Here is a 57671-nt window from a genome sequence, read left to right as displayed (position 1 = left end):
TTGATAAAATTGCGGTTGGTATAGGTGGTTCGATGGGTGGCTTTCAAACCTACGAATGGGCGGTTCAAGAACCTGATACCTTTGATAAGTTGATATTGGTGGCATCTGCTCCTAAAGAATCCCCTTGGAGAATAGGAACGCATGCGACGCAGCGTCTGGCTATAGAAGCGGATGCAACTTGGAAGGATCATTCTTTCAATGCCGGAGCCAAAGGAGTAGCCGCATCTAGAGCCATCGGGATATTGTCTTATCGGAATCATCGAATATTTGAACAAACTCAATCGGATACTGAAGAGAAAGTCGATGATTTCAGAGCGGAATCTTATATCCGCTACCAAGGTGATAAACTGGTGAATCGTGGTTTTAGCGGCTACATGTTATGGAATTTATCTAAGGCGTTAGATAGCCATGATGTTGGAAGAGGTCGAGGCGGGTTAATTGAGACGCTTGAACGTTTGAAAACGCCCATATTGCAAATTGGTATTTCTTCTGATCTGTTGTTTGCAATAGAAGAGCAACGTACGATTTCAGATCATTTGGTCAATGTCTATTATCATGAAATTCATTCTAAATTTGGTCATGACGGTTTCTTAACCGAGACAGAGAAAATCAATCAGTTAATTAGTGAATTCATATAAGGTTTTTTAAACCGGCTTGCCTTCCTTGCTGAAGAACCCCTAGTCTTGTTATTATTGCGGGTCATAAAAACAATAATTCATGATTAACCCTATCACTCTTGAAAAAAGAGAGCGCTTTTACCTGTTTGTATTAGTGGTTGCTTTTGTGAGTATTTACCTTTTGGTATTTGATGCAAAAATGGATACCGGAGGTGATAATTTTGAATACTTAAATTATGCCAAGTCTATTTCCACCGGCCATGGATACTCTTCTCCATATTCCTCTAAATATGAACCGGTAAACTGGTTTCCTCCAGGATATTCAACCATGTTGGGTCTGTTGATGACTGTGTTTGGAACAAACATCCTATTGTTTAAGTTGTTGAATGGTTTTTTTCTTTTTGCCAGTTTGATATTGTTTTATTTCATCATCAAGAGGCTTACATCCAATTATTTGTTAGCTTTTGCAGTCAATTTTTATCTCATTTTCAATATTGGCTTACTGAAGTTTGGGTATATCATTATGTCCGAGATACCCTATTTGTTTTTGACCATGTTGGCTTTGTTTTTTCTCACACACTACGATAATGTGGTGAAAAATAAAATATGGAATAAGGCCTTGTTTGCCACTGTATTATCCGTGGCTCTAGCTTATTACTTTAGAGGGATTGGTTTATCTCTTGTGGCAGCCGTTGCGGTATTTTTCTTGCTAAAAAAAGAGTGGAGAACTTTAGCTATCTATGTTGGAGGTGTCGTTTTGATTCACCTGCCCTACTTTATTAGGAATACCATTCATGGATTGAATGGCCGGTATGTGAATGCCTTACTTCGGATAAATCCATGGCGACCAGAGACAGGACAAGTGGATTCGTTGGGTAGTTTCGTTGATAAGCTGGTAGCCAATTTCACCAATGAAATTCTAATGGTCTTCCCTAAAATGATCTTGCCCATTTATCAATTGAGAGAAATAGGAGAGACTCAGATGTTAATATTGGGAGCTGTATTTTTAATTGTATCCCTGTCAGGAATATTTCTGATCAATAAAAAATATAGATATCTGTTCATTAGCTTTTATCTGTTCAATTTACTTATCGTACTACTGTATCATTCGGGTAATGATTTTCGCTATTTGATACCCCTGATTCCACTGATGGTTTTTGGTTTTTTGAATGCATTAAATGAAGGGGTTAATCGAATTAGAGAAAGACAGCAGGCAGTAGCCATAGCGATAGTCATACTAGGGGTGATGATGGTTCCAAGAATGTACGAATTTCATATAATGTCTAAGCGAGCGTATCATGAGAAGTTCCAAACATTTGTTGACATGGCAGAGCATATTAAATCTCTAGGCTATTCTAATATCACAGTGGCAACAAGGAAACCAGGTATGCTACATTTCTATTCTGGAGCTTATGTGCACCGCTATAAATTCAGCCCAAATTCAGATGAGGTGATGGCTGATATGGTTGAAAATAATGTAGATTTTGTTTTTTTTGATGCATTGGGCTATGGCTCTAATTATGAGTATTTGCTGCCTGCTTTGAAAGAATATAGAGCGCACTTTAGGGCAGTAAAAACTATTGATGAGCCAAGAGCTGTATTGTTACAGTTTGATAGAATGAAGATGAAAGCCATATTGAAGAAAAAGGGCTTGTTATAGTTTCTTCTGTCACACCATGTCTGGAGGAATTATTCATCTAGTTTAGTCATTACGATTATCTTCGTGTGACAAAAGTTACAAACCAATACAAGTAGCTCGCGTACATTTGCAACAAGAAACCCAATTAAGATTTAGCTATGAAAATTGAACAGATATATACTGGTTGTCTGGCACAGGGTGCCTACTACATACAGAGTGAAAATGAAGCGGTCATCATAGACCCATTGAGAGAAGTAGATTCGTATGTAGAAAAGGCCAAGGAGAATGGTGCCACCATCAAATACATTTTCGAAACACATTTTCATGCGGATTTTGTATCAGGGCATGTTGATTTAGCAAAAAAGACGGGTGCGAAAATTGTGTTCGGTCCTACGGCTACTACAGAATTTGATAGTCATATAGGAACTGACGGTGAGGTTTTCAATGTTGGAAACGTAAAAATCAAATTGCTACATACTCCTGGCCATACCATGGAAAGTAGTACTTTTTTGCTGATAGATGAGGAGGGAAAAGAAAAGGCCATTTTTTCTGGTGATACGCTATTTATAGGAGATGTAGGGAGACCAGATTTGGCAGTAAAATCGGATTTGACCGAAGAAGATCTAGCAGGACATTTATACGATAGCTTGCGAGAAAAAATTATGACTTTGCCAGACGATGTACTTGTTTATCCAGCACATGGTGCAGGATCTGCCTGTGGCAAAAACATGTCTTCAGAGACGTGGGATACTTTAGGAAATCAAAGGAAAACCAACTACGCGCTTCGAGCGGACATGACCAAGGAGGAGTTTGTCAAAGAAGTAACTGAGGGCATTATGCCACCTCCTCAGTACTTTGCTAAGAATGCTATGATGAACAAATCTGGCTATGAAAGTATCGATAAAGTAATGGCAACCGGTACCGTTCCTTTGGATGTGGAGACTTTTGAGGCTATGGCCAACCACGAAGGGGCATTGGTGTTGGACACACGCCATCAAAACGAATTTGTAAAAGGTCATATTCCTAATTCGATATTTATAGGAATAGACGGGAGTTTCGCTCCTTGGGTAGGTGCATTGATCACAGACCTAAAACAGCCAATTGTTTTCTTGGCGGATGAAGGGAGAGAAGAAGAGGTAGTCACTCGGTTGTCCCGAGTAGGGTACGACAATACCTTAGGCTATTTGAAAGGCGGGTTTGCTGCCTGGAAAGCCGCTGGAAAAGACACTGATTCTTTGGAGTCTATTAGCCCAGAAGAATTCGAAAGTAGAATGAACGGTGATGAACTGAAAGTATTGGATGTGAGAAAGCCGGGGGAATTTCAGGCAGAGCATGTAGAGGAGTCACTTACATTTCCATTAGACTTCATCAATACGCACATGAGTGAAGTAGATAAAGACAATAAATATTATGTGTACTGTGCAGGCGGGTATCGTTCGGTGATTGCTTCGTCCATCTTGAAATCAAGAGGTATTCATGATTTGGTGAATGTAGAACAAGGATTCAAGGGAATCAGTCAGACAGGAATTAAAACTACGGACTATGTTTGTCCGTCAACTTTAAAATAAGAGAAGATGTATCAAAATATTGATGAAATAGATTTTGCAGAGAAGTTCGAAGCAGACGACAACGGTGTATTACTGGATGTAAGAACGCAAGAAGAATACGACGGTGGTTTTATCGCTGGTTGCGAGCTGATGGATATATTTCAACCAGACTTCAAGAGCAAACTAGAAGGATTAGATAAGTCTAAAAACTACTATGTCTACTGCCGAAGCGGCAACAGAAGTGGACAGGCTTGCGGATTGATGGCTCAGATGGGATTTACCGGAGAGTTATATAATCTCGACGGAGGCATCATGGGCTGGACCCAGGATTTAGAATATTAATACTAAACAGATGATTGGATTGATAGAAGAACAAGATAAGCTGGAGAAGGTAGCCTTCATATTGAAGACCATTGGACATCCGGTGCGATTGAGAATTCTGTCTTTACTTTCTGAACATCAGCAAATGAGTGTCAATGAAATAAGTGAAAGATGTGAGGTGGAGCAATCGCTCATCTCACATCATCTCACCAACATGAAACTTAAAGGCGTGCTTCAGAGCGAAAGAGACGGCAAGAGCATCTACTATAGCATTAAGCTTATGGAAGTGTTAAATGTGATCGATTGTATGTCTAAATGTAAGATTTAAAAAATTTATCATTAAATATGAAAATATTAACATATAACAATAAATCAATATTAAAGTCGATACTTTTGATTTTGATCTTGGGTTTTGCGCAAAGCATAAGTGCTCAAGGCAAAAGGCCAATGAAACTAGAGGAGGTAATAGCTCTAGTGCAGCAGCATAATTGGGATTTGAAGAAGATGAACCAGCAAATTGGGATGGCTGATTCGGATAGCAGATCAGCCAATGCAGCGTTTTTGCCATCGGTTAATTTCACGGAGACATTCACTAATACGACTGATCCGATGATGGCCTTTGGTACTAAGCTGGGGCAGTCGTCTATTGAGCAGGCGGACTTTAATCCGACCTTGCTTAACAATCCGGATAACATTTCGAATTTCAATACCAGCATCAATATCGAGCAGCCATTGTTCAATTTGGATGGGCTGTATGGCAGAAAGGCAGCCCTCAAACAATCCGAAGCCGGCCAGTATGACAAGGCCTGGATGCAAAAGATGATGATCATCAAAGCGAAGAGCTTGTATTATCAATTGGTGCTTACGATTCAGGCTGAAGAGGTAATGGTTCATTTGAAAAGCGCCTCAGAGGCCAATCGCAAGGTCGCACAAGACCTTTTCGATCAGGGAGCGATCACTCGAGCCGATTTACTTGGCGCTGAGTTGAGATTAAAACAGGTAGAAAGTGAGTGGCTTCGGGCTCAGCATCAGGTTGTAAAGGTCAATTCCCTGCTGCTACAGCACATGGGTGAAGTTGAGGTATATCAGATTGACCCGATCGACCCCATTCCTAATATTGAGGAAGCAAATGCTATGTTGGTCGAGTCAAACTTGTCTGAACAACGAGCTGATTTGAAGGCCATTAAACTGAAAGCAGAGGCTGCTGGCTATGGCTATCAATCTCAGAAGGGAAGTTTTGTCCCTCGTGTGAATGCATTTGGCAGATACAGTTTCAATGATCCGCAATTCTTGGGTACTCAAGCCGACAACTATTTGGTTGGTGTTCAGCTGAAATGGGATGTGTTTAAAGGTGGTAAGCAAATAGGGGCCACTCAAAAGGCAAATTACCAAAAACAATATGCTCAAATCGCCTATGAAGAAAGCAGAAGTCGGGCAGATCACGAATTGCAACAATTAAAAAATGATTTTGAGTTGGCCATCAAGCAGAAAGAACTAGCTGAGCTAAGTGTAGATCAGGCGAGAGCCTTGCATCAAATCAGACAGGATCGATTTGCACAAGGGCTGGAAAAAACATCTGATTTGTTGATGGATGAATCCAATTACATGAATCAGGAAATGCAACTATTAAAAACTAAACATGGCTATCTGCAATTGATGTTTCAGTTGGAGGCAGCCACATCAGAAAATTCAACAGATGAAAGTCTATAAAAACATAAGAACAATGAATCCAATAATTAAAATATCAATCCTTTTGGCTGCGGTTACCTACTTGGTTGCTTGCGGGTCAAAAGAGAATAATACACCGATTAACGTAAGTCCAGTGAACGTTGAAGTTGAGGAAGTAACTGCTCAAAACATTTCGAATGAATTACTTTATTCAGGTCAGGTGGTCTCTCATAAACAGTCGGTATTGAGTACCAAAATCATGGGACAAGTGAGTAATGTACTGGTGAAAGCTGGAGATCATGTGTCCAAAGGTGATCTATTGGTGACGATTAGAAGCAAAGGTGTCAATGCACAATTGGCTTCTGCCAAGGCGATGTTGGACGAGGCTACAGCTGCCCAGGCCAACGCAGATAAGTCTTTCGAACGAATTAGCAACCTAAAAGCCAAAGGGAGTGCTACCCAGCAAGAGCTGGATCAGGCAATCTCTGCCAGAGATATGGCTAATGCCCGAGTAGAATCAGCCAAACAGCAAGCGGCTAGCGTAGAAGAGTTATTGTCATACGCCAGCCTTCGCTCACATATCGATGGATTTGTGTCGGCTAAGTATGTGAATCCAGGCGATATGGCCAATCCAGGTAGCCCTTTGTTGGCGCTAGAGTCTACACAACAGCTCAAAATTGATATCAGTGTGCCTGAATTTGAGGTAGGAATATTCAATGAGGAAGATCCGGTGTCTATTCAATTCAATGCTTTTGAAGATCAGACTTATAAAGGAACAGTAGACAGGGTAATACCATCATCTGCTTTTTCTGGAGCACAATTCAAGGTATCAGTTTTGATAGAGGATGCACCTAAAAAAATAAAACCAGGCATGTTTGGTAGGGTATCACGAAAAGGAGCCATTAGCAAGAAAGTGATTGTACCCGAGTCAGCATTAGTTCGAAAGGGCCAGTTGGTTGGTGCCTATGTGATCAGCGATCAGAATGAGGTCATGCTCAGGTGGTTGAGATTAGGAAGAGAAACCAAGAAGGGGTTTGAAGTGCTTTCGGGACTGGATCAGGGAGAGAAGTTCGTGATTTCTAGCGAATCTCAGCTAAGAGACGGAATAAAAGTAACAACTACAAATTCGAAATAAGATGAGTGGAATAGCAGGAAATCTAGCCAGCCAGTTCATCAACTCAAAGCTTACGCCGTTGTTGATGATTGCCTTCATAGCTATAGGGATATACAGCGCCATGCTAACACCCAAAGAAGAAGAACCCCAGATCGATGTACCAATTGCCGACATCTTTTTGCAATATCCTGGGGCAGGAAGCGAAGAAGTGGAATCGCGAATAGTGAAACCGTTGGAGGCATTGATTGCCGACATTCCAGGGGTAGAATATGTCTATTCTCAGTCTATGGAAGGTCAGGCCTTTTTAGTGGTGCGCTACTTTGTGGGTGAGGATATTGAGCGAAGTATAGTAAAACTTTACAATGAAATCCAGAAACATATGGATGAGATGCCTGATCGGGTGAGTATGCCATTGATCAAAACCCGATCGATCGATGATGTGCCCATGCTGAGTTTATCATTCTTTGGTGAGAGGTATTCGGATTATGAAATCAAAAGAATGGCCGAGCAGGTATCTCTCGAGGTGGAAAAAGTAAACGATGTCAGTACAGTTAAGCTGTATGGGGGTAGAAGCCGAAATATTCAGGTGGTATTAGATCCTCAGCAGATGACGGCCTATGGTGTCGATTTCGGCACGGTTGCTCAGTCCATTCAAGGAGCCAATCAGCAAAATATAGCTGGTAGTTTCAAGCAGGGTAATTATTCTTATCGTGTTCAAGCTGGAAATTTTATAAAGAATGCCGAGGAATTGGAAAATCTGGTGGTAGGTGTGCAAGGTGATTCACCAATTTACTTGAGACAAGTGGCGGAAGTATTGGATGGGCCGGAAGAGCCTTCTGAGTATGTGACTTTTGGTTATGGGCAGGCGAGTATGTCAGAGCAAGCGGCTATGCCTCAGGACTATTCAGCTGTTTCCTTATCTGTGGCAAAAAGAAGAGGGGCTGATGCGATGCAGATTGCCAGTCAAGTGTTGGACAAAATTGAAAATCTGAAAGGTGATTTGATCCCGTCGGATGTAAAAGTGGAAGTAACCCGAAACTATGGAGAGACGGCTTCGCATAAGGTAAGTGAACTGATGGTACATCTAGGTTCTGCAATTCTAGCGGTAACCATTGTAGTGGCTTTGGCTATGGGCTGGAGAGGTGGATTGGTTGTCTTTCTTTCTGTGCCAGTCACCTTTGCTTTGACTTTGTTTGTGTACTACTTATTTGGCTATACACTCAATAGAATTACACTCTTCGCTCTGGTATTTGTGACAGGAATAGTTGTGGATGACTCGATCATCATTGCAGAGAATATGCATAGGCATTTTAGAATGAAAAAGAAACCATTCTTGCAAGCCGCTATTGCATCGATCAATGAGGTGGGTAACCCAACGATTTTGGCTACATTCACGGTTATTGCTGCGGTATTGCCAATGATTTTTGTCTCTGGTTTGATGGGACCATATATGAGTCCAATGCCTATCGGAGCTTCTATGGCCATGTTTTTCTCTTTGCTGGTGGCTTTGATCATAACACCTTATTTGGCCTATCATTTACTGAAAAATGATAATAGTGAAGAGGCACATTTTGTATTAGAAGAAACTTTCATATTCAAATGGTACCGTCGTATGGTACAACCAATGATAGACAGTCCAGCAAAAAGATGGTCCTTCATAGGTGTGATTTCACTTTTGATGTTTGCTTCATTCACTCTTGTGTATTTCAAAATGGTGGCAGTTAAAATGTTGCCTTTTGACAACAAGAATGAGTTTCAAGTGGTTATTGATATGCCTGAAGGTAGCCCGCTAGAAAAGACAGCTGCGGTTACCAAGGAAATTGCCTTTTATCTAAAAAAACAGGTGGAAGTGGTCAATTACCAAACTTATGTTGGCACGGCAGCACCCATCAATTTTAATGGGCTGGTAAGGCATTATGATTTGAGAAAAGCTGGCAATGTAGGGGATATTCAGGTCAATCTGTTGCCCAAAGGAGAAAGAGAGGAACAAAGTCATGACATTGCGAAGCGAGTCCGTCCGGAAGTTCAACGTATTGCCTTGAAGTATGGAGCCAATGCAAAAGTGGTGGAAGTGCCACCAGGCCCGCCTGTCATTTCTACAATTGTAGCAGAAATCTACGGAGGCAATGCAGAGCAGCAGGTGGCTATCGCCAGACAGATCAAAGAAAAACTAACAGGTATTGAAGATGTAGTAGATGTCGACTGGATGGTGGAGGACGATCAGATCACTTATGATTTTGTAGTTGACAAAGAGCGTGCGATGATGAATGGTATTAGAACCGATCGAGTAATTGGCGAAATTCAAACTGCATTGAATGGATACAATGCGACTTTTTTGCGAGACGCGAATGAAGTAAATCCAACACCAGTTCATCTGCGAGTGAATGAAGCCGGAAGATCATCTGTCGATGACTTGAGTAAGCTGACCATTCGCACCGCCACAGGTGATATGATCGCTTTGGGTGATTTGGTGAATGTGGAGGAACGTTTGCAAGACAAAAGTATTTTCAGAAAGAATCAGAAAAGAGTGGTATATGTCGTAGCCGATATGGCAGGACAGCTAGAATCGCCTGTTTATGCGATCCTTACAGCCTCAGATCAACTGAAGGAAATCAAAGTGCCTGAGGGGTATGAGCTGAAGGAGTTTTTTGCCACTCAGCCTTTTATGGAACAAGATTTTGGAGTGAAATGGGATGGAGAGTGGCACATCACTTATGAAGTGTTTCGTGATTTGGGAAGTGCTTTCGCGGTGGTTCTGGTCATTATCTACTTACTGATCGTAGGCTGGTTTCAGGACTTTAAAGTGCCATTTGTGATGATGGTAGCGATTCCACTTTCACTGGTTGGCATCTTAGTGGGTCACTGGTGGTTAGGTGCATTTTTCACAGCCACATCAATGATTGGTATGATTGCCCTGGCGGGCATTATGGTTAGGAATTCCATCCTGTTGATCGATTTCATCAATATCAGATTGGAAGACGGTGTGCCATTGTCACAAGCAGTAATAGAAGCTGGTGCTGTACGGACGACCCCCATTTTACTTACTGCAGGAACGGTGGTTATTGGTGCTTTCGTGATTCTGTTTGATCCCATATTTCAGGGATTAGCAATATCACTTATGGGTGGTTCGATCGCCTCTACCATATTAACACTACTGATTGTGCCTTTGATCTATTACATGACCGAAAGACACAAGTACAAGGATCGCGAAGCTGGATCAGAAGCTGTGGAAGAAAAAATTGAAAGCTAAAAGACTAATCAAATGAAACAAGTCATTGTATTGTCCATAAAGGATTATGAATCTGAAATACAAAAAATACTGAAAGGGATAGAGATTCCTATTTTCAGTAAGGTAGATATTGACGGATGTAGAAATGCAAAGCGTGGGGTTGATTTGACCAATTGGTTTGCAAATAGTGTCGACTCAGATTTTTCGGTCATGTATTTTGCCTTTGTGGCGAGTGATGTGGCTGATCAGATTTTGGATGCCATTGAGTGCTGGAATGAGAGCAAAGGAAGTCAAAATCCTATGCACGCTTTTATACAACCGGTAGAAAGAATTGTTTAACCTTAAATGAACGAAAAATGAGAGAAAGAATAATTAGAGCCATCGCTGGAGTATTTATATTAACCAGTTTGGCATTAGGCATTTGGGTAAGCCCGCATTGGTTTTGGATGACGGGATTTGTAGGTGTGAACCTATTGCAGTCGTCAGTAACGAAGTGGTGTCTGATGGATGATATTTTGAAAAAATTAAACGTTAGTAAATAATGGGATTATTAGATCTGTTTGGACTAGGTAAAAGAAAAGAACTTATGAAAGAGGCAATTAAAAATGGAGCGATTATTATCGACGTTCGAACTCCTGGTGAATACATGGGAGGTCACATCAATGGATCTGAAAATATACCTTTAGGTTCAGTAGGTACCAAGCTGGAAAGTCTAAAAGCCAAAGGAAAACCAGTAGTCTTTTGTTGTGCTAGTGGGATGAGAAGTGGTTCGGCTGCAAGTCAGGCCAAAAGTGCAGGAATTGAAGCATACAACGGTGGTGGCTGGATGAGCCTCAATGGGGTGATGCAAAACTTATAATTGTAAATGATCTCTTTCTGAATTGATTTTTCAGGAGGGATCATTTTTTTAATATATTCTTTGAGCCAATTACGATTAACCCTATCCACGGAGCGCCATGAAGTAACAGGTCAAAGTAATCCATCGCTTGCATGCCTTGTCCTCCTCCAAATATCCAACGTAGTTTGCCCACTAAGTGAGGTTCCGGAAAAAATGGTACTAAACCCAAAGTGAATGATAATAAGAGAAAAAGGGATAATGGAGATTTCATCATGGGATATTTAATCAAGAGGCTCAATTATACATAATTATGTTCCAGTAAAAGGTAACCTTTGTTACATAGCAGTCTGCTTTATTGAATTATTTTTGCCGATTCACAATTGATATAGATGAGATGATAGAATGGATAAGCCAGCCTTGGCCTTGGTATGTAGCCGGACCTTTAATATCGGTGGTAATGTTTTTTATGCTCTACTTCGAAAAAAAATTTGGTGTATCCAGCAATCTCCGAACGATGTGTAGTATGGCTGGAGCGGGAAGAGTGAGTGAATTCTTTCAATTCAATTGGAAAGAAGATATTTGGAATCTCGTATTTGTCTTTGGAGGGTTGATTGGCGGATATGTCGCAAAGGAATATCTGTCTGTATCTGAATCTGTGGGTATTTCAGAAGCAACAATTACTCAATTAAAGACCATGGGTTTTGAAAGTCCAGGCTCTACTTACCTTCCAGAATCAATTTTTTCATGGGAAGCATTGTCCACACCTAAGTATGCATTGATGCTGATTGTGGGTGGCATGCTTGTGGGATTCGGTACGCGCTATGCTGGTGGTTGCACATCTGGTCATGCCATTAGTGGTCTTAGCAATCTGGAGTGGCCATCATTAGTGGCGGTGATAGGTTTTTTTATTGGAGGATTAGTGATGACCCATTTGATTCTTCCTCATCTATTGACATTATAATTCTGAGTGTATGAAATTTGCTAAATATTTATTTACTGGTATTCTCTTTGGGGTTGTTCTGACAAAAGCCGAGGTAATTTCCTGGTATCGAATCTATGAAATGTTCAGCTTTCAATCTTTCCACATGTTTGGGATAATTGGTTCGGCTGTTTTACTAGGTATAATGATCACCCAAAGTATTAAGAGATTTAAAATCAAATCAAGTTCAGGCAATCCTATCCATATTGCGCCGAAGGACAAAGGAATAGCGCGTCTGTTAATTGGAGGTACATGTTTCGGTCTAGGCTGGGCCATGACAGGTGCCTGCCCAGGCCCAATGTTTGTATTGGTGGGAAATGGTGCTTCTGTGTTTCTTTTGGTTATAGTCAGCGCCATGTTTGGGACTTTTCTTTATGGTATACTGAGAAAGTATTTGCCGCATTGATGTAGCCATCGCTTTCAGCTAAAATTTTAAAATTCGAGTCATTGCGAGAAGCACGCTTAGTTGATGAGCAAAGACAATTGGCGAAAAAGTGTTCTTAATAAAACATTAAGATTGCCACGTTGTGCATTCGATTACCATCGAATCACCCACCTCGCAATGACGTACTTAAGTTTGATTCGAGAATGAACTTCTAGTACTTTCACTGGCTTACGTCATTGCGAGAAGCATGCTTTGCTGATAAGCAAAGGAGCGACGTGGCAATCTCTTGCAGTCTTCTACTGCCATCTGTCATTTCGTAGCGCAGCGCAGAAATCTCCTCATTTATATGCAGCTGATTTTAGTCAAGTCCATTTGATCTTACTTTAAAAACCTCTATTATTATGTTTCAAGATTGGATCAGCAGCCAGTCTTATGCAGCACTTCTGAGAATTCATAAGTTTTGATGTTAATCAAATTCTTAAACATTTTTTATGGAAAAAAGGATTGATGAAGATATTGGAATTCTGGGAAGAGTTTCAGTGAATTTTCAAAATGTTTCTGCAAGAATTTATAATTTGTATGAAAAACATGATGAAATTCAGAGGCAAAAAAATATCCCACATCTCGGATTAATTTCACAAGCATTTTCTGGAATTAATCATTCAAGATATGAGTATGTTATTCTGCAATGTGTGATTTCTGAGCTTGTTGAGAATAGTTTTAGAGGAACCTCAATCGCTCAAGGAAGTATTAAAATTAAAGGGGAAGAGTATTTGGGAAATGATATTCTGAAATCTTGGTTTTTACTTTCAAATTTTGGGCATTGTAAGAACACTATTGGCGATGAAAAAACTCTGCTTTTAAAAGCGGTCAAAAGAAAGGGGTTTAAAACTTATCTTATTAACTGTGTCAAAGACGAAGAGTTAAAGCTTTGGGCGGAAAGAGTTATTGAAGATTTGGATTATGTTAGTTTTCATCACATTCTATCAATTAGAAGAATCTATAAAACTTTGAAAAGGCGATTGAGTCTTCAAAATGAATTAATAAATATTTATAAATTACTGCTACTGGATTCTTCTGAAACGGCTGGTTTAGCAAATGAACTTCAAACTATTCAATTAAAAAAGATATACCGGAATGTCAGAGATCTAGCAATAATATCGCTGGATTCAAGAAATTCTTCACTTCCAATTACCATTGATATTTTATCAATGGTATTGTCTTTTGATTTCTTTGAAAATAAATTTCAGCAAAACGAGGCAAAAGATATATTTAATCCTCTGCTGTCTCTACTTTGTGATAATCTCTATTTGCATCCATTAAGTCAATCCTACCAAAGATCTTATGAAGTAAGAGCATTTGATGGGCTCAAAGAGACAAGTTATAATTTAATTTGTAACAATGCTCTGTTAAACGGTCTGTCAACTCCTAATGATTGTCATCTGAATCATTTTATTCGGATTTCTGAACATGTGGATGATATGAAAGATAGTTTACTTAAGGATAATTTGAGATTGGCTTTGACAATAAAAAGAGGGGTGAAAAATGTTGAGGCATCTTTGGATTTCAATCCTTTTACTTCTTCACAAGTAATGGATTTTTATTTGCATAAAAGTTCATTTGAACTATCTGAATTCCCTCGATTTTTAATGAATATTATTGGGATTTTAAAGAGCCAAAGGCAAACACTGTTAGATCGATTAGTTGACGAAAAGAAGGTGATAATCAAGGAGATTAATAAAAGTGTGAAAGGCTTGAAGCTTGAAAAAGATGACGCCAAGAAGGTGATAAAACCTTTAGTTGATATTGTGGTTGATGAAGCTTGGGATATTTTTCAAACGATAAACGTTCCACATCATAAAGAGATTCTATGGGCTTTTCTAAAATTTCATTTGAAGGAAAATTATTATTTTGATATTGATCATCACATTTCAAAAAAGTATAAATTTTTTGGAGTGAAGATTGAAGATGAGATGGACTTTTTAAACTCAGAGATAAATAAAGCAATTAAAGAAAATACTGATCCTGATCGAAAACATGAATTAAAACAATTACGAAAATCTACCTCTAGGAAGTATAATGGAATAATAATAGCATGTCTTTCAAGGATTACCATTTTTGATTACTCTAAACCACCAAATAAAAGAAAAGTGACAGACATAGATTCTCTAGTTTTAAAATTTAATAAAAATGAGACTCTACTTGAAATGCATGAATCAAAAAACACTTCAAATCCGACAGGAAAAGCTAGGAAAGATTTGAAAACAAAACTGGTAAAGGTTTTAAATAAATCATGCAAAGGGTATAGTATTCGTGATGTTAATGGTTTTGGAGCAAAACTTGTCATAAAACATTCTGCAATCAAGCAATAACTCGATATGTTCTAATTATTCTCAATTCTATAATAAGCCTTCAATTCCGAAACGGATTACCCGAACTGTCGCCGGGTTATGACGGTGCAAACTACCCCGCCACTCTCGATATATTCAACTTAGATTTTTCGATCTCACATCACCCCAGCGGTTTTTAACTTGGCGGCGGTTTCTTTGTGCTTGACCCAAAAATTGTCTGAAATAGCCCGAATGATTTCGTTGAATTCTGGACGATCTGCCATGCGCCTTAAGATGGGGTCTTTGTCTAAAAAAAGCACAAACCAATACATGTAGTTTTCTTGCTTGGAAAATGCGGTAAAATGCTCGATGCCTTTTTCTATATCACCTACATAGGCGTAGTAGGCCGAGAGTAATAAATCCTTATAAATGGAAGTATCATTATTCGAATAGTCGTAGTAGCTGTCAAGAAATTGCTGTGATTGATCCGATTGACCTAACCGCTCCAGGACATAAGCTATTTTAAGATCCTCGGCACCGTAGATATCCAGATCTAGTGATTTTCTGACTTGATCGAGCTTTTCATAATAATACCAAGCCGTCTCATAATCCTGCTGCATGTAGCAAACTTTGGCTATTTCCTGAATGATATGTAATTGGGTCGTATCCTTATTCAACGATTGAATCAGTGACTCTCGGGCTGACTGTAGGTTGAAATTACCAGCCAATTTGATGTACGCATAGAGGGTTTCTGAGTATAAATTTTCGGGATAATACGCCAGTGATTTTTTGACGTATCGTTCGGCCTCTACTATAAATCCGTTTTGCGCCAGTGCATTGCTGAGATGTAGATAGGTGAAACTAGCAGTAACAGAATCCTGTCCGGCTACACCAGCTTGAATGCCCTGTAAGGCATGCTCGAGGTATTTCTCTGTATTGGGTATATAGGTTGTATAGATATCGGTAAGAAAATTATGAATCCAGCCTGAGTGTGGGCTGAGAACCAAGACTTTTTCAAAGTATTGAATGGCCAATTCATATTGTTTGTCTTGCATGTAAAACAAGGCTTTAGCAATCAGGCTTTCGGCTACATCCGGATCCAATAACATGGCCCGATCGGCATAGGTATTGATTTCAAGGCCGTATTGTTTGTTGGCTTGAAATAAGTCAAGGTAGTAATAGCATATGGCTATAAAGGCATAGGCATGGGCAAAATCTTCATCTTCGGCTACGGCCTGCTGAAATAAATCCACGGCTTCGAGAAGGCCTTCGGTGCTTTCTTCTCTAGCATATTGTTGTCCTTTGAGGTATAAATCATAGGCCTTCAGATTTTCAGTTGGAATTTTCTCCATCCGTTCTGCTTCTTCTGGTGTGATCGTAGCTTCTATTTGTGAGGCGATGGTTTTGGCTACTTCCGTTTGAAGCTCAAAGATGTCTTTCGATAGGCGTTCATATCGCTCAGACCAAATCGGCCGATCCTTCTTCGCGTTGATCAGCTGCACGCTGAGCAAAATCTGGTCACCAATTTTCTGACCGCTGCCTTCAAGAAAGTAGTTGACATTGAGTTCCTCTGAAAGTTCTGGGATAGTCCGAAACACTTCCCTGTACTTTTCGGTAGTAGTCCGACTGGTGACTTTCATGTCTTCGATCTTTTGCAAGTGATTCAGAATGGCATCGGTTACTCCATTGATCAGATAGACATTCGAAGCATCATCACTATTGTTTTTGAAGGGTAGCACAGCAATCGTCTTCTCTAGCGGTTCGGTGGTGCTGTTGTTTTTTTGAACAAATAAGAAATAGAACGTGCCTGCAAGTATGAATGCCAATAAAGTCAATGCTACTAGTGAGCGTTTTGACTTTTTAGGCGGATCTGTTACTTCCTGATCTGTGTTTCTTTTGCTCTCTTCTCCTGGCGGATAACCATATTGTTCTCGAAAGCATTTGGTAAAATACGACGTGCTGCTAAATCCTACTTTGTAACAAATCTCTGAAACATTGAGATTGCCTTTTTGCAGCAAATCTTTAGCATGATGAAGTCTAACCTGTCTAATGAGTAGGCTTACAGATAACCCTGTGCCACTTTTCACTTTTCGTAGGAGATTGGACCGGCTCATGCCTATCTGATCGGCTAATTCCGAAACACCAAAATCTTCATTGGAGATATTTTCCTCAATAGCAGCGATTACACTACTCAGAAACTCATTATTGGCGTATGGGAATTCAGACATTAAATAGCGTTTAGGTGCTACAATACTCGACAAGAATAGGACCATTTCCAAACCTGAATGAGGTCTTAAAAAAGCCTTTTGCGTCATAGTTTATATTCCTGAGTCATAGTTTTCAATGATTACGCATAGGTGATAATTCCTGCTTCATGGTTGATTTTGGGCCTGATGAGTCTTTCTGACCTTTGTATCATCAAAATCTAATTGAAACTTTTAAAAACAATAAACATGAAAACTTTTAAAATTAATTCAATCGAAAATTGGTGTAACATGATAATAGTAGTGGTCTTTTTAGGGCTCGCTTCGTGTGACTCTAATAAGGCAGCCACTAATGGTAGTACACCATCCATGACTATACATGAAGCTACATTTATGGGGGATGTAGAAGCGGTGAAAGCGCATGTAGTAGCGAAGACTGATTTAAATGAGGTTGATGCTTATGGATCAGCTCCCTTAGCCATTGCCGCTACTTTCGGAAAAACAGACATTGCCAAACTGTTGATTGAATCTGGCGCTGATTTGAATGTAAGAAGTGCTGATGGATCTACGCCTCTGCATACTTCGAGTTTTTTGTGCAGAGTTGAGATCGTTAAAGCACTGCTTGAAAAAGGAGCGGATATGACCATTAGAAACAACTTCGGCGCTACGGCTTTAGAATCTGTTTCTGGTCCGTTCCAGGATGTGAAAATGGTGTATGAGCAGTTGAGCAAAAACCTTGGGCCATTTGGTTTGAAGTTAGACTTCGATTACATCGAAAAGACTCGCCCTCAAGTGGCAGAGATGCTTAGCGCTAAAAAATAATAAAGAAGTAGATATGTCTGTAGGTAATAGAAGATACGACATCGACTGGTTGAGAGTCATTGCGATAGGGTTATTACTAATTTATCATATCGCCATAGGCTTCCAACCCTGGGGAGTGTTTATCGGGTTTATTCAAAACAATGAGGCATGGGAAGGTGTATGGGTGCCCATGTCTATGCTCAATGTTTGGAGAATTCCATTGCTCTTTTTTGTATCGGGAATGGGCGTGTACTTCGCTATTCAGAGGAGAGACTGGAAGCAGCTCCTGGTAGAGAGATCCAAAAGAATTCTGATTCCTTTTGTTTTCGGAATGTTGGCCATAGTCCCTTTGCATGTTCTTTTGTGGCAAGAATACTATCATCAGGACAAGAGCTATGTGTTCAATCCTGCCCACTTGTGGTTTCTAGGTAACATATTCATCTATGTATTAGTGCTTTCGCCACTTTTCTTTTATCTGAAAAGGAACAAGGATGGAGTCTTCCAACGTGTCCTTCAAAAACTATTCAGCACTCCAGCGGGTTTGTTGGTGATCATGCTTCCTTTTGTGCTGGAAGCCGTCGTCGTTCAACCAGATAACTTTGAGATGTATGCCATGACCATGCATGGATTTTGGTTGGGGCTTGTAGCCTTTCTGGTGGGTTTCTGTTGTGTCTACAGCGGTGCCACTTTTTGGAACACGGTGACTAACAGTCGGTGGGTGCTTCTATTGTTTGCTGTGGGGTTGTATACGCTTAGATTGATTTTGTTTGAGTTAAAAAGCCCTGACTTCCTCATGGCGATTGAATCCAATTTTTGGATATTCACTGTATTTGGGTTTGGGCATAAATATCTTAATAAGCCTAGTCAAGCTTTGACTTATCTAAGCCAGGCTGCTTATCCCATATACATTATACATATGGTATTCCTGTACTTGGGGTCGATGTTGTTGTTTGCCATAGATCTTTCGGCGACAATCAAGTTTTGGAGCTTGGTATTGTTTACCAATATCGCTTGTTATTTGACTTATGAGTTTGTCATTCGTCGTGTTAAAATTTTGAGACCATTGTTTGGGTTGAAAACATAAAAGATACTCCTAACTATTTCTGTAATCAATAAAGCCCATCCCGATAGCTATCGAGATGGGCTTTGATGTTTTTGAGCTGAATCTACTTGAATAACAGTCTACAAGGGATTACCCGGACTGTCGCCGGGTAATGACGGATTTGTTTACCCCGCCACTCTCAACTTATTCAACTTAGATTTTTCGAATTTCTCTTCGCATGAGCTATTCCTGGGGTGTGCGTTGCTCGCTTTAGTTTTTAAAACATAATCAAATCCAGCTTTCCTACTATCTTTAGGGATCAGTCAATCAATCATCAATACCTATCATGGGAACCGACCAACTTAATATAGTTTTTTACGTCTTTATTGGCATTTTTTCGATTACTGCCATCCTAACTTTTCTTGGAATAACTGGTGTCATCAAATCCATTCAACCTAGGCATCTGAATGCGCTATTTGCAGGTCTAATTTTGGAAGTAGTCTCTGCTGTAATATTCACCTACAAGCAGATTGATTTCACTTGTCAGACTGAAACTATCATCGATCAGCTGGGCACGAAAGTAGTGGATTGGCCGATTAAATCTGAATTGGATCAAAAAGTAGCTAAACTAGAAGAGGTACTAGTCAATGAACAAAAAAATACAGTTGAGATACAAAGATTGTCCAAGGAAAGAGATCAGTTGAAAGCTATTCTTGACACCTGTAAAGTGTCTCAGAGCAATACGAATACAGAGCTGACTACCTTGGATAAGGTCTTCTATTCTAATGTCATCAAGCTGAGAATTATCTCCGAAAAATTCCGTGGACGTACCATCAATTTGATCTGGGATCAGGCGAATAAATCAGAGGTTTACCAAATTCTGGGCCAGATTTTTCTTGATCTTGGCTATGTGGGGCCAAACGATGAATTGTCCGATGATTACATCATAGCGAAGTATATAAAATTTGCCAAAGACAGTGGCTGGGACTACCTGCTGAAGAAAAGCGAATCAGGAGATTATAACCAAGTACTGCTGGACGAGTATGCCACGACTATTTTCCTCAGAAGGTACTTGAATCAGAAATATCCACTGAAAAACTAAGCCCTATCACTCACTCCTCAAATATTTAACAGGGCTTACCAGTGAAGCCTTTACGAGTTGATAAGCGATGGTAACCATGGCGATTAGAAATAATGCAATCCCTGAACCTACAAAAAGGGCTGGAGCTATCGAAATGCGATAGGCAAAGTTGCCTAACCATTCTGCCGCTAAAAAATAGGTGATGGGCCAGGCAATCACGTTAGCAATCAGAATTAGGAGTATGTACTTCTTAGCCAGTAGCATGACCAACTGATTTAAGGGTGCACCTAATGCTTTTCGAATGCCTATTTCTTTGAGTCTGTTTTGAATGGAAAAGGCGACCAGGGCGTAAAGGCCTAAGCAGGCCAATATCACAGCCAGCGTAGAGGCAGAAGAAATCAACGTGGCGATCTTTTCTTCTTTTTCATACATGGCACGAATGCCATCTTCTACAAAACTGGCTTCAAAAGGTAGATCACCTGCCACTGCGTGCCAATCACTTTCCAATGACAACATGGTTTGTCTCAAATTACTACCCTGTACTTTGATTAAAACTTGCTCCAAATTCACAAATGGCATGACGATTCCCATAGGTCCAATAGGCGTGTGCAATGAGCCAAAATGAAAATCCTCAACAACGCCAACCACTATTCGTTCACGATTATGAAAGTTCACTTTTTGACCAATCGGGTCAGCAAGCCCCAACTCGGTCACGGCAGACTGATTAAGGACCAAGCCTGTTTCTTCGTCTGTAGCAAAGTCTTTGGAGAAAAATCGACCTTCCAATAGTTTCACGCCGGTGACTTGGAGAAAATCATGTTCCGTCTGATAGTAGGATAGCTGATGTGCATCATTGCTGGATTGGCCTTTGAGCCATGCAGGCCCGCTAGAGGCCGAACCGTCGAAGGCATGGCTGTGCTTGGTTAGTCCCGTGACTCTTGAATTGGCCAGCAATCTATTACGCAGTGTCTCGTAGTGACCTTCTTCGGTACCTATTCGAAGTTTAACCAAATTTTCTCGATCAAACCCGAGCGATTTGGTTTGAATGTATTCAATCTGTGAGGCTACGATGACTGTGAAAATAATAAGACTCAATGCGATCACAAACTGAAAAACAATCAGACTTTTTCTGAGCCAGGCACCAGAATTGAAACTGATTTGATAACCTTTAAGAGCCAAAATCGGACTAAACGCCGCCAAGACAAAGGAGGGATAAATACCAGCTATCAGACCAATGATAATCGTACCAAGGACGAAAATGGGAAGTGATTGTAATATTTCAACATTTGAAAATTCTAGTTCCAACGTAAACAACTGGTTGAAATAAGGACCAAAAAGCAGAAGAATGACTAAGGCCAATCCCAGGCTAAACAAACTGATCATGACTGATTCAATCAAAAACTGTTTGGATACTCGGGATCTGACTGCGCCCAGTACCTTTCTGATTCCGATCTCCTTGCCACGTCGTAAAGACATGGCGGTGGATAAATTCATGAAATTGCAACTGGCCACTAGGAGAATCAGGAATACCACAACGCTCAACCCCAATATGGTAGAACGATTGCCGACTCTGATAGACTCCCCAATGTTAGAATAGTTTGACGAACCTAGATATAGGTCCTTCAGGGGCTGTAGAAATACTTCTATCTCAACATCAGTGGAATTTTGATAATTGGCTTTATAAAGCTCGGCAATTTGAGCTTGTAGCGTAGTCAGGTTGGTCTGGTTTGACAACTCAACATACGTCCAAAATCCTGCCCAGCCCCAACTATTAAGATCGGCTAGATATCCGTCAGGTACCACATAGGTAGGAAATGAAATGAGCAGATCAAAGGTAATATGTGAGTCTGTAGGTATAGGTTTTAATATGCCGGTCACCTTTAATGTAGTTTCGTTTTCTAAAGTAATGAGCTGCCCCATTGGGTCTTGATCACCAAAGAATTTTTTGGCGATGGATGCTGTCAATACTATGTTTCCAGGCTCGTCTAGCGCTGTGCTTCGGTCGCCCACTATCAGAGGAAAATCAAACATTTCAAGAAAAAGTGAATCTGCATAAAACCCATTGCCTTGGTAGAAGGATCGATCGTTCACCGTATACAGCACGTCATCCGTGTAACGCAGTCGGGTGGTTCGCTCTACACCAGAGAAATTTGCTCGGATGGCAGGGGCAAGGGCAGGTGGGGTGCGTGCCCAAAGGTTGGTGCGATTGGGGCGCTCGAAGCGATTCGTTACCCGATAGATATTGTCGGCTTTGCTGTGAAATAGATCGAAGGTCAGCTCCTTTTTTACGAAGGAGAATATGAGGAAGCAGCTAGCCAGACCGAGGGCGAGGCCAATCATATTGATGCTGGCGAATACTTTGTTTTTGCTTAAGCCTCTGATGGCCACTAGTAGATAATTTTTAATCATTGGAGTGCTGTTGAGTGTGGTGTATGGGTTTTTTCTTTTGAGTGTGAATTTGTTGATGAATTTCAGCACGTTGACCCAATAAAGAAGTCGTGCTCGGAAGAGACCTTTCTGGTCTACTTGATCCTCGAACCATTCGTGCAAATCGCCAAGAATAGATTCCGCCAGCTCATTCTGACAATACCAGCTGAAAAATCGATCTGCCCATTTAGGCGGTTTATGATCTTTTTTCATTCTATGACAACGTTTGATATCATATCCCAAAGCAGATTCCTTGAAGCCCGCGATTCCTGTAAAGCAGATTTTCCTGTGGCGGTAATGGTAAATAGCCTTTTTCTTCTCCCTCCGCGTGCCGTACTACTGCCCCCAATTTGAGATTGGACATAACCCTTTTCTTCTAGTCGGTAAAGGGCCGTGTGCACACTACTGAGCGTGACGGATCGCTCTAGTTTTTCTTCAATGGCTTTGGTTATGGACAAGCCATAAGCCTCATCGTGTTGTGCAGCTACTAGTAGCAATACAATCTCTTCGAATTCACCTAATGCGTATTTCATTATTTACCTATTTGTAAAACAACTAAAACACAAGACGAGAGGATTTGGTAAAAGGTTACGTTTGGTCTAAGAGGGAAGTGATCCTGGTGCTCTGCTATGAGCGTACAGCTTTCGCGCACCTGTTGCGCGATCTGCTGGAAATAACTGCTGCTGTAATTTCCGAGAGATGCCGCAACAGGTGCGGCAAGGAGGTGAAAAAGTGTCCTTAATCAAACATTAAGATAGCAACGTTGTGCATTCGATTACCATCGAATCGTAGGCCTCGCAAAGACGTACTTAAGTTTGACTCTGGTATGAACTTCTTGTACACTCACTCGCTCACGTCATTGCGAGAAGCATGCTTTGCCGATAGGCAAAGGAGCGACGTGGCAATCTCTTGCGGCCTTCTTCTGCGTTTTGTCATTTCGTAGCACAGCGGAGAAATCCACTCATTTATTGATAGCTGATTTTGATCAAGTCCATTTGATCTCATTCAAAAATGTCCTATCCTTGAGTAGCAGCTCTTTTTAGGAAATCAAAAAAATATAAATCACGGTATTGTTGCAGTGCGTATAAAGTGCACTGGTCACTTACAAATGTTATGAGCCATAAATGAGAGTTTCCGAAAAATACCAACTGCTCCTATTTCTACTTTTTGTTCTACTTATGCTAGCATTAAGAGAAGTTTCCAGAACCGAGTTTCCAGAATTCGTTTTTAACCAATTACTCCTATCAGGAACAATCTTTTTAGCATTTGTTATAAAAAATAAGAACAAACAATTTTTACTGGCATCGGCCATTTCAATAAGTCTCATACCTCTTTGCCAACTCCTTGATTTCTTGCCATGGAAGAACTTCAACTTAGTATTTGTCGGAACAATTTTCACTTCAATTCTCGCTGCTTCATTTTACTTTTTACGTTTTTGGAATAAGTCCAACAAATGGTCAATACTGGAACTACTCAAAACCTTAGCCGTATTACAATTTGTAATTGCTCATTCGATAGGTGCTCTGGAATATGGAAGATTATCAACTTTAATCTTGGGTTTCATATTCCTATCTACAAAATCTTCACAATACGAAATTCTATCAACTATGAAACGAAACTTAATTACAGGCATTTTAACACTCATTTGTGTCTTTTTTATTGTACTCGCTAACATTAAGGCGAGTGAAGCTGAAAAGCAAACAATACTTGCAAATATGAACTACACTGATGCCCGTGAACAAAAAGAGTCCATGAACCTGAGAATCAATGAACTTGAACTAAAGTTGGATTCTATACAGAAGCAACTTATCAAATGTCAAATCGGAAAGTAAAGGCTCATAACATCAGATAGGTGTGCATGGTCTTTCGAGGGTTTGGAATTTTCACTGCTAGACTGATCGCTCCCCTCACGGATATGACTTTCGGATTGGCTTTTTGGAGTCGGCTCGCTATCTTCACTGCCTTTAAATAACTTTAGAACCACGCGCCCTATCCAGGCCGTTTCCACTCTGAAGTTTTATTTAATGAGTGGTTTTTTTGAAGCGAAATCAAAAATGAAAAACCCATCCCGATAGCTATCGAGATGGGCTTTGATATTTTTGAGCTGAATCTACTTGAATAACACTCTACAAGTGCCGGGCAATGACAGATTTGTTTACCCCGCTACTCTCAACTTATTCAACTTAGATTTTTCGAATTTCTCTTCGGCATAAGCTCTCGTTACTACAAGCTTCTTAGCATCTTTCTGAGAAGGTAGTTCGAACATGGCATCGTTGATGATAGCCTCGCAAATCGAGCGCAGACCACGTGCACCAAGCTTGAATTCCAAAGCTTTTTCTACTACATAGTCCAAAGCGCCTTTCTTGAATTCGATCTCTATGCCTTCCATATCAAACAGCTTCGAATACTGCTTTACTAGCGCATTCTTAGGCTCAGTCAATATCTGACGAAGTGCTTTGTCATCCAGCGGATTCAAGTGTGTCAAAACTGGTAGACGACCAATCAACTCAGGAATCAAGCCGAAGCTTTTCAAATCCATTGCCGTGATGTATTGCAGCAAATTGTCCTTGTTTACTTCGCCGTACGTATCAGTTTTCTTGTTGTTGAAACCTAATGGACGCGTATTCAAACGATTCGCAATGTTTCTAGTGATTCCATCAAATGCTCCACCACAGATAAATAGAATGTTTTCTGTATTTACAGAAATCATCTTCTGATCTGGATGCTTACGTCCGCCTTGTGGCGGTACATTCACAGAAGTACCTTCCAATAGCTTCAATAGCGCCTGCTGCACACCTTCTCCACTCACGTCTCTGGTGATGGATGGATTGTCCGACTTACGAGAAATCTTATCCAACTCATCAATGTAGACAATACCTCGTTCTGCGGCTTCTACATCATAATCAGCAGCCTGGAGAAGTCTGGTTAAGATGCTTTCTACATCTTCACCTACATATCCAGCTTCCGTGAGTACAGTGGCATCAGCAATACAAAAAGGTACTTGAAGGATTTTGGCGAGTGATCGAGCCAGGTAAGTTTTACCTGTTCCGGTTTCTCCCACCATTACAATATTTGATTTTTCAATCGTCACCTCATCGTCTTCGGCAGGCTGAGACAATCTCTTGTAGTGGTTGTACACCGCTACAGAGATCACTCGCTTAGCTTCGTCCTGACCAATCACAAATTGGTCGAGGTGTTCTTTCATTTCAATAGGCTTGATGAGGTTGAAATTCGGCGTATCAAGATTGCTCTTGGTATTCGATTCCTCATTCAAAATTTGATTGGCTTGTGCGATACATTTGTCACAAATGTGAGCATGTATCCCTGAAATCATCAAATCAACATCTTTCTTATTCCTTCCGCAAAATGAACAGGTTACTTGAGCCATATCCTCTGTTTTTTTAAAATTTCCCAAAGATAACGATTAATCGTCAGCTTTTCGTTCCAATACTTCGTCGATCAGACCATATTTCTTGGCCTCAGAAGCTTTCATCCAATAGTCACGATCTGAGTCTTTTTCGATTTGATCGTAGGTCTTGCCACTGTGCTTCGCCAGGATGTCATATAGATCTTTCTTTACAGAAAGCGTCTGCTTCAATGAAATTTCCATGTCAGAAGCCTGTCCTTGCATACCTGCCATTGGCTGGTGAATCATAATTCTTGAGTGCGGCAATGCGGCTCTTTTTCCAGCGGCACCACCTGCTAGTAATACGGCTCCCATAGAAGCTGCCAATCCAGTACAGATCGTATTTACATCTGGATTCACATAGTTCATCGTGTCGTAGATACCTAGTCCAGCATACACAGATCCGCCTGGGCTATTTACATAGAGTAAGATGTCTTTCTTCGCATCAACAGACTCTAAAAACAACAACTGGGCAGTGATGATGTTGGCAATGTTGTCATCTACACCCATGCCTAGGAAGATGATTCTATCCATGATCAATCTTGAAAATACGTCAATCTCACGGAAGTTCGTTGGACGCTCTTCGATCACCGCACGTGTCATATTTTCGATATGACCGGTGTATTGATCAAACGTGTTTCCATTTATGTTTTGGCCTTTTACGGCGAAATCTCTGAATTCTTTTTTATCCATTACTAATAGGTGTTATATACAAGTACAAAAAAACTAAAAAAGTCCATAATACAAAGGGCTTTGCATAAAGACGGAGCACGAAGGTAAAAGTTTATGTGTTTTATGCACTACCTTCTCTTATATTTCAAACACTGCTTTGGTTTCGTGTCTTCACGAACCATAGTTTCTCATGATATGGCTTGTGAAGACACAAGCCAGGACTTTTTAAACTTCTTAAAAAAAGAAAAACCTGCCTACCACCTTAAAAGATGACTAGACAGGTTTTTATAAAACAAGGTATTATTCTTAAGCTTTTTCTCTGTATTCGTCGGCTGTTACTTCTTTAGCCTTGATCGAGATATTTTCTTTGATATAAGCCATCACTTTGTCATTGAAAACTTTTTCGTTCAATTTCATGTAGTTCTGACCTTCTTCGCCTTTTAAGTAGTTGTCAGCAAATGAATCGATGTTTTGTTCCATCGCTTCAGACATGCCCATAGAGCCAAACTGAACTCTGATCATGTTCTTCGCTTCTTCTACTACTTCCTCATGCTCTACTTTGATCTCATTGTCTTTTGAGATTTTGTTTTTGATCAATGACCATTTTAGGTCATTCGCATACAGTGGATAGTCTTGATCAATTTGCTCTTTGGTCAAATTGTTTTTGTTAGAAAGCTCCAACCACTTTTTCAAGAAAGTATCAGGTAATTCGATCTTCGTTTTCTCGATGAATTTATCTCTGATTTTTAATTCAGTGTATCCTTCAGTTTCTTTTACATAGTTTTCACTAATCGAAACTTTGATTTTCTCTCTGAATTCTTCTTCAGACTTCACAGCATCTTTGCCAAAAGTCTTGTCGAACATGTCTTGGTTTATTTCTGCTGGTGCTGTTCTGTTTACCTTTTTTACTTCGAATTTGATCTTACCAGTCAAACCTTGGTTGGTAGCTAAGAATGCATTTCTTTGATCTTCGTTTTTGATTGCTTTCGCAGGGTCAAACTCGATCACATCGCCAGCTTTCTTGCCGACCATGTCTTTCTGAACTTTCTTGTCTACGTGATCGAAATCCAGTAGCGTTCCAGCAGCGTTTTCGTCGTCTCCTTCAATTACGATTTCTCCATATAGAGAATCGCCACTTTCAGATACATCAGGGTTGGTAGTTTCACCGAATTGTTTTTGAAGGTTAGTTACCGTCTCATCGATCAATTTGTCTTCGATCTTGATAGAGAAAGTATCTACTTTTAATTTGCTGTCTACCTTCAAATCAAATTCAGGTGCGATACCAATTTCATATTCAAAGTCGAAGTCCTTACCATTTTCCCAATCCATTTCAGCAGCTTTCTCAGCGTTTGGAAGTGGATCTCCTAAGATTTGGAGGTCATTCTCTTTGATGTAATCCATCACTTTGTGAGAAACCATTTGGTTGATTTCCTCTACTAGGATAGACTTGCCGTACATTTTGGTGATCAGACTTTGAGGAACTTTCCCAGGACGGAATCCTTTGATCTGAGCCTTCTTGCTGTACTCCTTTAGTTTTTCTTCAACTTTGGGTTGATAATCAGCCTCCTTTAAATTAATTTTAATAAGAGCCTCTGTTTTCGAAATTTGATCTAATTGAATGTCCAAAATCGTGATCTTTTATGGTATGAATTCAAAAAATTAAAAACCCTCTAGCCTGAGCAATTACAGGAAAGAGGGTGATTATTTGTGCGGATGGAGGGACTCGAACCCCCATGCCTCGCGGCGCTAGATCCTAAGTCTAGTGCGTCTACCAATTTCGCCACATCCGCATGTGTGAAATTTTTGGAAGTGCAAAGCTAGGAAGATAATTCAATTAGGCAATAGGTGATTGGAAATATTTTTTGTTTTTTTCTATCTCGAAAATGAGAGGGTTTGAGCGTAACTTTGCTAGGAGATTAGTATACCATAAAACAGTGGTTGATATATGGAAACAACAATGGTAATTGACGAAGAAGAAGAGAAGAAAGAGATTATTCGTCGCTATCGAAAATTACTTCGACATGCCAAGCCATTTCTAAAGGATAATGATGCCAAAGAAATAAAGAAGGCATTCTATATCTCGGTGGAAGCGCATAAGGATATGCGTAGAAAATCTGGAGAACCGTATATCTATCACCCTCTGGAAGTGGCAGATATTTGTGTCAACGAGATCGGACTAGGTACCACCTCAATCATATCAGCCTTACTGCATGATGTAGTAGAAGACACAGATTGGGAGTTGGAGGATATCAGACGCGAGTTTGGTCCAAAGATCATGCGAATTATAGATGGTCTGACCAAGATCTCAGGGGTGCCTGGACAGAGCGTTTCAGAGCAAGCCGAGAATTTCCGAAAGATGCTACTCACTTTGTCCAGCGATACACGGGTGATCCTCATCAAGCTGGCAGATCGATTGCACAACATGCGGACGCTAGAAAGTATGCCCCGCCACAAGCAACTCAAAATTGCATCCGAGACTTTCTATTTATATGCGCCGTTGGCTCATCGATTAGGACTCTATGCCATCAAGACTGAGCTCGAAGACTTGTCTATGAAGTATCGTGAGGCCGACGATTACAACGGCATTGCTGAAAAAATAGAAGAGTCCAAAGATGATCGAAATAAATTCATCAGGAATTTTATTAGACCCATACAGAAGTCAATTAATGATCAAGGATATGCTGTAGAAGTAAAAGGACGAACCAAGTCGATCTATTCTATAGCGCAGAAGATGAAAAAGCAAGACATCCCTTTTGAGGAGGTCTTCGACCTATTCGCAATTCGGATTATTATCGATACAGATTTAGAAAAAGAAAAAGCGGCTTGTTGGCACGTATACTCGATAGTAACCGATTTTTATCAGCCGAACCCAGACCGACTGAGAGATTGGGTTAGTATTCCGAAAGCCAATGGCTATGAGTCGCTCCACACCACTGTGATGACTAAAAAAGGCCAATGGGTGGAAGTTCAAATCCGTACCCGCCGAATGGACGACATTGCCGAAAAGGGCTATGCAGCTCATTGGAAGTACAAAGATGGTTCTGCCAAGGAAAACGAATCGGCTTTGGATATGTGGATCAATCGTGTGCGTGAGTCCCTCGAGCAAAATGACATCTCTGCGATTGAATTTGTGGATGACTTCCGATCAAATCTCTTTTTAGAAGAAGTCTACGCTTTTACCCCCATGGGTAAGTTGATTACGCTGCCTAATGGTTCGACTGCATTAGATTTTGCATTTGATGTCCATTCAGAGGTTGGTGCGAATTGTATAGGTGCCAAGATCAACCATAAGCTAGTACCGATCAACACCAAACTCAAAAATGGGGATCAAGTTGAAATTCTGACTTCATCCAAACAAAAACCGAAGGAGGATTGGTTGAGGTTTGTCGTGAGTTCGAAGGCTAAGTCAGGCATCAAGGATTTTCTAAAAGAAGAGAAGAAAAAGGCCGCTTTCGAAGGTAAAGAAATTGTAATCAGGAAGCTCAAGCAGATTAAGCTGACCTTGAACAATGACACCATCAATCGATTGGTTGCCTATTTTGGCTCGAAGAGTCCATTGGATTTTTTCTTTGCTGTGGGTTCAGGAAAAATTGATTCGAAGGACATCAAGAAAATTAGTGAGATCAAGAAGGAATCTCCTAAAAAGCACAAGCGCATGCTGGATGGGCCTGAGGAAGTCAAAAAGACGATCAAACAGGTGCATAATACCGGTACGGCAGATATGCTGCTCATCGGAGAGGATATGGATGTGGTGGACTACAAATTTGCCAATTGTTGTAAACCTATCCCTGGCGATGACGTTTTTGGTTTTGTAACGGTAAGTGAAGGAATCAAGATACATAGAACATCTTGTCCGAATGCGACTGAGCTCATGTCTAACTATGGTTATCGAATCATCAAAGCCAAGTGGACCTCTCAGCAGCAAATCGCATTCCTGGCCGGAATAAAAGTGATTGGTACGGATAGAATAGGGATGGTCAATGATATTACTTCTATCATTTCTACCGATTTGAAAGTGAATATGCGTTCGCTGACCATTGACACAGATCACGGCATATTTGAGGGAAATATTTCTGTGTATGTAGATGATACCAGCCACCTCAATACCATGCTGGATAAGCTGAAAAAAGTGGAAGGCATAGAAAGTGTGAGTCGCTTTGATTTATATGACAAATAATATCTTTAATAGGCTATATTTGCCCGCGGAAAAACAACCGTGCTTTAGAAAGTTCGAATATTGAGCGAAATAAAACATCATATCGACCCTAAGACCAAGATTTACGAAGAGGTGAAAAATATTTTTACCGAGTTCCTTGAATCTAAGGCCTTACGTAAAACACCAGAACGCTATGCGATTCTGGAAGAGATTTATAGCAAATCCGGGCATTTTGATGTGGAGACTTTGTACATCAGTATGAAGAACAAAAACTATCGAGTAAGCCGTGCGACAGTGTACAATTCTTTGGACTTGTTGGTGGAATGTAATTTGGTGACTAGACATCAGTTTGGTCAAAACCTGGCGCAATACGAGAAGTCTTATGGTTTCAGGCAGCACGATCACATTTTGATGGCGGATAGCGGAAAGGTATTAGAGTTTTGCGATCCACGAATTCAAAATATCAAACAAACGCTAGAGGATATGTTTGATATAGACATTACCCATCATTCGTTGTATTTCTTTGCTAAAGAAAAATCTGACAAAAAGTAAATAATACTCACCCTATGAATTATAAAATAAATCACGAAGGTGACTTGGTGTTCATTAATTTCGAAGGCGACCTCATTGGAGAGGAGAATGGCCCGGAAATCATTGAAGCCGTAAATGACTCGTTAAGCAACAACATCATCAAATGCGCGGTTGATATCTCAGATGTGAGATACATCAACAGTAGCGGCATTGGTGTTTTGATCACAATCCTGACCAAGTTTAGAAATAAAGGCGGTGAAGTGGTGATTGTGAACCCATCCGAACATGTAAAGAAACTATTGGCTATCACTAAGCTCAATGCCATATTCACCATCGTGGATAGTATAGTCGAAGCGAAAGAAGAACTAAATAAATAATTACCACATGTCTGTAGATGTATTGCTTGGACTTCAATGGGGAGATGAAGGAAAAGGTAAAATTGTAGATTATCTCACTCCAAAATATAATGTAATTGCGCGATTCCAGGGTGGACCTAATGCAGGTCACACATTGAAATTTGGCGACACCAAACATGTATTGCACCAGATTCCATCTGGTATTTTCCATAAAGGCGCTGAAAATGTAATTGGTAATGGCGTGGTGCTGGATCCAGCGATTTTCAAGAAAGAAATTTTGGCACTAGAAAAATTTGAAAATTACGACAAAAACAGTCTGTTGATCTCAAAGAAGGTGCAGTTGATTTTACCAACACACAGAATTCTCGATGGTGCGTATGAAAATGCCAAGGGTGACAAGAAAATTGGATCGACGCTAAAAGGCATCGGCCCGACTTACGAAGATAAAATTTCAAGGGTAGGCTTGAGAGCGGGAGATATCATGAGTCCAGATTTCGATGCGAAATACAAAGCATTGAAGCAGCGTCACTTAGATATCCTATCTAGATACGATTTCCAATTTGAGTTGGAAGAATTAGAAACTGCCTTCTTGGAAGGAGTAGAGTTCTTGAAGACTTTCCAATTGATCGATAGTGAATACCATTTGAACAAGAAATTGGCTGATGGCCAATCTATCTTGGCCGAAGGGGCGCAAGGTTCATTATTGGATATCGATTTTGGTAGCTATCCATTTGTAACTAGCTCCAATACAACTACGGCAGCTGCTTGTACCGGACTAGGCGTAGCAGTGAATAAGATCGGAGATATTTTCGGTGTATTCAAAGCATACTGTACCAGAGTGGGTAGCGGACCATTCCCTACCGAACTTCACGACGAAACAGGTGAATTGCTAAGAAAGAATGGCGGAGAATTTGGTGCGACTACTGGTCGTCCAAGAAGATGTGGATGGTTGGATTTACCAGCATTGAAATATGCGATCATGGTGAATGGTGCTACACGTCTATACATGATGAAAGCTGATGTATTGTCTGGGTTTGAAACTATTCAGGTATGTACGTCATATAAGGATGCAGAAGGCAACTTGACTGATCAATTACCTTATGACTTGAATGATGGAACCGTTACTCCGGTTTACGAATCATTCGAAGGATGGTCTGAGGATTTGACTGAGGTATCTTCTTATGATGACCTTCCTGCTTCATTGAAAGCTTATGTAGAGTTTATCGAAAACCATGTGGGGTTGCCGATTGACATCGTATCTGTAGGGCCAGATAGAAAGCAGACTTTATTGAAATAAGTAGAACACTTGTTCTTAAAAATACAAACCAGATGAGGAAGCTTATCTGGTTTTTTGTTGCAGCATTTAAAGAGGACTTCGAGTAACCTCTTTAATATTTTTATTAATAATGCTCATTTAGAGCGAATTCGAAGTCATTGTAAAATCCACCCACCCCTTTTGAAATATTGCTAGTGCCTCATAGGTGGCAATTACACCTAATTTAGATTATTGAAATTTTAATAATCTAAATAGAATCAATGAAGCGAGTAATAATTGCATCTCTGCTAGCCCTAGTGTTTGGTAGTGCCCAAGGGCAATACACTGATCAACAGATCGAATCTAAGATAGACAGCATCCTTCCTTTACTTACACTCAAAGAGAAAGTAGCGATGTGTCATGCACAAAGCAAGTTTAGTTCACCGGGTGTACCTCGATTAGGGATACCAGAAGTCTGGATGTCGGATGGACCGCACGGTGTACGTGCCGAAATCAGCTGGGACAGCTGGGCGTATGCCGGTTGGACCAACGATTCTATAACGGCATTTCCAGCGCTGACCTGTTTGGCAGCAACCTTCAATGATTCTTTGTCTTATGCCTATGGCATGGCAGTAGGTGAGGAGGCTCGTTATAGAGAAAAAGATATTCTATTAGGCCCAGGTGTCAATATCTATCGTACACCTATGAACGGTAGAAATTTCGAGTACATGGGAGAAGACCCCTATTTGGCGTCCAGATTGGTGGTACCCTATATTCAAGGCGTGCAGAAGAATGGTGTCGCGGCATGTGTCAAGCACTATGCGCTCAACAATCAGGAATTGTGGAGAGATCATATCAATGTAGAAGTGAGTGATCGAGCGCTTTACGAAATCTATTTACCTGCTTTCAAGGCTGCTGTAGAAGAAGGCGAGGCTTGGTCAATTATGGGCGCTTACAATCAGTTCCGAGGTCAACACTGCTGCCACAACGAGATTTTGCTCAATCAAATTCTGAAGAAAGACTGGGGCTTCGATGGTGTGGTAGTGACCGATTGGGGAGGAGCTCATGACACCAAAGAATCGGCGCTCTATGGTCTGGATATTGAAATGGGCACCGGTACTAACGGGTTGACCTATTCGAAAGTAAATGCCTATGAAAACTATTACCTCGCAGGACCCTTTTTGGAGATAATCGAAAACAAAGAAGTAGAAGAGTCTGTAGTAGATGATAAAGTCCGAAGAATATTAAGACTCATCTATAGAACCAGCCTAAATCCTAATCGTCCCTTGGGTAGTGTAAATACGACTGCTCATCATGAAGTAGCCAGAAAAGTAGCTCAAGAGGGTATTGTGTTATTGAAAAACAAAGAGGATATTTTTCCAATCAAAGATGAAGCTAATTTCACGATTGCGGTCATTGGAGAAAACGCCACACGCATGATGACCCGTGGGGGTGGATCTTCTGAATTGAAACCGCAGTTTGAGGTTTCACCATTAGAGGGTATTCAAGCCAGATACAAAAACGCAAAGATCATGTATGCCATGGGCTATGCCTCAGGAGCACCAGCCTATGCTCGGGTCAATCCTTCTCCCTATGACGCAGATTCCTTGAAAGCTATTGCCATAAAAGTGGCACAAGAAGCTGATGTGGTATTGTTTGTAGGCGGACTGAATAAAAACCATCACCAAGATTGTGAAGGTGGCGATAGAAAGATCTACAATCTGCCTTTCGGTCAGGAAGAGCTTATTGATGAGTTGTACGCCGTGAATAAAAACTTAGGTGTAGTGATGGTCAGTGGCAATGCTGTAGCCATGCCATGGTTGCCAAAAGCCAAAGGTTTGATTCAGGCTTGGTACTTAGGATCGATGACTGGACAGGCACTAGCCGATGTGGTATCTGGTGATGTAAATCCATCTGGCAAATTGCCTTTTTCATTTCCTAAAAAACTGGAGGACAATGGCGCTCACGCCTTTGGTGAGATTTCCTATCCAGGGGATAGCATCATGCAAGAATATAAAGAGGATATCCTAGTGGGCTATCGTTGGCACGAAACGAAGAAAATAGCGCCTCAGTTCGCCTTTGGTTATGGATTGAGTTATACAGATTTCACTATTTCGAATATCCAAGCGGATCAATCGGTGTATGCGGCCAACGAGAGTATTACCGTTTCATACGATGTCAAAAACGACGGACCACTCACTGGTGCTGAAGTGGTGCAAGTGTATGTGGGTAAGGTCAAATCAAAAGTGCCAAGAGCATTAAAAGAACTAAAAGGTTATCAAAAACTGAATATCGCGGCAGACGTAAGCCAATCGGGATCGGTAGCTATCAATGTAGCAGACCTCGCCTATTATGATGAATCAAAAGCAGAGTGGGTTGTAGAGCCAGGCGATTACTACCTGTATGTTGGCAATGCATCCAACGACATTTCTAAAAAGATCAAAATTTCAATTAGTAAAAAATCACGATCATGAATCGGAAAATATTAAGTATAGTACTGACCTTAGCCGCATTTGCTTGTCAGCCCAAGCAAGAAGTTCAAACCATGGAAGCTTCAGTAGCGCCTGCTAAATTTTCCGTAGCAGACAAAGAAGTGATCATTGTCACAACGGCTCAGGATTCCGACTTGAGACTCACGGAGACAGCTAAAGCTTCGTTTGCAAAGGCAGAACAACCTAAAGAAACTGAATGGTCGATTTTCGTAAACCCAGACAAAACCTTTCAGAAAATGCTAGGGATAGGTGGGGCGATTACTGATGCCTCGGCTGAGACTTTCGCCAAACTCTCACCAGAAAAACAGGAAGAACTGCTGGAAGCCTATTACAACGAAGAGTCGGGCATAGGTTATTCGCTTTCGAGAACGAATATTCACAGCTGTGATTTTAGTAGTGGCAGCTATACGTATGTTGAAGAAGGAGACAAAGAGCTGAAAACTTTTGATATCAAACACGATCGTGAATTCAAGATCCCAATGATCAAAAGAGCTATAGAGGCAGCTGGAGGAGAGCTGATGCTGTATGCGACGCCATGGAGCCCACCGGCTTTTATGAAAGGGAAAGAGCACATGCTTCAAGGAGGAAAACTGCTTCCAGAATATCGTGATGCTTGGGCCACTTATTATACCAAGTTTATTAAGGCTTACGAAGCGGAAGGCATGCCGATCTGGGGTATATCTATTCAAAACGAACCGATGGCTACACAGACTTGGGAGTCTTGTATTTATTCAGCCGAAGACGAGAGAGATTTCTTAAGAGATCACTTGGGTCCAATCATGGAAAAAGAAGGTTTGGGTGACAAAAATATTGTGGTGTGGGATCATAACCGTGATTTAATTGTCAACAGAGCCAATACGATTTTCGGTGATCCAGAAGCAGCCAAATATGCTTGGGGCATTGGATTTCATTGGTACGAAACCTGGACAGGAGCTGATCCAAACTTCGGAAATCTAAGAATGGTCAACGAAAATTTCCCAACTAAGAACTTATTATTCACAGAAGGCTGCAATGAACGATTTGACGCTGCCAAATATCAATATTGGCCTAATGCCGAAAGATATGGCCGCTCGATGATCAATGATTTCAACCAAGGCACGGTAGGGTGGACCGATTGGAATATCCTCTTGGATGAAACGGGAGGACCTAACCATGTGGGTAATTTTTGTTTTGCACCGATACATGCGGATACTGGAACGGGCGAACTGATATACACGCCTACTTACTACTATATTGGTCACTTTTCGAAGTACATCAAACCTGAAGCTTCGCGAGTGAGTACAGCCAGTAGCAGAAGTCAGCTCTTGAGTACGTCTTTTTTGAACGAAGATGGTAGTTTAGCAACTGTGGTGATGAATCCTCTAGACGAGGCTATTACTTATAAAATGTATATCGGAATGGACGCAGTCGAAATCACGATTCCGGCTCGCGCCATGCAAACCTTAATCACGAAATAAATGAGATGTTTTGTTTTTGTACTTTTCATTGCTCTGGGTGCTTGCACACCAGAGCAGAAAAGTGTTTCTAATGAAAGAAGTCCTATTGAGGGCACTTGGCAATTGTTATCTGCTGAAAATATTACCGGCGAGGATACGGTATTCACAGATTATACCATTGGCATGAAAGGGATCAAGATGATCAACCAAAATTACTTCGCCTTTTTCCAACACGATCTGACTAAAGGCACGGACAGTTTGAATATCAAGTATGGTTCGGGTAGTGGTTCTTATAGCTACATGGACGGGCACTATATTGAAAATTTGGAATACTGTACGGCCAGGCAATGGGAAGGCAATACCTTCGAATTTGAATTGACCATCAAAGGAGATACGTTGATTCAAGAAGGCAAAGAAAAAATTGAGGCGCTAGGTGTAGATCGAATCATTAGAGAGACTTATGTCAAACTTGATTAAAGCATACTATTCACACTAATGGGCATGTACGGGGGACTGTTGCATGCCCAAAGTGTAAATTCCGACGTCGTTTGATACGGCAGTAGGACTCTCATCAAATTGAAATTGTCGCGTCGTAAAAGTTTGATTAGCTAAGCCTCCCCGGAACCCCTCGTCATTGCGAACGTAGAGGTATGCGCCAGCGGAACTCGTAGTGTGGCAATCCCCTTCGGACTTCTACTGTCAATTATAAAACCCTAACTAAAATAAATCCATATAGAAGCCAAAATGCAAACCAGAATTCCTGAAAGAATCAAATCCTGTCGTGTATCAACCATGGACATTTTGTGAAAGGTTACCCCTTCGATCTGAGCATAGTCGGGGCTATTGGTCAGTAGACTAACCAAGATCAATACCGCCACACAAATCACAAACAAGAAGATGGCGAAGTGTAGAAAGTTGATGTCGCAAAAGTAGAAAAAAGCGCCTTGCAAGTCGGTCTTGTTTACTTCACCCACTAGCCGTGCAATTCCTAATACAAACCCTGTGATCATAGAAGCCATGGCTCCTTTGGAGTTGAGACGTTTGAAGAAGATACCTAGCAAGAATACTGCCGCAATCGGAGGTGAAATGTAAGCCTGCACACTCTGCAAGTATTTGAACAGTTGATCTGATATATTATCGATAAACTGCACCCAAAGTAGTCCAAAAAACACAAGACCTACTGTCGCAATTCTGCCTACTAACACCAAGTGCTTTTCTGTAGATTCTGGTTTGATTTTTTTGTAAATATCCAGTGTAAATATGGTAGAACAAGAATTGAATACAGAAGACAGTGAACTCATCAGTGCGGCAAGCAATCCTGCGATCACTAGTCCTTTCAAACCTACCGGCAAGAGTACTTTGATCAGCATAGGCAAAGCGTCATCTGGGGTATTGAGAAGTAGTTCTCCTTTTTGGCTCAAAGCCAAAGCAATGACCCCAGGGATAACGAAGATAAGAAGTGGCAACATCTTGAGGTATCCACCAAATATGCTGCCTTTTCTTGCTTGTTGAATGTTTTTGGCGGCAAGGACTCGCTGTACGATATATTGATCAGTACACCAATACCACACGCCCAAAATAGGGGCACCAAAGATGATTCCTGTCCATGGAAAATCTGGATTGGAAATTGGTTTCCATAAGCTAAAGTAGCTGGCGTCTAGTCCTGCTGTAAATGCCGTCCAGCCACCCAAATGGTAAAGTCCAACAAATGTCACAACTAAGGAGCCTGCAATCAAGACAAACATCTGTATCATGTCAGTATAGATCACGGCCTTCAAACCTCCAATTGTAGTATAAACACCAGTGATTACTACTATAGCAACAGCACCAGTCCAGAAGTCCATGCCCATGGCTTGGAAAATAATACCACCGGCTGCAATGGTTACAGATATTTTAGTCAGGATATATGCTACGATCGAAATGACAGAGAGATAGGCTCTTGTGTTTTTTGAATACCGTTTCTCCAGAAACTCTGGCATAGTGAATACGCCACTACGAATGTAGAAGGGTACAAATACCCATCCTAAAAGTAAAAGCACAACGCCTGCGAGTAATTCGAATTGAGCCACAGCCACGCCGCTACTGGCAGCGGTTCCAGCCAGTCCGATCAAATGCTCAGAGCCAATATTGGAAGCGAAAAGGGAAGCACCGATCACAAACCAGCCCATGTCTTTTCCGCCAAGGAAATAACCTTTGGAGTCATCGCCATTTTTACTCTTTTTGGCTACTCGGATGGCAATCCAGAAGATGCCAACAAAGTAGACACTAATGACAGCTATATCTAATAGTTCTAAGTCGAGCATTTGGGTTATCGGGTATAAAAAATAGATGCCGCCCCTCTCGAGGCGACACCGTGAACGGTATAAAGACCTTTATTTCTTATAAAAGAAATTTTCTTGCTGATCTCCGATCATCAAGGTGAATTCACCTTCTTCAGTCACTCTCTCGCTATTCTGATTGATGAATGATAGATCAGCCACAGCTAGTTGAAAATCTACTTGTGTAGAAGTCCCTGACTTGATCTCTACCTTCTTAAATTTCTTTAATCTTTTCTCTCCTGGAGTTACAGAAGCATATAGATCGGTTACATATAGTTCTACTGCAACCTTGCCATCTTTATCTCCTGTGTTGCTTACAGTCACAGTAGCGTTGATCGTTCCATTGGTATTGATTGTATTTTGATCTAGCTTCAAATCGCTGTAGCTAAATGTGGTATAACTCAAGCCATGACCAAAAGCCCACTGTGGTGAGAACCCACCCAAACCATAAGTATCTGGTTCAGATTCTTTGTAGTTCTCAGAGTGCTTGCGATCGTAAAGCACGATATCACCTGTATTTTTTGGATAGGTAAATGGCAAACGACCATTTGGATTGTAATCACCAAACAAGATCTCCATAGTAGCTATAGCACCTTGGCTGGCAGGTCTATAGAGGTTCAATACACCCTTTACGCCTGGCTCAATGGATGAAATCACGCGAGGGCGACCTTGTGCCAATAGTAATACGACAGGTTTGCCGGTAGTTACGGCTGCTTCTACAAGCTGTAGCTGATTCTCGTCCAGGGTTAAATCATCGATGCCTCCCGGAGACTCCGCATAAGCTTTTTCGCCTATGGCCAATACAATCACATCAGCTTTCGAAGCATTATTTTTCACGAAAGTGGCATTGGTGTTGGTCGCATCGTTGTAATCGGCCACTGCATTGGTGATGACGTTGCTCACTCCAATTTTTTCGATCATCGCATCCTTCAACGTGAGGGTGCCTTCATTGTAAGCTGCTTCTGCATCTCCTTGCCAAGTATATGACCATGAGCCGTGTAGCGCACCTATATTGTTCGCGCCAGGTCCAGTTAGTAGTACTTTAGCGTTTTTGCTCAAAGGCAAAATGTTGTCTTCGTTTTTGAGCAGTGTGATTGATTCCAGGGCAGCATTCAATGCGACTTCTGCATATTCCGCTTTACCAAAGTTGGCAATGGCCGCTTCTTCAGGATAGGAATTGTCGAATAGCCCAAGGTCGAATTTGAGTTTCAAGATTCTGTATACGGCCTCATCCAGTCGCTCTTGGCTTACTTCACCTTCGTTTACTAACTCTATCAGATAGTTGTAAAACGAGTAATCCAATGGCACCATGCTCATGTCTACACCGGCATTCACGGCTAGTTTCACGGCTTCTTTTGGTGTCGCAGCCACTTGATGACGAATATGCAATCGGATAATGTCTTCCCAGTCAGATACAGCCAGTCCTTCGAAACCAAGTTCTCCTCTTAAAATGTCTTGGAGGTAATATTTGCTGGCATGCACTGGTACGCCGTTCACTTCTCCGGAGTTGATCATCACAGTGGAAGTACCATTGGCTACAGCTGCCTCGAATGGAGGTAAGTAATATTCTCTCAACTGAATATCTGGGATGTAAGCTGGTGTTCGGTCTTTACCACTTTGTGGGGTGGAGTAGCCAATAAAGTGCTTCATACAGCTGGCTACCGCCGTAATGTTTTTCAATCCGTCTTCTTCGTAGGCTTTGATGGCTGATCCGCCAAGTGTTGAAGTCAGATATACATCTTCGCCAAAAGTCTCCTCAAATCTTGACCACAAAGGCTGACGACCAATACCCAACGTAGGGTCAAAGTTCCAGCGGATACCTGAAGCTCGAACTTCCATTCCTGTGATTTTGGCAGATTCGGCTACCAAATCAGCATTTCTAGCAGCAGCCATACCGATATTATGAGGGAATAGCGTAGAGCCTTTCGTATAGGAGGTACCATGGATGGCGTCAATCCCATAAAGGATAGGAATCTTCAGTTCTGTTTCTTTTGTTGCGATGTCTTGGATCGCAGTCAGGAGTTCGTGCCATTGTGTAACTGTCAATGGGCTGCCATTTGTATTCAAAATCGATCCTACGTTTTTATCGATAATGGCTTCTCTCAGTAGGTCTATTTTCAACTCACCATCTTCATGAAATTTACCAAGCGTGATCTGAGTCATTTGCCCGACTTTCTGCTCGACAGACATCTTGCTCATGAGCTCCAGGACTTGAGAGTCTTTTTGGCTGCTTGTTTCTTTAGTTGGCTTGCAAGCGTAAATAATGCCAAGTGCTAGAATAGCAGCGATATATTTTTTATATTGAATAAGCTTCATTGATTCGAAATATGTAATTAAAAAGTGATGAAATGAGTCACTATACAAAACTCATTTATTTATCCCCTAGATCGCTAGGCATATCTATCAATGAGCATGGGTAATTGTATCAGGGGTAGGCTGGTGTAAAATTTTATTGAAATATTTACACTTATTAATGTGAGCGGTATGAGAATATATAAGTTACTAGTCTGGGTGCTTGTTTGGCACAGCTTTGCTTGTTTGGCACAAAATAGAGGAAGCAAATTCATTTCTATAAAACAGGAGTTGTCACAAAACACAGTGGCTTCTATCGTTCAGGATCATAATGGTTTTTTGTGGATAGGTACACGAAATGGGTTGAACCGTTACGACGGAGTCAATATGATCACCTACGAATACGATGAGTTCGACAGTACAAGTCTTAGCAATGACTATATCCGCTTGGTATATGAAGATTCTGATAATCAACTTTGGGTGGGTACCATGGGGGGGGGTATCTGTCTTTATGATGAAGATCTCGATTCTTTCCGAAAGTTTAAAGTCAAAGGCATGCCGGAATATTTGAGGAAGGCTAGTGTCAAAACATTTTTAGAGGATGAATTTAAAAATTTGTGGTTTGGCACAGAAAAGTATGGCCTACACTATTATAATAGGACCACAGGTGAGATAAAATCCTATCAAAAAAATCTGGATGACCCTTTCAGTATTTCAGCCAATCATATTACAGGTATTGTTAAGGATAATGTTGGAAACTTATGGATATCCACCTGGGGAGGAGGAATAAACCTGTTTGACCCAAATAGCCAACGGTTTATTGTATACAAGCATGACAAGGACAAACCGGAGTCGATAGCTTCCAACATTATTAGAAAGTTATATAAGACCAAGAATGGTGATATATGGCTAGGTACTCATGGTGGCTTGGACAAATTGGTTTACCATGAAACCGGAAGATTCATGTTTCACCACCAACAACTGGATAATGAATTAGGAAAGACAGGTACAAGAGTTATACTTTCCATCTTAGAAGACGACAATAATCAGCTTTGGATAGGCACAGAAAATGGGGGGTTGAATGTGGTTAGCCTTGAGACCGGAAATTCCATATTGTACACGTTTGATCCTCGACGAGAGTACTCCTTGCAAAACAACTCGATTTGGAGTCTTTACCAGGATAATACTGGTATAATATGGGTAGGAACGTTTAACAAAGGGATTTTTAAAATAGATAGGAATGCAAGCAAGTTTGAACACTTTCAACATAATCCACATTTTTCTAATTCTTTGAGCAACAATGCAGTGAGCTGTTTTGTGGAAGACAAATTATACAATGTGTGGGTTGGCACCGATGGAGGAGGACTCAATTATTGGAATGTAAAAAAGAACACTTTTAAGTCCTATACCACCAAAAATAAAGCGAATCCCATTTCTAAGGACGCTATCCTTTCTTTACTACTTGATAGCAACGAGAATCTATGGATCGGAACTTGGGATGGAGGAATCAACCTAAAAAGAAAAGGATCGGACAAGTTTGAGAAATTTGATTTGGCGCACCCACTAAATGAGAGTCGAGGGTTCGAAAATGTATTTGCCATACATGAAGACAAGAAGGGAAGGATTTGGTTCAGTGCTTTTAGGGATGGGCTGTTTGCCTACGACCCGGTAGATCGGTCTTTCATTGGTTTTAACCATGACCCTGATAACCCACATAGTATTAGCTCTAACTATGTACGAGCTCTTTTGGAAGATAGAAATGGTACACTTTGGATTGGTACTGAAGGAGGGGGATTGAATCAAATGTTTGAGACGAATGGGCAATACAGTTTCAAACGATATATGGTTGATGAAAAGAATGAAAAGGGAATTTCTAGTAATACAGTGATTTCCTTGATGCAGGATGATGACGGTATAATATGGGTAGGTACTTTCTCGGGGCTGGATCAATTAAACCCCAAATCAGAAGAGTTTACAAAAATTGGAAAGAAGCAAGGGTTGCCAAACGAGGTGATCTATGGGATAGAGCAGGACGAAGAAAAGAACATTTGGGTGAGTTCAAATAGAGGACTTTCGAAATACAATACGGAATCCGGCGAAGTTCAGAACTATACCAAAGCGGATGGATTGCAAGGCATGGAGTTTTTTAAAAATTCAAGTTATACACTAAGCTCTGGTGAAATGTTATTCGGAGGTGTAGACGGCTTCAATCGATTCAAACCAGACCAAATCAAAAAGAATACCTATGAGCCTCCGGTATTTTTTAGTGATTTTAAACTATACAATCAATCTGTGAAAGTGGGTGATAACTCTCCTCTTCAAAAGAATATCAGGAAGACTAAAAAGATCAGTCTGAATTATGACCAAAACGATTTCAGTTTTGAATTTGCCGCACTTAGTTTTTCTCAGACATCCAAAAATGAATATGCCTACCAATTGGTCAATTATGATGAGGGATGGCAAAATGTGGGAAATAGGAGAGAAGCCTATTATACTAATGTGCCTCCCGGGTATTATGTCTTTAAAGTTAAAGGCACCAACAACGACGGTATATGGAGCAGTCATGAAGCCGCTGTTGAAATTGTTATTTCTCCAGCTTGGTACAATACTTACTGGGCGTACTCCTTATATATAGTCATTGTTACCGCGTTATTGGTATGGGGGATTCAGACTATTGTCAATCGTGAAAGATTGCAAACTCAGTTGCATGTGGAGCACATGGAGCTTTCTAAAATGCAGGAGCTAGACGAAATGAAGTCGAGTTTCTTTGCCAATATCTCTCACGAATTTCGTTCACCACTCACGCTTATTTTGGGGCCACTGAAAGCCATGTATGAAAATGCAGAGTTCAGTAGTATCAAAGAGCAGGTAAGTATGATGATTAGAAATGCTGAGAGTTTACTCAATTTGATTAATCAATTACTCGAATTATCGAAACTCGAATCCGGCAAAATGCGACTGGAAGCAGTAGAGCAAGACGTGACCAAATTTCTAAAGCCTGTGATCCATTCTTTTTCATCCTTTGCGGCAAGAAAGAATATCAGCTATAAAGTGACTGTACCTAAGAAGGAAATCGCATTATTTTTCGATCGAGAGAAATTAGAAAAAATTGTAGTCAACTTATTGTCAAATGCATTTAAATATACTGCTGAATTTGGACATGTAGAGTTTGAGTTGGTGGAGTCTAAAGACAAAGTGACCCTAATAGTAAAAGACGATGGGATTGGAATTCCTGAAGATGAGATGGAATATATTTTCAATCGATACTATAGAGTAAGAGACGCTAAGAACAAAAAAAGCAAAGGAACTGGTATTGGCCTTTCTTTGACTAAGGAACTGGTAGAGCTACACAGAGGAGAAATTGAACTGGAAAGTAAAGAGAACGAAGGTTCGGTATTTATCGTCCATCTCAAAAAAGGAACAGATCATTTGAATCCAGAGGACTTTTCTAATGTGGATAGTGAATTCAAATACGAAAATCAGGAGCTTTTCAAGTCGGATCAACAGGCCAATGCACAGCCATTGACTGAAAGCCTGGAAAGTTTAGAGGATCAAGAAAAGCAGCCATTGATATTAGTTATCGAAGATAACAATGATATCCGAGGGTATATCAAGCAAATATTGGAGCCCGATTACCGGGTCATTGAAGCTGACAATGGTATGGATGGTTCTGAGTTGGCATTAGAGCGTATTCCTGATTTGATCATTTCAGATATTATGATGCCTGGTTTGGACGGTTTCGAGGTTTGTAAAAAAGTAAAAAACGACACCAAGACCAGTCATATTCCTGTGATTTTACTTACTGCCAAAGCCTCTAATGATAGCGCACTGGAAGGATTTGAAAAAGGCGCAGATTATTATATCACCAAACCATTCAATCCTAAGCTATTGGCTCTCCGTGTGAGAAATGTGCTTAATATTCATGACCATATCAAAAACAATATTGTCAATAGGAAAACACTCAACATAGAGCCGACCAATGTTAAGATTGCTTCCCGCGATGAAGACTTTATTAAAAAGGCTGTAAAGATCGTAGAGGACAATATATCCAACTCAGAATTTTATGTAGACGACCTCGGTCGGGAACTAGGACTAAGCCGAATGCAGTTATATAGAAAGCTGAAAGGTTTGATTGGTCAGTCTGCCAATGAGTTTGTTAGGTCTATAAGATTAAAAAGAGCAGCACAGCTTATTCGTCAGAATCAACTGACTATATCGGAGATCACCTATCAGGTAGGGTTTAATGACCTACAGTATTTCAGGGATTGCTTCAAAAAACAGTTCGGGGTAAATCCTTCGGAATACGCAAGCGACACCGAAGAAAAAACATCATAAAATGGCTGTTTAGAGTGTTTAAACGCTATTTGAAATAATTACCATCCGCCTTTGTGACAAATGCCCAACGCAAGAAGGGTATAGATTGAGGAAGTTTGAGACTCAATTTTTATTAAAACTATTCACTAAAATCAAAAAATTGAAAGGCATGATAAAACTTAGACAAATGAGGGGCAGGCTAAGCGGTCTGTCCAAAGTGATTTTATCATCAGCGCTGCTACTGTTCATTACAGTAGCATGCGAAGATGATGAATCAGGACAAAACAATGTAGGCGATGTGCTCTACATAGATGGACCTTCAGGTGTTACACCGATGTCCACTCAAACTTTTACGGCTAGTGAGGCTGGTGGAAGTGTTTCATGGTCTGTGACTGGTAATGCTACTTTAGGTGCTACAGATGGTCTTACAGCTGAGGTTACTTTTGGTGCTGTAGGTACAGCAACAGTTAATGCTTCTGGAAATGGATTAGAAGGAGCTAGAGCCATTACTATTAATGGAGTAGAGGCTGCACTTCTAGAAGAAGGTGGAGTGGCCTTTAGTAATGCAAGTGTAAATAATGGAGGAAGCGAAACGGTTACTCTGACATTTGCTGGACCTTTAGCTTCCGCACCTACTTTGGCATTCGAAGGTGATTTCACGGCTGGTACTATTACTTCTAATTTTGCTGAAGTCTCAGGAAGTGGAATGACACAGTTCATAGCTACTATCACTGGAGGAACCGGTAATGGCCAGTTACAAGGACGCATGTTGAATGTGACTGCAGCTGCCGACTATGGCGGAGGTGTTACTGATACGCTAAGAGTAGATCTTCACGCCGTAGACAACGTAAAGCCTCTAGCCAAATTTGAAAATGCTGATGGAGTTACCGTTGTTAATAAAGGTGGTTCAGTGAAATTCATGGTTTCTGCAAGTGAAGCGATAAGAGCAGTGAAAGATTCAATGAAGTTAGCACTTGATTACGATGCTGGTTCTGCTGGAGCGGATACATTATTGCTGCTTTCACAATCTGAAGATGATGCTTCAGTATGGTATACTACCTGGACAAATACAGCAGATGGCGACGGTTCTTTTACAGCGACTTTAGATCAGTCTACTGTAATTGATATAGCAAGTAATGATGCCCTTTGGGATCCTGCAACAAGCATGTTTAATGTAGCAGTGGATAACACTGCACCTACAGCATTTACTTTGACGGCTACAGAAAATGATCCTGTAGATGAGCCTAGAGTGGTTGATGTTGTGACTGTTGCAGAAGAAGTTGGTTCTACCGTTCACTGGATTTGGTTACCATACAATTCTCAGTTTACACCAGAATCACCCGCTGATTTTGATGGTGAGGGTGCTGGCACAACGAAATTTGTTGCAAGCGCAGGGAATTATAAACTATTCTATCTAGAGGTAGATGCTGCAGGCAACTATGATGTCAACGAAGACGGAACAGCTGCCATCAAGCGATTCCCTGTGTTAACAGGAGAGCAGGAAGAAGGAGACAAGGATGCTTCAATTGAGATCAAGTAATTGGTAGCTATTTCAAATCAAAAAATTAAAAGACATGCATAAAATAAAAATATATAGTGTTGGGCTAAGAGGCCTGATGCCCATGTTGCTGATGCTGCTGACACTTGCTTCTTTTAGTGTTCAGGCACAGAACAAGGTGGTTTCTGGAAAAATTTCTTCCGCCACCACAGGAGAAACACTTCCTGGTGTAAGTGTATTAATCAAAGGTACCGCTACTGGTACAGTAACAAACCTCGACGGTGATTATAAAATCTCTGTGACTTCAGATGAAGATGTTTTAGTTTATTCTTTCATCGGTATGAAGCCACAAGAAGTAACCGTGGGAGGTAGATCGACTATCGATGTGAGTATGGTGGATGACGTTACTTCGTTGGAAGAAATTGTAGTTGTTGGATACGGTTCTCAAAAGAAGAGCGTCTTGACAGCTGCCATTTCAAGTGTGAAAGCTGAAGACTTAGCTAACTTCTCTGCAGGATCTGTAGATCAGGCCTTGCAAGGAAGAATGGCAGGTGTGGAAGTAGTTCCTACCTCAGGTTCTCCAGGAGCTGGATACAATATTAAGATTAGAGGTGCTGGATCTAATGGATCTACTTCTCCACTTTATATTGTTGACGGTATGAGAGTTCCAGATATCAATTGGTTGGACCCATTTGAAATCGAAGGTATCGAAGTATTGAAAGATGCGGCCTCTGCGGCAATCTATGGTGCCGAAGGCGCTAACGGTGTAGTGTATGTAACTACAAAGAAAGGTGAAGAAGGACCAGGGAAAATTTCTTATGATTTCCAATTTGGAATTCAAAACGAAAACACTCCACTTGAGGTAATGAATCTTGCGCAATATGATGAGTATAATGCAGAAGCGGGAATCAATAGAAGAGCAGACGAGCAGGTGCCTTCAGTCGGAACCAACTGGAAAGATGAAATCTTCGATACGGCTCCACAGCAAAGGCATGCTTTGACATTCTCAGGAGGTAATGAAGATACTAAGTATATGATCGGTGGATACTTCTTGGATCAAGAAGGTATCGTTGGAGGGGAAGATGCCTCTATCAATAGATATGGATTGAGATTTAATATCAGTCATCAAGTAAATGACTGGGCGAAAATCTCAAGTAATTATTCTTTTGCTAAGTTCGAAAGACAGTCTATTCAAGAGAATACGGAGTTCGGAGGTATTGTACAAAGTGGTATTGTGATGGACCCTGCAGTTCCTGTGACTTATGATAATGGAATTCCACCTTGGGTAATCAATCATTATGGAGAACAAAATTATAAGACTGACGAAAACGGTAACTACTGGGGTATTTCTACATTAGTTGATGGGGAAAACTCTAACCCTATAGGTAAAATGGCACAGATCCATGGTGGATTTAACGCTACTGTATTTCAAGGTGCTACTGCCGTGACAATCACACCGATTGAAGGCTTGGAAATTACCTCAAGATTAGGGTTGATTTCTGGTAATTACTACAATCACTATTGGCAAGAATCATGGTTCTTTAATGATAGAGATACGGAGAGTGCAAGAGTATCTGATACTTATAGTGATTACTTCAACTACCAATGGGAGAATTTCGCTTCTTACACTAAGAAGTTTGGAGATCATAATGTGAATATATTGGGAGGTACTTCTTTCTTTTCTACAGAGAATGGATACATGACTGGAAACGGAACTACCTTGTTGAATGCGATTCCTCAGTTGGCATATTTAGATGCAGTACCAAACCGTATTCAAAACACTAATGCACAAGGTAACAGAAATACAAATACATTAAACTCTTACTTTGGTAGAGTGACTTATAACTATAAGGAGAAATATCTATTATCTGCAACCATGAGAGCGGATGGTTCTTCAGTATTATCTAAAGATAACCGTTGGGGATACTTCCCATCAGTTTCTGCAGGTTGGGTATTGTCTAGTGAAGACTTCTTCTCTGCTGGGCCAATGAACTTCTTGAAATTGAGAGCTTCTTGGGGACAGAATGGTAGTTTGTCTTCTGTAACAAATGCAGGAGCAGGTGCTTCCTTGGCAACAGTTAGTGCAGGATTTATCTATGCTGATGCTACTGGAAACTTCTTAACTGGAGCAGAACCTACACAATTGGCTAACCCTAATTTGACTTGGGAAACTTCAGAACAAACAGATATCGGATTAGACTTAGGTTTCTTCGAAGATCGATTGACAGTGTCTGCTGATTACTTCTGGAAAACAACCAAGGACCTTTTGGTAATTGGTAGTCCTCCTGCATTTGTAGGAAACCCAGCTGGTTTTGTAAATTCAGGTGAGGTAAGTAACAAAGGTCTTGAAATAGAATTGGGCTACAAGGAGCAGAAGGGTGATTTCAAGTATGACATCACTATGAACTTCACTTCAATCAAAAACGAAGCAACGTTTGTTGATCCTAACAAGGAGTTCGAGGCTGGAGCTGACGTAGGTATCGATTGGAACTCTGCTACGGCTATGCAAGAAGGATTTCCCATCTGGTACTTCAGAGGATATCAGACAAATGGTATTTTCCAGAATCAAGCAGAGATTGATGCCTATACAGCTGAAGTAACGAGTGGATATACTCCAGCTCCAGGTGATCCGGTAATTGTGGATACAGATGGCGATGGGTCTATTACTCCAAGCGATTTTGTTCAAATTGGTTCTCCACATCCTGATTTTTCTATCGGTACTACGATCAAATTGGACTACAAAGGCTTTGATTTCAAAATCTTTGCTCAGGGATCATTTGGTAACGAAGTGATTATGGGATTCAACAGAACAGATAGAATTCAAAATAACAAGCCAGATTTCTTCTACACAGACAGATGGACAGGTGAAGGTTCTACCAACAGCTGGTTTAGAGCTGGAGTAGCTGGACAAGCATATACAAGTGATATGATGGTATTTGATGGTTCTTTCTTCAAAATCAGACAGGTTCAGTTGGGGTACAACTTGCCAAGCTCAATTTTGGATAAAGCAGGAATTAGCAAATTAAGACTATACGTTTCATTGGACAACTTCTTCACATTCACAGATTACAAAGGATTTGATCCTGAAATCGGTGGAAGTAACAATGCAAACAGTTTGGGTATTGACAGAGGATCTTATCCTGTGCCAAAGACATTCGTAACTGGTTTAACGCTACAGTTTTAATATAAAAATATTTAAGACATGAAAAATAAAATAGCAATATTAGGAGTTGGGGCTGCACTTGTAGCTGGTATACTCGCCGCATGTTCTGATCAATTGGAACAAGATGTAAACGGAGTGTCGTCTATTGAGACATTTTACGCTACAGATGATGACGCACAGTTGGCTATCGTAGCAACCTATGATATGCTTACTGCAGACAACTTGTTTGACTGGGCGAGCCCTACTTTAATCAAAACTTTGCCTTCTGATGAAGGTACAGCAGGTGGCGGAGGTAGTACGGATCAGCCGCGTTACCAGCAGTTGGATAACTACACTTGGGATAGCGGTAATCCTGCGGTTCAAGCAACTTGGCAGGTAAACTACTATGGTGTATTTAGAGCCAATATGATTATCGAAAATCTTGAGCCAGAAAATGCATTGAGAGAGAGAATCATTGGTGAAGCTAAAGCACTTAGAGCTTATTATTATCTAGAATTGGTAACTCAGTTTGGAGATATTCCTTTGGTATTAAAAGGATTAGAACCATCAGAGTTTAATCAAGCAAGAGTGCCAAAGGCAGAGATTTATGCTCAAATTGAGGCTGATTTGAATGATGCTGTTGCTGCTTTACCTCACAAAAGTGAATATTCTGATGCAGACAAGTTTAGAATGTCCAAGGGTACGGCGAATGCATTGTTAGGTAAAGTTTTACTTTATCAAGGAAGATATGCTGAAGCAGTTGCTGCATTTGATTTGGTAACTGGGTATTCTTTGATTGATAACTATGCGGATATCTTTACAGAGGCACAGGAGTTTGGAGATGAGTCTTTACTTGAAGCTTCGTTTTCTTCGCAAGTTCCTTACGATTGGAACTATCCATGGGGAACTAGGTTTGAAAACAACTTGCACGTTCAGTTGATGGGAGCAAGAGCGGGTTCTACACCTGAGCTTGGTTTGATTGCTGGATGGGGATTCAACTATCCTTCTGAAAAATTATGGGATGCTTTCAATGATATGGGAGATACAGAGAGAAGAGATGCTACTATGTTCTCCGAGCAGCAGTACCTTAGCTATAAGAGTACTGACCCAAATTTTGATGGAAGTACCTGGTGGGATTACAATAAATTTTTCAGATTAAAGTATGGATCTTACGATGCTGAAACCAATCAGGATCCGGGAGTAGCCAAAGAATTGAACTATGGTACCAACTGGAGATTGATTAGATATGCTGATGTTCTTTTATTGAGTGCAGAAGCTAAACTTCAGAGTGGAGACAATGCTGGAGCTTTGGCCGACATCAATAAGGTGAGAGCTAGAGCAGGCGTAGCTGCTTTGGGTTCTGTGACTTTGCAAGACATCATTGACGAAAGATTTGTGGAGTTGGCTTTCGAAGGACATAGATACTTCGATTTGATCAGATGGGGTGAAGCAATTGCCAATGCAGAATTAGGTGTTCAGGTACCACCAACTTTTGAAGGTGGTGATCCAGCTCACTTTGGCGATAACTTTGACTTTGCTAAGCATCAGTTATTTCCTATTCCTAATTCGGATATAGCTGCGGCTACTAACATGACACAAAACCCTGGTTATTAATAAGCAGGTTTCTATAGAATGACTTAATTTCAAAGGCCACCTTTAGCTTAAAAGGTGGCCTTTATTTTTGTAAATTGAACGGTAATGAAAAAAAATAATCTAGTGCCTCTTTTTTTGGCTTCGCTCTTCATGGTTTTTGGTTGTAAGCAAGAACTAGAACAAGAGACTGAAAAAGTGTTTGAACCTGTATTGTCATCGAATTCGGGTGTAACATTTTCTAATGAGCTAATTCCTAATGATACACTCAATTATTTCAACTTCGGATATTATTATATGGGAGCTGGAGTAGCCATTGGAGATGTAAACAACGATGGTTTGAGCGATATCTACTTCACAGGAAATGCGGTGAGTAATAAACTATACCTCAATCAAGGCGATCTAAAGTTTGTTGATGTGACTGACGCGGCAGGAGTGGCAGGAGATAGCCGCTGGATGAATGGAGTGTCCATGATAGATATCAACGCAGATGGGTTATTAGATATTTACATTTCTGTGGCAGGTATTTGGGGTAATACAGAAAACATTCTTTATGTAAATCAAGGTGTAAACGAAAAAGGAGTACCACAATTTGCTGAAGAAGGTAAGAGTCGTGGGCTCAATGATAACGGACTAAGCATCCAAACCTGCTTTTTGGATTATGACCAAGACGGCGATATAGATGTGTTTGTTGCCAACTATGAAAATTCTTCTTTTGACACACTCATTCCCGAATATAAAAGAAAAATGGAGCAGCCTAACCAAAAATCTTCTGATCACTTATATCAAAATGATGGAAACGGCTACTTCAAAGATGTAACCAAAGATGCAGGAGTTTTGAATTTTGGCCTCGCGGCTGGCGTAATTGCATCTGATTTCAATAATGACAATCTAACGGATATTTATGTGTCCAATGATTTTAATATCCCGGACTACTTCTATTTCAACAATGGCGATGGCACGTTTAGCGAGCACATCAAAAAAACTACCCAACACACGGTATTCTATGGAATGGGCGTAGATGCAGCAGATATCAACAATGACGGTCTAATGGATTTTGTGCAGATGGATATGGTGCCATCAGACAACTTCAGGTCAAAAGCCAATATGGCAAGCATGGATATTGATGGCTTTTGGCAAAACGTAAATGCAGGGTTTCATTACCAGTACATGTACAATGTTCTGCAGTTGAATCAAGGAATCAGAGAAAACAACCTTCCTTTTTATTCGGACGTGGCTAAAATGTCAGGTATTGACAAAACAGACTGGAGTTGGGCGCCATTGTTTGGTGATTATAATAATGATGGGCTTTTGGATTTGTATGTCACCAACGGTACCAGAAAAGACATTAACAACAAAGATTTCTTCAAATGGATGGGTCGATTAGATATTAGGATGAAAATCAAAACTGGAGAACTAACTTTTCCAGAATTGACTGAAATGCTGCCCTCTCAGAAAATTGACAACTATATGTTTGAAAATTTGGATGGACAAAACTTTGAAAAAGCGAATGACAAATGGGGCATCAGTTTCGAAGGTTTTTCAAATGGTGCGGCATATGCAGATTTAGACAACGATGGTGATCTCGAGCTAGTGGTCAACAATATCGATTCCGCAGCTTCTATTTTCAAAAATTTCAGTGTAGAGAATGGAATTGGTAATTTTTTGAAGGTTCAATTGATTGGATCAGAAAAGAACCCACTTGGATTAGGCGCAAAAGTCTATGTGACCTGTGGATCCAAAACCTATATGCGGGAGCAATTTCTGGTCAGAGGGTATGAATCTTCAATTGATCCTGTGATTCATTTTGGATTGAATACAATAGATAATATTGACAAGGTAACAGTAGTTTGGCCAGATGGTAAAAAAAACCATTTATCTGACGTGAATCCAAATCAGACATTGACAATGAAAGCTTCTGATGCAGTTTCATCTGAATCTACTTCTAAGAGTAAAAAGCAGGTATTTGAATTGGCTTCACTTGAAGGTTTAACGGAATATGTCAATCAAGAGAACGATTTCGATGATTTTGATTACCAGATCTTACTTCCTCACCGAATGTCAAGATTAGGTCCAGCGGTGGCTAATGGAGATATCAATCAAGATGGACTGGAGGACTTGTTTATTGGAGGAGCCATGGGTATTCCTAGTCAAATGTTTGTACAACAGGTAGACGGATCATTTACGCCTTCTATATTCATGTCAGAAGATAGCATTCATGAAGATGTAGCAGCTGTATTCTTTGATGCGGATAATGACCAGGACTTGGATCTGTTTGTGGTTAGTGGTGGTAACGATGCTGAAGAAAACTCACAAGTATATAAGGACAGACTCTATATCAATAATGAGGGGTTATTCACTAAGAGTGAGACGTTGCCAGACTATCTAGTGAGCGGAGGAGTGGTACTTCCTTTTGATTTTGATTCTGACGGAGATATGGATTTGTTCATAGGTGGTCGCCAATTGCCAAGAAAATATCCTTTACCAGTACCGAGCTACTTGTTAGAAAACAAGGTTGAAAGTGGTGAGTTAAAGTTTGAACTTGTTGATCAGCCGGCATTTAATGAATTGGGAATGGTGACAGACGCAACTTGGTTGAAAGAAGGAAAGTTAGTAGTAGTCGGTGAATGGATGCCAATTTCTATTTTCACTTTAGACAATGGAGCATTTGTTAACCAAACTGAAGACTATGGGTTGTCTGAAACTGTAGGTTGGTGGAACACGGTAGAGAAAGCTGACTTTGATCAAGATGGTGACGAAGACTTGGTAGTAGGAAATCTAGGAACAAACTACAAGTATCAAGCAACACCAGAAGAGACCTTCGATATCTATGTGGATGATTATGACGCCAATGGAAATATTGATATAGTTCTGGGCTACTATCAGGACGAAAGGCAATTTCCGGTTCGAGGTATGCAATGCAGTTCTCAACAGATACCAGATATTAGCAGAAAATACAAGAATAAATACAATGCATTCGCTCAAGCTACTTTATCAGATATTTATGGAGATCAGCATTTAGAAAATAGCCTGCACTACAAAGTACAGGATTTCTCAAGTGTATATATGGAGAACCTAGGAAATGGGGATTTCGGTATGAATTCATTGCCTTTCGAAGCGCAGACTTCTTCTTTTAATTCGATGGAGATTGCTGATTTCAATGGCGATGGTCATTTGGATATATTGGCTGGTGGCAATCAGTTCCATTCTGAAATTGAAACCCCTCGAAACGATGCTTGCTATGGTTGGTTATTTGAAGGCAATGGCAAAGGAGGATTCAGTTACGTAAGTTATAGTCAGTCAGGTCTATATGTTCCTTACGATATTAGGCATATAGTGAGGCTTGCAAGCAAGGACTTGTATACCACAGCTTTTGTTTCTAACAGTGCGCCCTTAGTAGTTTATCAAGAAAGTAAATGAGAAGATTGCCATACATAGTTTGTACGCTATGGTTTTTGATTTCGTGTAACAAAGAGGTTGACAGACGGACGCCATCGACCATCGATATGGCGATGGAACTCGACACTCTGGCTCAAAATGCGAGACAAAGCAATAACTATCCTTATTTTACTGACAATCTGCTCCATAAATTGGAGATCAATGTAAAAGGATTGCCCTACAGTATGCGATCCGGCCAGTGGTTGGATTACATTTTGGTGCTGCTGCTAAAAGGTGACAACGATAAATGTATTAAGGTAATTGATAGTTATTTGGCGGGTAACAGCTTCAATGAAGTCAATGTCCAAAGCGTAGATTTCTTTAAAGTAAAAGCCTTGGCATATTTACGTAAAGGAGAAATTGAAAATTGCATTCAAAATCATTCTGGACAATCTTGTATCATGCCAATCAAAGGAGCTGGCGTACACCGACAGACCATTCCTGTTGAAAATGCCATAGATGTTTATGAAAGCCTGCTTGCGTATGATTCAGCTGATATGCAGTCCAGATGGTTTTTGAATTTGAGTTACCAAGCGGTTGGAAAGTATCCATCTGATGTTCCTGAGCAATATCTTATTCCTCAAGAAGCCTTCGAATCGGACATGGAATTTCCGGTATTCCCTAATATAAGTATGGAGACTGGAGTGGATTTAAACAATCATGCAGGTGGAGCAAGTATAGAAGACTTCAATAATGATGGTCTGCTAGATATTTTCACTACCTCTTACAGTTTGGGCGAACAGTCTACTCTCTATATTAATAATGGACAAGGAAGCTTCATTGATAGTACCGAACATTATGGTTTGACTGGATTAGTCGGTGGCCTCAATAATATCCATGCCGATTTTAATAATGATGGGTGGACGGATATCTATGTGATGCGAGGAGCCTGGCTTACGACTAATGGTATGATTCCTAATTCGCTATTGATAAATAAAGGAGGCTACTTCTCTGACGAAACCAAATCTGCTGGATTGTTTCAAAAGCAACCCACTGGAGCTGTAGCTGCAGCAGACTTTAATTTAGATGGATATTTGGACCTGTTCGTTGGCAATGAGTCTTCTAGCAGAAGGGCCATTTTTCCTTGTCAGCTCTTTATGAATAATGGCGATGGCACATTTACTGATGTGGCGCAAAAGCTAGGGTTAGAAATCAATCAATTTGTAAAAGGGGCCACCTGGGGAGATGTCAATAATGATGGTTGGCCAGATTTGTATTTGTCTATCTATGGTAGACACAATTTGCTCTATATCAATAGGGGAGGAACTAGTCCGAATGATTGGGTTTTTGAACAGTTAGCGGGTTCCGCAGGTGTTAGCGAACCTATTATGAGTTTCCCGACGTGGTTTTGGGATTATGATCAGGATGGCTGGCAAGATATAATGGTTATTGGATATGATAATCGTGAGTCTCATCTGATAGCAAGCGAAGTAGCCAAGGACTATTTAGGAGAGCCATTCAAAGGAGAAACCCCACGTCTGTATAGAAATAATGGAGACGAGACATTTACTGATGTCACCAAAGAGGTAGGATTGGATAAGTTGCTTTATGCTATGGGAGGCAATTTTGGAGATCTAAATAATGACGGTTTTCCAGACTTCTACTTGGGGACGGGTGAGTTTAACATTTGGGCCTCTATTCCCAATCGAGCATTTCTCAATATAAAAGGAAAAGAGTTTGCAGATGTAACTTCAGTTGGTGAGTTCGGACAAATTCAAAAAGGACATGGGGTAGCCTTTGGAGACTTAGACAATGACGGCGATCAGGACATTTATCATCAAGTAGGTGGGGCAGCCGAAAGTGATGTATTCCAAAATATGCTATTTCAAAACCCGGGCTTTCAAAACAATTGGTTGACTTTAGATCTGAAAGGAGTCAGTGCCAATGCGTCGGCGATAGGGGCTAAGGTTGATGTATTCGCTGCCTTGCCTTCAGGGGAACAAAGGAAGGTCTATCACCATGTTGGAACAGGTGGGTCATTTGGTGCCAATACCTTAAGGGCTGAAATTGGATTGGGTGATGCTGTGAGCATTGACAGTGTAACTATATACTGGCCTGATCAGAAACGATCCATGCAAAATTTTGAAAATGTAAAAATGAATCATTTCTATCAAGTCAAGCAAGGAGATGAGCTTCAATCATTGCCCTTCAATCCTTTGAATCTAAAAACTGAGTCTAGCCATGAACACCATCATTAGAATAATTACACTGGTCTGTATTTCAAATGTCTTAGTGGCGCAAAGTGGGTATGAGCTGGTATGGGCAGATGAATTTGATTATACAGGATTGCCAGATGATAAAAAATGGGGTTATGATGTTGGTGATGGTTGTCCTAATGTATGTGGTTGGGGAAATAATGAATTGGAATACTATACGGAAAAGAGGCTTGAAAATGCTCGAGTAGAAGATGGATATTTGATTATTACGGCGATCAAAGAGAAGATGGGAGCCAAAGAGTACAGCTCGGCTAGATTGGTAACAAGAGGGAAGGGAGATTGGACTTATGGACGAATAGAAGTTAAGGCCAAATTGCCAACAGGCATAGGCACGTGG

Annotated in this window: 40 protein-coding genes and 1 tRNA gene (2 of these 41 cut by a window edge); 32 read left to right on the top strand and 9 right to left on the bottom strand. The window is 40.7% G+C overall.

Annotated elements, in window-relative coordinates:
* From R8N23_RS16290 to R8N23_RS16225, 14 genes are all read left to right on the top strand, one after another.
* On the top strand, positions 1-638 hold the 3' portion of the coding sequence (locus R8N23_RS16290) for an alpha/beta fold hydrolase (protein WP_318172674.1). Its footprint begins 379 nt before the window's first position; the window shows 638 of its 1017 coding nt (coding positions 380-1017); its start codon lies off the left edge, out of view; it ends in the stop codon at positions 636-638.
* 79 nt (positions 639-717) lie between these two features.
* Positions 718-2277, top strand: coding sequence for a hypothetical protein (locus R8N23_RS16285; protein WP_318172673.1), 1560 nt, complete (start codon positions 718-720; stop codon positions 2275-2277).
* 137 nt (positions 2278-2414) lie between these two features.
* Positions 2415-3824, top strand: a complete 1410-nt coding sequence (locus R8N23_RS16280; protein WP_318172672.1) for an MBL fold metallo-hydrolase — start codon at positions 2415-2417, stop codon at positions 3822-3824.
* Between the two features lie 6 nt (positions 3825-3830).
* Entirely contained in the window at positions 3831-4145 is a 315-nt protein-coding gene (locus R8N23_RS16275; protein WP_318172671.1) for a rhodanese-like domain-containing protein, read from the top strand.
* Between the two features lie 10 nt (positions 4146-4155).
* The gene (locus R8N23_RS16270; RefSeq protein WP_318172670.1) at positions 4156-4452 is read left to right on the top strand and encodes a metalloregulator ArsR/SmtB family transcription factor; all 297 of its coding nucleotides are present in this window, start codon (positions 4156-4158) and stop codon (positions 4450-4452) included.
* Between the two features lie 17 nt (positions 4453-4469).
* Positions 4470-5834 (top strand): TolC family protein, encoded by a 1365-nt coding sequence (locus tag R8N23_RS16265; protein WP_318172669.1) that lies wholly within the window; start codon positions 4470-4472, stop codon positions 5832-5834.
* Between the two features lie 13 nt (positions 5835-5847).
* Complete coding sequence (locus tag R8N23_RS16260) at positions 5848-6927, top strand: efflux RND transporter periplasmic adaptor subunit (RefSeq protein WP_318172668.1); 1080 nt, start codon at positions 5848-5850, stop codon at positions 6925-6927.
* A gap of 1 nt (position 6928) precedes the next feature.
* Complete coding sequence (locus R8N23_RS16255) at positions 6929-10156, top strand: efflux RND transporter permease subunit (protein ID WP_318172667.1); 3228 nt, start codon at positions 6929-6931, stop codon at positions 10154-10156.
* Between the two features lie 12 nt (positions 10157-10168).
* On the top strand, positions 10169-10474 hold the full coding sequence (locus R8N23_RS16250) for a hypothetical protein (protein WP_318172666.1): 306 nt from the start codon (positions 10169-10171) through the stop codon (positions 10472-10474).
* Positions 10475-10491: 17 nt separating this feature from the next.
* Entirely contained in the window at positions 10492-10677 is a 186-nt protein-coding gene (locus tag R8N23_RS16245; protein ID WP_318172665.1) for a DUF2892 domain-containing protein, read from the top strand.
* On the top strand, positions 10677-10994 hold the full coding sequence (locus R8N23_RS16240; RefSeq protein ID WP_318172664.1) for a rhodanese-like domain-containing protein: 318 nt from the start codon (positions 10677-10679) through the stop codon (positions 10992-10994). Before R8N23_RS16245 ends, R8N23_RS16240 begins: the two co-directional genes overlap by 1 nt.
* A 373-nt stretch (positions 10995-11367) precedes the next feature.
* The gene (locus R8N23_RS16235; protein WP_318172663.1) at positions 11368-11934 is read left to right on the top strand and encodes a YeeE/YedE family protein; all 567 of its coding nucleotides are present in this window, start codon (positions 11368-11370) and stop codon (positions 11932-11934) included.
* Positions 11935-11944: 10 nt separating this feature from the next.
* Positions 11945-12358 (top strand): DUF6691 family protein, encoded by a 414-nt coding sequence (locus R8N23_RS16230; RefSeq protein WP_318172662.1) that lies wholly within the window; start codon positions 11945-11947, stop codon positions 12356-12358.
* Positions 12359-12828: 470 nt separating this feature from the next.
* Positions 12829-14709 carry a hypothetical protein gene (locus R8N23_RS16225; RefSeq protein ID WP_318172661.1) on the top strand — a complete coding sequence of 627 codons (1881 nt, stop codon included), beginning with the start codon at positions 12829-12831 and terminating at the stop codon, positions 14707-14709.
* Between the two features lie 134 nt (positions 14710-14843).
* On the opposite strand, the gene R8N23_RS16220 is transcribed toward R8N23_RS16225, so the two are convergent.
* The gene (locus tag R8N23_RS16220) at positions 14844-16895 is read right to left on the bottom strand and encodes a helix-turn-helix domain-containing protein (protein WP_318172660.1); all 2052 of its coding nucleotides are present in this window, start codon (positions 16893-16895) and stop codon (positions 14844-14846) included.
* 225 nt (positions 16896-17120) lie between these two features.
* Between R8N23_RS16220 and R8N23_RS16215 the strand changes: the two genes are divergently transcribed.
* The 3 genes from R8N23_RS16215 (at position 17121) to R8N23_RS16205 (ending at position 19816) form a co-directional block, all read left to right on the top strand.
* Positions 17121-17693: an ankyrin repeat domain-containing protein gene (locus R8N23_RS16215; RefSeq protein ID WP_318172659.1), complete on the top strand. Its 573-nt coding sequence runs from the start codon at positions 17121-17123 to the stop codon at positions 17691-17693.
* Between the two features lie 13 nt (positions 17694-17706).
* Complete coding sequence (locus R8N23_RS16210) at positions 17707-18756, top strand: acyltransferase family protein (protein ID WP_318172658.1); 1050 nt, start codon at positions 17707-17709, stop codon at positions 18754-18756.
* 304 nt (positions 18757-19060) lie between these two features.
* On the top strand, positions 19061-19816 hold the full coding sequence (locus R8N23_RS16205; protein WP_318172657.1) for a hypothetical protein: 756 nt from the start codon (positions 19061-19063) through the stop codon (positions 19814-19816).
* 6 nt (positions 19817-19822) lie between these two features.
* Here R8N23_RS16205 and R8N23_RS16200 read toward each other — a convergent pair whose 3' ends face one another.
* Entirely contained in the window at positions 19823-22435 is a 2613-nt protein-coding gene (locus tag R8N23_RS16200; RefSeq protein WP_318172656.1) for an ABC transporter permease, read from the bottom strand.
* Positions 22432-22755 (bottom strand): PadR family transcriptional regulator, encoded by a 324-nt coding sequence (locus R8N23_RS16195; protein WP_318172655.1) that lies wholly within the window; start codon positions 22753-22755, stop codon positions 22432-22434. Before R8N23_RS16195 ends, R8N23_RS16200 begins: the two co-directional genes overlap by 4 nt.
* 645 nt (positions 22756-23400) lie before the next feature.
* On the opposite strand from R8N23_RS16195, the gene R8N23_RS16190 reads away from it, so the two are divergent.
* On the top strand, positions 23401-24054 hold the full coding sequence (locus tag R8N23_RS16190) for a hypothetical protein (protein WP_318172654.1): 654 nt from the start codon (positions 23401-23403) through the stop codon (positions 24052-24054).
* 323 nt (positions 24055-24377) lie between these two features.
* Here R8N23_RS16190 and clpX read toward each other — a convergent pair whose 3' ends face one another.
* From clpX to R8N23_RS16170, 4 genes are all read right to left on the bottom strand, one after another.
* On the bottom strand, positions 24378-25610 hold the full coding sequence (clpX, locus tag R8N23_RS16185; protein ID WP_318172653.1) for an ATP-dependent Clp protease ATP-binding subunit ClpX: 1233 nt from the start codon (positions 25608-25610) through the stop codon (positions 24378-24380).
* Between the two features lie 36 nt (positions 25611-25646).
* Positions 25647-26321, bottom strand: coding sequence for an ATP-dependent Clp protease proteolytic subunit (locus R8N23_RS16180; protein ID WP_318172652.1), 675 nt, complete (start codon positions 26319-26321; stop codon positions 25647-25649).
* A gap of 285 nt (positions 26322-26606) precedes the next feature.
* Positions 26607-27926, bottom strand: coding sequence for a trigger factor (gene tig / locus R8N23_RS16175; RefSeq protein WP_318172651.1), 1320 nt, complete (start codon positions 27924-27926; stop codon positions 26607-26609).
* A gap of 82 nt (positions 27927-28008) precedes the next feature.
* Positions 28009-28090: transfer RNA gene (locus R8N23_RS16170), tRNA-Leu, on the bottom strand.
* 155 nt (positions 28091-28245) lie between these two features.
* On the opposite strand from R8N23_RS16170, the gene R8N23_RS16165 reads away from it, so the two are divergent.
* The 7 genes from R8N23_RS16165 to R8N23_RS16135 all read left to right on the top strand — a co-directional run bounded on the left by R8N23_RS16165 (position 28246) and on the right by R8N23_RS16135 (position 37003).
* Positions 28246-30477: a bifunctional (p)ppGpp synthetase/guanosine-3',5'-bis(diphosphate) 3'-pyrophosphohydrolase gene (locus R8N23_RS16165; RefSeq protein WP_318172650.1), complete on the top strand. Its 2232-nt coding sequence runs from the start codon at positions 28246-28248 to the stop codon at positions 30475-30477.
* Between the two features lie 60 nt (positions 30478-30537).
* A complete protein-coding gene (locus R8N23_RS16160) occupies positions 30538-31008 on the top strand; it encodes a transcriptional repressor (RefSeq protein WP_318172649.1) in 471 nt (156 codons plus the stop codon).
* A gap of 14 nt (positions 31009-31022) precedes the next feature.
* Positions 31023-31364, top strand: coding sequence for an STAS domain-containing protein (locus tag R8N23_RS16155; RefSeq protein ID WP_318172648.1), 342 nt, complete (start codon positions 31023-31025; stop codon positions 31362-31364).
* Positions 31365-31371: 7 nt separating this feature from the next.
* On the top strand, positions 31372-32640 hold the full coding sequence (locus R8N23_RS16150; RefSeq protein WP_318172647.1) for an adenylosuccinate synthase: 1269 nt from the start codon (positions 31372-31374) through the stop codon (positions 32638-32640).
* Between the two features lie 239 nt (positions 32641-32879).
* Complete coding sequence (locus R8N23_RS16145; protein WP_318172646.1) at positions 32880-35072, top strand: glycoside hydrolase family 3 C-terminal domain-containing protein; 2193 nt, start codon at positions 32880-32882, stop codon at positions 35070-35072.
* On the top strand, positions 35069-36547 hold the full coding sequence (locus R8N23_RS16140) for a glycoside hydrolase family 30 protein (RefSeq protein WP_318172645.1): 1479 nt from the start codon (positions 35069-35071) through the stop codon (positions 36545-36547). Before R8N23_RS16145 ends, R8N23_RS16140 begins: the two co-directional genes overlap by 4 nt.
* Positions 36548-37003 (top strand): hypothetical protein, encoded by a 456-nt coding sequence (locus R8N23_RS16135; RefSeq protein ID WP_318172644.1) that lies wholly within the window; start codon positions 36548-36550, stop codon positions 37001-37003. It abuts the gene before it with no gap.
* A 236-nt stretch (positions 37004-37239) separates the two neighbouring features.
* Here the strand turns inward: R8N23_RS16135 and R8N23_RS16130 are convergent, their stop codons facing one another.
* The gene (locus tag R8N23_RS16130; RefSeq protein WP_318172643.1) at positions 37240-38829 is read right to left on the bottom strand and encodes a sodium:solute symporter; all 1590 of its coding nucleotides are present in this window, start codon (positions 38827-38829) and stop codon (positions 37240-37242) included.
* A 69-nt stretch (positions 38830-38898) separates the two neighbouring features.
* Positions 38899-41160, bottom strand: coding sequence for a glycoside hydrolase family 3 N-terminal domain-containing protein (locus R8N23_RS16125; RefSeq protein ID WP_318172642.1), 2262 nt, complete (start codon positions 41158-41160; stop codon positions 38899-38901).
* A 168-nt stretch (positions 41161-41328) separates the two neighbouring features.
* Here R8N23_RS16125 and R8N23_RS16120 point away from each other — a divergent pair, with 168 nt between their 5' ends.
* The 7 genes from R8N23_RS16120 to R8N23_RS16090 all read left to right on the top strand — a co-directional run.
* On the top strand, positions 41329-45471 hold the full coding sequence (locus R8N23_RS16120; RefSeq protein ID WP_318172641.1) for a two-component regulator propeller domain-containing protein: 4143 nt from the start codon (positions 41329-41331) through the stop codon (positions 45469-45471).
* A 148-nt stretch (positions 45472-45619) separates the two neighbouring features.
* Positions 45620-46990 (top strand): hypothetical protein, encoded by a 1371-nt coding sequence (locus R8N23_RS16115; protein ID WP_318172640.1) that lies wholly within the window; start codon positions 45620-45622, stop codon positions 46988-46990.
* A 34-nt stretch (positions 46991-47024) separates the two neighbouring features.
* Positions 47025-50132, top strand: coding sequence for a TonB-dependent receptor (locus R8N23_RS16110; RefSeq protein WP_318172639.1), 3108 nt, complete (start codon positions 47025-47027; stop codon positions 50130-50132).
* An 18-nt stretch (positions 50133-50150) separates the two neighbouring features.
* Positions 50151-51704, top strand: a complete 1554-nt coding sequence (locus tag R8N23_RS16105; protein WP_318172638.1) for a RagB/SusD family nutrient uptake outer membrane protein — start codon at positions 50151-50153, stop codon at positions 51702-51704.
* Between the two features lie 84 nt (positions 51705-51788).
* Positions 51789-55100, top strand: a complete 3312-nt coding sequence (locus R8N23_RS16100) for a VCBS repeat-containing protein (RefSeq protein ID WP_318172637.1) — start codon at positions 51789-51791, stop codon at positions 55098-55100.
* The gene (locus R8N23_RS16095; protein ID WP_318172636.1) at positions 55097-57316 is read left to right on the top strand and encodes a CRTAC1 family protein; all 2220 of its coding nucleotides are present in this window, start codon (positions 55097-55099) and stop codon (positions 57314-57316) included. Before R8N23_RS16100 ends, R8N23_RS16095 begins: the two co-directional genes overlap by 4 nt.
* Positions 57300-57671 carry the 5' portion of a family 16 glycosylhydrolase gene (locus R8N23_RS16090; protein WP_318172635.1) on the top strand. 690 nt of this gene lie beyond the right edge of the window, so only the first 372 of its 1062 coding nucleotides appear in the window; the start codon lies at positions 57300-57302; its stop codon lies beyond the right edge, outside the window. Before R8N23_RS16095 ends, R8N23_RS16090 begins: the two co-directional genes overlap by 17 nt.

This window comes from Reichenbachiella sp., assembly GCF_033344935.1.
Lineage (GTDB): Bacteria > Bacteroidota > Bacteroidia > Cytophagales > Cyclobacteriaceae > Reichenbachiella.
The sequence above is the reverse complement of the archived record's forward strand: the minus strand, read 5'-3'. Positions and strand labels throughout refer to the sequence as shown.

What these genes read in the sequence shown, in the direction of transcription:
- R8N23_RS16285 (WP_318172673.1), top strand. Translation starts at nt 718, where the DNA reads ATGATTAACCCTATCACTCTTGAAAAAAGAGAGCGCTTTTACCTGTTT.
- R8N23_RS16280 (WP_318172672.1), top strand. Translation starts at nt 2,415, where the DNA reads ATGAAAATTGAACAGATATATACTGGTTGTCTGGCACAGGGTGCCTAC.
- R8N23_RS16275 (WP_318172671.1), top strand. Translation starts at nt 3,831, where the DNA reads ATGTATCAAAATATTGATGAAATAGATTTTGCAGAGAAGTTCGAAGCA.
- R8N23_RS16270 (WP_318172670.1), top strand. Translation starts at nt 4,156, where the DNA reads ATGATTGGATTGATAGAAGAACAAGATAAGCTGGAGAAGGTAGCCTTC.
- R8N23_RS16265 (WP_318172669.1), top strand. Translation starts at nt 4,470, where the DNA reads ATGAAAATATTAACATATAACAATAAATCAATATTAAAGTCGATACTT.
- R8N23_RS16260 (WP_318172668.1), top strand. Translation starts at nt 5,848, where the DNA reads ATGAATCCAATAATTAAAATATCAATCCTTTTGGCTGCGGTTACCTAC.
- R8N23_RS16255 (WP_318172667.1), top strand. Translation starts at nt 6,929, where the DNA reads ATGAGTGGAATAGCAGGAAATCTAGCCAGCCAGTTCATCAACTCAAAG.
- R8N23_RS16250 (WP_318172666.1), top strand. Translation starts at nt 10,169, where the DNA reads ATGAAACAAGTCATTGTATTGTCCATAAAGGATTATGAATCTGAAATA.
- R8N23_RS16245 (WP_318172665.1), top strand. Translation starts at nt 10,492, where the DNA reads ATGAGAGAAAGAATAATTAGAGCCATCGCTGGAGTATTTATATTAACC.
- R8N23_RS16240 (WP_318172664.1), top strand. Translation starts at nt 10,677, where the DNA reads ATGGGATTATTAGATCTGTTTGGACTAGGTAAAAGAAAAGAACTTATG.
- R8N23_RS16235 (WP_318172663.1), top strand. Translation starts at nt 11,368, where the DNA reads ATGATAGAATGGATAAGCCAGCCTTGGCCTTGGTATGTAGCCGGACCT.
- R8N23_RS16230 (WP_318172662.1), top strand. Translation starts at nt 11,945, where the DNA reads ATGAAATTTGCTAAATATTTATTTACTGGTATTCTCTTTGGGGTTGTT.
- R8N23_RS16225 (WP_318172661.1), top strand. Translation starts at nt 12,829, where the DNA reads ATGGAAAAAAGGATTGATGAAGATATTGGAATTCTGGGAAGAGTTTCA.
- R8N23_RS16220 (WP_318172660.1), bottom strand. Translation starts at nt 16,895, where the DNA reads ATGTCTGAATTCCCATACGCCAATAATGAGTTTCTGAGTAGTGTAATC.
- R8N23_RS16215 (WP_318172659.1), top strand. Translation starts at nt 17,121, where the DNA reads ATGAAAACTTTTAAAATTAATTCAATCGAAAATTGGTGTAACATGATA.
- R8N23_RS16210 (WP_318172658.1), top strand. Translation starts at nt 17,707, where the DNA reads ATGTCTGTAGGTAATAGAAGATACGACATCGACTGGTTGAGAGTCATT.
- R8N23_RS16205 (WP_318172657.1), top strand. Translation starts at nt 19,061, where the DNA reads ATGGGAACCGACCAACTTAATATAGTTTTTTACGTCTTTATTGGCATT.
- R8N23_RS16200 (WP_318172656.1), bottom strand. Translation starts at nt 22,435, where the DNA reads ATGAAAAAAGATCATAAACCGCCTAAATGGGCAGATCGATTTTTCAGC.
- R8N23_RS16195 (WP_318172655.1), bottom strand. Translation starts at nt 22,755, where the DNA reads ATGAAATACGCATTAGGTGAATTCGAAGAGATTGTATTGCTACTAGTA.
- R8N23_RS16190 (WP_318172654.1), top strand. Translation starts at nt 23,401, where the DNA reads ATGCTAGCATTAAGAGAAGTTTCCAGAACCGAGTTTCCAGAATTCGTT.
- clpX (WP_318172653.1), bottom strand. Translation starts at nt 25,610, where the DNA reads ATGGCTCAAGTAACCTGTTCATTTTGCGGAAGGAATAAGAAAGATGTT.
- R8N23_RS16180 (WP_318172652.1), bottom strand. Translation starts at nt 26,321, where the DNA reads ATGGATAAAAAAGAATTCAGAGATTTCGCCGTAAAAGGCCAAAACATA.
- R8N23_RS16165 (WP_318172650.1), top strand. Translation starts at nt 28,246, where the DNA reads ATGGAAACAACAATGGTAATTGACGAAGAAGAAGAGAAGAAAGAGATT.
- R8N23_RS16155 (WP_318172648.1), top strand. Translation starts at nt 31,023, where the DNA reads ATGAATTATAAAATAAATCACGAAGGTGACTTGGTGTTCATTAATTTC.
- R8N23_RS16150 (WP_318172647.1), top strand. Translation starts at nt 31,372, where the DNA reads ATGTCTGTAGATGTATTGCTTGGACTTCAATGGGGAGATGAAGGAAAA.
- R8N23_RS16145 (WP_318172646.1), top strand. Translation starts at nt 32,880, where the DNA reads ATGAAGCGAGTAATAATTGCATCTCTGCTAGCCCTAGTGTTTGGTAGT.
- R8N23_RS16140 (WP_318172645.1), top strand. Translation starts at nt 35,069, where the DNA reads ATGAATCGGAAAATATTAAGTATAGTACTGACCTTAGCCGCATTTGCT.
- R8N23_RS16135 (WP_318172644.1), top strand. Translation starts at nt 36,548, where the DNA reads ATGAGATGTTTTGTTTTTGTACTTTTCATTGCTCTGGGTGCTTGCACA.
- R8N23_RS16130 (WP_318172643.1), bottom strand. Translation starts at nt 38,829, where the DNA reads ATGCTCGACTTAGAACTATTAGATATAGCTGTCATTAGTGTCTACTTT.
- R8N23_RS16125 (WP_318172642.1), bottom strand. Translation starts at nt 41,160, where the DNA reads ATGAAGCTTATTCAATATAAAAAATATATCGCTGCTATTCTAGCACTT.
- R8N23_RS16120 (WP_318172641.1), top strand. Translation starts at nt 41,329, where the DNA reads ATGAGAATATATAAGTTACTAGTCTGGGTGCTTGTTTGGCACAGCTTT.
- R8N23_RS16115 (WP_318172640.1), top strand. Translation starts at nt 45,620, where the DNA reads ATGATAAAACTTAGACAAATGAGGGGCAGGCTAAGCGGTCTGTCCAAA.
- R8N23_RS16110 (WP_318172639.1), top strand. Translation starts at nt 47,025, where the DNA reads ATGCATAAAATAAAAATATATAGTGTTGGGCTAAGAGGCCTGATGCCC.
- R8N23_RS16105 (WP_318172638.1), top strand. Translation starts at nt 50,151, where the DNA reads ATGAAAAATAAAATAGCAATATTAGGAGTTGGGGCTGCACTTGTAGCT.
- R8N23_RS16100 (WP_318172637.1), top strand. Translation starts at nt 51,789, where the DNA reads ATGAAAAAAAATAATCTAGTGCCTCTTTTTTTGGCTTCGCTCTTCATG.
- R8N23_RS16095 (WP_318172636.1), top strand. Translation starts at nt 55,097, where the DNA reads ATGAGAAGATTGCCATACATAGTTTGTACGCTATGGTTTTTGATTTCG.